Origin of the sequence: Eubacterium sp. MSJ-33, from assembly GCF_022174665.1 — a bacterium.
GTDB lineage: Bacteria > Bacillota > Clostridia > Lachnospirales > Lachnospiraceae > Coprococcus_C.
On record NZ_CP076562.1, the window covers coordinates 173,014 to 230,684 of the forward strand.

Consider the following 57,671-nt stretch of genomic DNA (forward strand, 5'->3'; position numbering starts at 1 on the left):
TCGTATATTATTGTTTTTCTATCATGATTGGTAATCTAGGAGGCGCAATGTGAGAACAATCGCGATAATCGGCTCCACCGGTTCGATCGGTACACAGACATTGGATGTTGTACGTGCGAATGCGGATATTCAGGTAGGAGCTTTGTCAGCAGGAAATAATATAGAATTACTGGAGAAACAGGTGCGGGAATTTAAACCGGCACTCGTCAGTGTACAAAGTGAAGACAGGGCAAACGAATTACGGGTTGCCTTGTCTGATTTTAATTGTAAGATCGTTTATGGCATGGAAGGCCTGATTGCAGTTGCTACATACGAACCAGCAGAACTGGTTGTGACGGCGATTGTGGGTATGATTGGAATCCGACCAACGATTGAAGCAATCAAAGCAGGAAAGGACATTGCACTTGCAAACAAGGAAACACTTGTGACAGCGGGACATCTGATCATGAATCTGGCGGAGGAATATCATGTGCGGATTCTCCCGGTAGACAGTGAGCATTCGGCAATCTTCCAGTGTCTGCACGGAGAGACAGGAAACAAGATTGCAAAGCTTCTGATTACCGCATCTGGCGGTCCGTTCCTTGGAAAGACGAGAGAAGAGTTAAAAGATGTCACGGTAGAGGATGCGCTGAAGCATCCAAACTGGTCGATGGGAAGAAAGATTACGATCGACTCTGCTACACTGGTGAACAAGGGACTCGAAGTGATTGAAGCACGCTGGCTGTTTGACGTGGCACCGGAGGATATTGAGGTTGTAGTGCAGCCACAGAGTATTATTCATTCGATGGTAGAGTTCGAGGATGGTGCAATCAAGGCACAGCTCGGCACGGCGGATATGAGGCTTCCAATCCAGTATGCCTTGTATTATCCGGAACGAAGATATTTATCCGGTGATCGGCTTGATTTTTCAAAAATATGTGGAATACTTACAAGTAAACCGGATCGTGAAACGTTTAAAGGTCTGGATTTCGCATATTCCGCAATTAAGACGGGTGGATCTATGCCTACAGTATTAAATGCAGCAAATGAATGTGCTGTTGCAAAGTTCTTGAACAAGGACATAAAATTTTTACAAATTTATGATATAATCGAAGCTTGTATGGGAGCACATACGGTAATCGCAGAACCAAATCTCGATGAAATTTTGGAGACCGAACGTTGGGTATATGATTACATAAAAAAGAAATTTGATTAAGTATTTGTAAAAGGAGATTGTATGAATATCATTTTGATCATATTAGTGTTTGGCGTGATTGTGTTTTTCCACGAGTTCGGACACTTTATTGTTGCAAAGATGAATAAGATTGCAGTGATGGAATTTTCCATTGGCATGGGACCGGCCATTTTTTCTGTACAGAAAAAGGAAACGAAGTATTCTCTGCGTTTGCTGCCGATTGGCGGATACTGCATGATGATGGGGGAAGATGGTGAGAGCGAGGATGAGAATGCATTCAACAACAAACCGTTGCTGGCACGTATTCTGGTGATCGCGGCTGGACCGATATTTAACTTTATTCTTGCATTTATTTTTTCAATTGTGCTGATTCATTTTACGGGCTGTGATCCTGCAACACTTACTACAGTTGTGGAACATTCTGCAGCAGAAGATGCAGGGATTGTAGTCGGAGACACAGTGACTGCTATCAATGGAAAACATATCTATAATTACCGTGAGATTTTGCTTTACATGATGTCGGAAGATGCATCGAAACCGGTGACACTTTCCATCGAACATGCGGATGGCACGAAAGACTCGGTCGTTGTAACACCAAAGGTTGACAAGGAAGGCAATTATAAGCTCGGCGTAGCCGGAGGCTATATTGCGTCATCTGGTTTTGGCAATGATTTGAAATACGCAGGGCTGGAACTTCGGTACTGGATGAAAGCAACAGTGACAGGACTTCGGATGATCGTGACTGGTGGTGTGAAAAATGGGGATATCATGGGACCGGTTGGCGTCGGAAATGCTATGAACGATGTGATTGAGGAAGCAAAGGATGTCAGCACAACACGGAAAGAGGCAGTGATCAATGTATTGCTGAATCTGATGAACTGGAGCATCCTGTTGAGTGTGAATCTGGGAATTATGAATCTGCTCCCGATTCCGGCACTGGATGGAGGACGATTGCTGTTCTTGTTTATCGAGGGAATCAGACGTAAGAAGATTCCGGCAGACAAGGAAGCGATTGTCAATGCGATCGGGTTTGTACTTTTGATGGTGTTGATGGTAGTTGTGTTCTTCAATGATATTAAGAACGCATTTTTCTAGCCTATACAAGAAACAGTGAAATGATAGTTGACAGGTGATGAAGATATTTTGGACGAAAAGGTGGGGAATGACAGATGAGATATGGAAATAAGAAAACACTTCCACATAGAGATACGACACGTATGGTGAATATCGGAGGCGTTGTGATCGGCGGAGGAAATCCGATTGCAATTCAGTCTATGACGAATACAGAGACATCCGATGTAGCGGCAACAGTGGCCCAGATTCTGGAGTTGGAGAAGGCTGGATGTCAGATCATCCGTTCCACAGCGAACACTGAGGCAGCGGCAAAAGCATTTGACAAGATCAAGGAACAGATTCATATTCCAATCGTGGCAGACATTCATTTTGATTATCGTCTTGCGATTCTTGCAATGGAATATGGTGCAGATAAGATTCGGATCAATCCAGGCAATATCGGTGGAGAAGAGAATTTGAAGAAGGTTGTAAAGGTAGCTAAGGAACGAAATATTCCAATCCGTGTCGGAGTGAATTCTGGATCTCTGGAGAAAAAACTGATTGAAAAATATGGTGGTGTGACAGCCGAAGGAATTGTGGAGTCGGCACTTGATAAGGTGCGTATGATCGAAGAATGTGACTATGATAATATGGTCATTAGTATCAAAAGTTCGGATGTTATGATGTGTGTCCATGCGCATGAACTGATTGCAGAGCAAACCTGTTATCCGTTACATGTAGGCATTACAGAGGCAGGAACGGTGTATCGTGGCAATATTAAGTCAGCAGTTGGATTGGGTATGATTTTAGGTCAGGGTATCGGAGATACAATGCGTGTATCCCTGACAGGTGATCCGGTTGAGGAAATTACATCTGCAAAGATGATTCTTCGTACATTGGGTCTGCGCAAAGATGGAATTGAATTAGTATCCTGTCCGACCTGTGGCAGAACGAAGATTGATCTGATCGGACTTGCGAACGATGTGGAAAAACTGATTTCGGGATACGATCAGCTTTCTATCAAGGTCGCTGTGATGGGATGTGCGGTAAATGGTCCGGGTGAAGCACGGGAAGCAGATCTTGGAATCGCCGGTGGAGATGGTGAAGGATTACTGATGAAGCACGGCGAGATCATCAGGAAAGTACCACAGGATGAATTGCTTTCGGCACTGAAGTACGAGCTGGATCACTGGGAAGAGGAGTAAATCGTGGATAGTAAAACGTTTTGTAATGTATTTCCGGCTTTTAAGGGCGGAACGGATCTTGACACCCTTTTTTCGGAAACAGAAGTAGAAAGCATAAAAACATACGAGGCAAGAAAAGAAATGGTGATCCTGCTTCGAAGCGACCATCTGATTCCCTATCATTTGATCACGCGTATGGAGGCACTGCTGACACAGTATGCATATCATATGGGAAATGCAGGGAAGAAGATTCAGCTTTTTGTACGGTATCAGCTTTCGGAACAGTACGATGTACAGCAAATCGCTGAGAATTACAAGGAAAGTCTGTTGGAAGAACTGCGGGCGAAAAGTCGGATTGCGTTTCGATTGATGAGCCGTGCAGAATGGTTCTACAATGATAATGTAATCAGTCTTGCAGTAGAGCATTCCACAGTCGCAAAAGAGCATGAGATATTGATACGGGAGTTTCTCGTATCTTATTTTCGTGATCATTTTGGGATGGATATTGAAGTAGGTTTCAGCTATTCCTTAGAGCAAAAGACAAAACTGCGTCAGGCAAATGAGTTACGTCTGCAACAGGAACTTCGTACAATCGAAGAAAAAAATGCGGAACTGCGGGCTGCAAAAGAAAAAGCAGATGCTTTGGAAAATGAGAAAAACCAAGAAAATACAGGGAAAACAAAGACAAAAAATACTGAAAAGACAACGAAAACAACCGAGAATAAGGAAGCAAAGGCTGAGACAGCGCAAAAGAAACAGACAACGAACAGTAAATCAGAGATGCCACAGGCAAAAGCCTATGGGGCAGGTGCGCGTAAATTCAGTGGCAAGGGAGACTATGGAAATTATCGTAAGATGCAGGCAAGTGATCCGGATGTATTTTATGGCAGAAACTGTGATGCAGATATCGTAAAGATTGAGGTACTCGAGGAAGGCACCGGAGAATGCTGTATTCATGGTCAGGTGATCAAAATCGAAGAAAAGGAACTTCGAAGCGGAAAGTTTATTATCACAGGTGCGATTACGGATTTCACTGATACAATTATGTTTAAGCTGTTTGTATCGCCGGATGACAAGGATCCTCTGCTCGATGAACTGAAAACTGGAAAATTCTATCTGATCAAGGGTGTGCCAATCTATGACAGCTACAGCAAAGAAGTCACATTCTCTTCGATTGCAGGTATCAAACCGGCAAATGATTTCCGGGAAAAACGAATGGATAACGCGCTTGAGAAGCGTGTGGAGCTGCATTTGCACACTGTCATGAGTGAGATGGATAGTGTAGTAGGAATCGAGAAGGTAATTGCACGTGCAAAAGAATGGGGAATGAAGGCACTTGCAATCACGGATCACGGAGTTGTACAGGCATTCCCAATTGCAAACCACCAGATCAAGAAGGGAGAAGACTTCAAGATCATTTATGGTGTAGAAGGCTACTTCGTGGATGATGTCAAGGGTCTGATCCAGAATGAAAAAGGACAGGATATTGATTCGGAATATGTGGTGTTTGATATAGAAACAACCGGTTTAAACCCTACAAATAACCGAATTATAGAGATAGGTGCTGTGAGAATCAAAGATGGAAAGATTCAGGATACCTTTTCTGAATTTGTGAATCCGGAAGTGCCGATTCCATATTCGATTACGAAGCTTACATCCATTACGGATGCAATGGTACAATCCGCGCCTACAATCGAGGAGATTCTTCCGCGATTCCTGGAGTATATCGGAGATGCGAGCGTTGTTGCACACAATGCAGCTTTTGATACCGGTTTTATACGGGAGAATGCCAAAAGACTGGGACTTACCTTTGACAGTACGATCGTTGACACGATGACACTGGCGCATATTCTGCTTCCAGAACTTGGAAAATATACGCTGGATCGTCTGTGTAAGCAGTTTGGCGTTGTGAATGAACATCACCATAGAGCCTGTGATGATGCTGCTGCAACAGCCGAGATCTTCGTGAAGATGATCAAGATGATCAAGGCGAAGGGAATTACGACGATCAAACAGTTGAATGAAGCGGGAGCTGCTTCGCCGGATGCTATAAGAAAGGCAAAGACATATCACGGAATTATTCTGGCGGCGAATGAGGTTGGACGTGTGAATCTGTACCGGCTGATATCCGAGTCGCATCTGAACTATTTTAACCGTCGTCCGCGTATGCCGAAAAGTCTGATTAACAAATACCGTGAAGGCCTGATTATTGGTTCTGCCTGTGAAGCGGGAGAATTATATCGGGCCGTCCTGTATGGCGAAGGTGAAGATGAGATTACAAGGCTTTGTAATTTCTATGATTATTATGAAATACAGCCGATTGGGAATAACCTGTTTTTATTGGATGATGAGAAAGCACCGGTTAAGACAATAGAAGATCTGCAGGACGTAAATCGTAAAATCTGTAATCTTGGAAAACAGTTTGGAAAGCCGGTTGTGGCAACTTGTGATGTACATTTTTTAGATCCGGAAGATGAACTTTATCGTCGAATCATGATGGCAGGAAAGGGATTTTCGGATGCGGACCGACAGCCACCGCTTTATTTTCGGACGACAGATGAGATGCTGGCAGAATTTCAGTATCTTGGCAGTGACCTCGCAAAAGAAGTTGTTATTACGAATACGAACAAGATCAATGATATGATTGATCGTATCTCGCCGGTTCGCCCGGATAAATGCCCGCCGATTATTGCTAATTCCGATGAGACATTGACGACCATTTGTTATGATAAAGCTCATGAGATCTATGGACCGGATCTGCCGGAGATCGTAGAAGCTAGACTGAAACGGGAATTGCATTCTATCATATCCAATGGATTTGCGGTTATGTATATCATTGCGCAGAAGCTTGTGTGGCGGTCAAACGATGATGGTTATCTGGTAGGTAGCCGTGGCTCGGTAGGATCATCCTTTGTTGCAACGATGGCAGGTATCACAGAAGTAAACCCACTTCCTGCACATTACATATGTCCGAAGTGTTATTTTACGGATTTTGATTCGGATTTTGTGAAACAGTTCGAAGGACAGTCGGGTTGCGATATGCCGGATCGTAAGTGTCCAAAATGTGGAACGCAGATGAAAAAGGAAGGACATGATATTCCGTTTGAGACATTTCTTGGCTTTTATGGTGATAAAGAACCGGATATTGACCTGAATTTCTCGGGTGAATATCAGCCGAAGGCGCATGCATTTACGGAAGAGCTATTTGGCAAGGGAAAAGCGTTCCGCGCCGGAACGATTGGTTCACTTGCGGATAAAACAGCACTTGGGTATGTGTACAAATACTACGAAGAACATGGAGAGACAAAACGCCGTTGTGAGATGGACCGCGTGGCAGTCGGATTGACGGGAGTTAAACGAACAACCGGACAGCATCCGGGTGGTATGATTGTGCTGCCAAAACATGAAGAGATTTATTCATTCACGCCGATTCAGCACCCGGCAAACGATATGACAACAGATATTGTTACAACACATTTTGAGTATCATTCCATCGACCACAACCTGTTAAAGCTTGATATTCTCGGACATGATGATCCGACGATGATAAGACGGCTGGAAGATCTGACCGGTGTGGATGCAAAGACGATTCCGCTGGATGACAAGGATGTTATGTCTTTGTTCCACAATACGGAGGCACTTGGAATCAAACCGGAGGATATCGGTGGTACGAAGCTTGGTACACTTGGTATTCCGGAGTTTGGTACGGATTTTGCCATGCAGATGTTGATTGATGCCGGACCGAAGGCGTTTTCCGATCTGGTGCGTATCGCGGGACTTTCCCATGGTACGGATGTATGGCTCGGAAATGCACAGACGCTGATTGCAGATGGCGTATGCGAGCTTTCCTCCGCGATCTGTACCCGTGATGATATCATGACCTACCTGATTTATCGGGGACTTGAGCCGGGGCTTGCTTTCAATATCATGGAGAAGGTTCGTAAAGGTATTGTAGCAAAGGGTAAATGTGATAAATGGGATGAATGGAAGGAAGAGATGCGTAGACATGATGTGCCGGAATGGTATATGGAATCCTGCGAGAAGATCAAGTACATGTTCCCGAAAGCACATGCGGTTGCTTATGTTATGATGGGCTGGCGCGTGGCATATTATAAGATCAACTATCCGCTTGCCTACTATACAGCATTTTTCAGTATCCGTGCATCTGCGTTTGACTATCAGCAGATGTGTCTTGGCAAAGAAGCACTGGAAGCAAATCTGGCTGAGCTTCGGAAGAAGGATAAGAACACCATGAGCCAGACGGAAAAAGATATGATCCGGGATATGAGACTTGTACAGGAAATGTATGCGCGCGGGATTGAATTTATGCCGATTGATATATACCGTGCGAAGGCAGATCGTTTCCAGATTATAGACGGAAAGATTATGCCAAGCTTTGCATCAATTGCGGGCATGGGACTCAAAGCGGCGCAGCAGTTAGAGGAGGCAGCGAAGGGGGAACCGTTTACATCCAAAGAAGATATCCGTATCCGCGGAAAGGTATCGAAAACGATTCTGGATGTGATGGGAGAACTCGGAATACTGGGGGATCTACCGGAGACAAACCAGTATGATTTCTTTAGCATGCTGAAATAAAAGAGTTGCTATTTTAGGCTATATATATTAAAATAAAGCCAAATGTTTTTAAATGCGATAAAGAAGGACGTGAGAAAGTGAACAATCAAAATACTCAGGACATAGGAATTATCCATGAATCAAATATCGAGGTATCTGACATTTTGGAGCAGGTGTATGAGGCGTTATCCGAGAAAGGATACAATCCTGTCAGCCAGATCGTCGGTTATGTGATGAGTGGGGATCCTACGTACATTACCAGTTATAAAAATGCGAGAAGTCTTATTATGAAAGCAGAGCGGGATGAAATCATAGAGGTACTTCTTGAGAACTATATTGAGACACGACTCAAGTAGGAGATAAGATATGAGAATTCTTGGATTGGATTATGGCTCTAAGACGGTTGGTGTTGCGTTGTCAGATGCGACTTGTCTGATTGCTCAGCCACTTGAGACGATCGAGAGAAAACAGGAGAATAAGCTGAGACAGACCTATGCAAGGATTGAAGCACTTGTGGAAGAACATGAAGTGGACAAGATTGTAGTAGGACTCCCGAAGATGATGAACAATACAGAAGGGCCGAGAGTTCAGGCAACGAAAGAATTTGCGGAGAATCTGGAGCGTAGAACCGGATTGCCGATTCTGTTTATGGATGAGAGACTCACGACGGTGGAAGCGAATCGTATCCTGGAGGAAACCGGAGTCTGTGTCAGTGGAAGAAAAGAACACATTGATAAAATGGCAGCCGCCATTATACTGCAGAGTTATCTGGATCTGGAGGGAAATAAAAAACATGAGTAAAAATGAAGAAGAAATGACAGAAAAACAGCAGATGATTACATTTCAGACAGATGAAGGAGAGCTGGAATTGTATGTGTTGGAGCAGACCAAATTATTTGGTATGAACTATATCCTTTTAACAGATGATGTGGATGGTGAAGATGGCAGCTTCTATGTGTTCAAAGAGGAACCGGACGAAGAAGATGAGGATATGGTGACTTATTCAGAGATTGAAGACGAGAACGAATTGAAAGCAGTAATCAAGGTGTTTGATGAACTGCTTGAGGACATTGATTTGGAGGTTTAGTTTAGAATGAAACAAAAAAATAAGTCGGTAAAGATTATTCCGCTGGGGGGACTGGAACAGATTGGAATGAACATTACCGCGTTCGAGTATGAGGACAGTATTATTGTCGTGGATTGTGGACTTGCGTTTCCGGAGGACGAGATGCTCGGTATCGATCTTGTTATCCCGGATGTCACATACTTAAAGGAAAATGCAGACAAGGTAAAAGGTCTTGTGATTACGCACGGACATGAGGATCATATCGGTGCGATTCCGTATATAGAAAATGAAGTGAATATGCCGATTTATGCAACCAAGCTGACGATGGGGCTGATTGAGCATAAGCTTCGCGAACATGGGAATATTAACAATGTCAGAAGAAAGATTGTGACACATGGACAGATGATTACACTCGGTGCATTTCGGATTGAGTTTATCCGTACAACACATTCGATTGCAGATGCAGCCGCACTTGCAATCTATACACCGGCCGGAATCATTGTACATACCGGCGATTTTAAGGTAGATTATACACCGGTCTTTGGAGAGGCAATTGATCTTCCGCGATTTGGAGAACTTGGAAAGAAAGGTGTACTTGCTTTGATGGCGGATTCTACGAATGTGGAGCGTACCGGATACACACCATCAGAGAAGACGATTGGAAAAGTATTCGATCATTTGTTTGATGATAACAAGAATCATCGAATCATCATTGCGACATTTGCATCCAATGTTGACCGTGTACAGCAGATTATCAATTCTGCATACAAGTATGGCAGAAAAGTCGTAGTCGAGGGACGAAGCATGGTAAATGTTATTCAAACTGCTTCGGAACTGGGATATATTGATATACCGGATAACACGTTGATTGAGATTGATCAGATTAAGAATTATCCGGATGAACAGGTGGTACTGATTACAACCGGAAGTCAGGGTGAGAATATGGCAGCACTTTCCAGAATTGCAGCCAGTATTCATAAACAGATTACGATCAAACCGGGTGATGTGGTTATTTTCTCATCCAGCCCGATTCCCGGAAATGAAAAGGCAATCTTCAAGGTGATCAATGAACTTGAGATGAAAGGCGCACATGTAATCTTTCAGGATACGCATGTTTCCGGACATGCCTGTCAGGAAGAGATAAAACTGATGTATGCACTTACAAAACCGAAATATGCGATTCCGGTGCACGGTGAGTACCGTCATTTGAAGCGTCATGCAGAACTTGCAGTGGAAATGGGAATCCCGAAAGAAAATGTTAAGATTTTGTCTGCCGGTGATGTATTATCCATCGGAGAAGATACATTTGATGTGACAGGAAAGGTACAGGCACAGGGCATTCTGGTTGACGGACTTGGTGTTGGTGATGTCGGGAATATCGTATTGCGTGACCGTCAGCAGTTATCTGAGAACGGACTTCTGATTGTAGTAGTTACTTTGGAAGCCGGAAGCAGCCAGCAGATTGCGGGACCGGATATTGTATCCCGTGGATTTGTATATGTGCGTGAGGCGGAGAATCTGATGGATGAATGCCGGGATGTGGTGCAGGAAGCTCTGGATAATTGCCTGGATCGTGGAATTACGGACTGGGGCAAACTGAAAAATGCAATTCGCGATGCTTTGAGTGACTTCCTGTGGAAGAAGATGAAACGAAGTCCTATGATTCTGCCAATTATCACAGAGGTTTAATATGAGACAGGTTATTAACGAGAGCAAACAATTGAATGAACATATCCGGGCGTCCAAAGAATACCACACATATATCCGAACCAAACAGACGCTGCTGGAGAATGAAGAATTGAGCAGGCATTTACAGGAGTTTCGCACAAAAAATTACGAGCTTCAGAATCGTCAGGGTGTAAATCCTTACGATGACATGATAGAACTGACAAAGGAATATGACGAACTGCTGCACAACTCGGTTGTGAGTGATTTTTTACAGGCAGAACAACAGATTTGTAAGCTGTTGCAGCAGGTGTTTGATTCCATAGCAGAAGGATTGGAGTTTGATTACATCAATGAGTGAGAATGTGAAAAGAACAAATGGAACAGCAAAGAAAAAAGGCGGTAGGCGAAATGCGTCGAAAAAAGAAGACAATCTCCGCAAGGGATTGAAGAATTCTTCCGGGTTTATGTTCGGCCTGTTTGTCAATATACTGATTGTATTTTTGATTGTGAAGCTTTTTACATATGCCTTTAATTTTGCATATGGTGTGTTCGGAAGTGTTGCGTTCCATCCGGGCAGTCAGCAGTACATCGTGGTAGATATTCCGGCGGATGCATCTATTATGGAGATTGGAGAAGCATTGCAGGATGCAGAGATTATAGAAGACAAATATGTTTTCTATGCAAAAGTGAAAGTCAAGGGCTATGGTACCAAGATTACAAGTGGTCAATATCATTTGTCTGCAAGCATGACCTACGATGAGATATTGCAGATTATCTGTAATATCAATACGGTTGAAGATGATGAGGATAGTGAATAACGATGAATGAGTTTGCGAGAATTACTTCTTTTGTGCGTTCGATGGCGAAAGAAGACGCAGGAAAACTGGGTGAATTATATCGGGATGCCATACACCGTGGTGTGCCGGTGATCCGCCCGGAAGCAAGGGAATTATTAAAAACACAGATTCTGATACAAAAGCCGAAGCATGTTCTGGAGATCGGAACAGCCGTCGGCTATTCTTCTATTTATATGACAGGTTATCTGCCCAAAGACGCGCAGATTACAACTTTGGAATTAAGTGAAGCACGTGCGAATGAAGCAAAAGAGAACATACGCCTTTTTGGAAAAGAGAAGCATATACAAGTAATCTGCGGAGATGCGGCAGAGACACTCAAAGAACTGCCGGATGATACATTCGAGTTCGCGTTTGTAGATGCGGCGAAGGCACAGTATATTTATTATCTGCCGGATGTTCTGCGGGTATTGAAAAAAGGCGGCGTGATTGTGTCGGATAATATTCTGCAGGAAGGGGAAGTGTTAGAATCCCATTTTCTGGTAGAAAAACGAAACCGTACGATTCATGATCGTATGCGGGAGTATCTGCATGTAATCACACACGATGAGAGATTGGAGACCGCAATTCTGCCTGTTGGAGACGGCATGGCAATCTCGGTTGTGCGGGAAGCATGAAAGCATATAAAATATCAGAACAGACGGTATATGTATAGTTACACAGAGAAGTGAATGAACATACATATACAATGAAAGAGGATTAAGATGGATAAGTTACAAAAACCGGAATTATTGATACCTGCCGGGAGCCTGGAGGTTCTTAAGACAGCTGTTGATTATGGCGCAGATGCGGTCTATATCGGTGGCAAGAATTATGGACTCCGTGCGAAAGCAGGGAATTTTACAATAGAAGAAATGCATGAGGCTGCAGATTATGTGCACGCGCATGGTGCAAAACTGTATGTGACAGTGAATATATTTGCACATAATGATGATATTGAAGGAATCAGGGCTTATTTCCGGGAACTGAAAGAGGAAGGGCTCGAGGAGAAGATTGATGCATTTATCATATCGGATCCGGGTATCTTCACACTGTCGAAGGAGATTTTGCCCGGAATCGAGATTCATGTCAGCACACAGGCCAATAATACGAATTACCTGATTTATGATTTCTGGAGAAAACAAGGGGCGACACGTGTGGTTGCAGCGCGTGAGCTTTCATTAAAAGAAATCAAAACGATCCGGGAACACATTCCTGCGGATATGGAGATAGAGGCTTTTATGCATGGGGCTATGTGTATCTCTTATTCCGGAAGATGCCTGCTCAGCAGTTATTTTACAGGCAGAGATGCAAATCAGGGCGCATGTACACACCCGTGCCGTTGGAAATATGCTGTCGTGGAAGAAAAGCGTCCGGGTGAATATCTGCCGGTTGAAGAAGATGACAGAGGCACTTATATCTTTAACTCCAAGGATCTGTGTATGATCGAACATATTCCGGATATGATTGATGCCGGTATCAATTCCTTCAAGGTAGAAGGACGGATGAAGACGGCACTGTACGTGGCTGTTGTAACCCGGACTTACCGGGAAGCAATCGATGACTATTTCACATCGAAGGAATTATATGAGAGCAAGATGGAACATTACCGGCAGGAAATTGCAGCATGTACATTCCGTCAGTTTACAACCGGTTTTTATTATGGCAAGCCAAACGAGGAGACGCAGATTTACGACTGCAATACGTATGTCAAAAACCGCGTCTATCTTGGAACTGTCGAAGCGGTTATGGAAGATGGAAGCTTTGTCATCCATCAGAAGAACAAATTCTGTGTGGGAGATGCGATTGAAGTGATGGCGTTTGACGGAGAAAACATCGATGTGGAGGTTCTTGCGATTCGTGATGAACACGGCACAGAGATGGAGTCTGCACCGCATCCAAAACAATTACTTTATGTGAAAGTTTCACATCCGGAAAAAATACAAAAAGGTATGATTATACGCACAAGGCACTGCTAGATTTAAGCAGTGCCTTTTTTACATTATTAAAATGCTACAATTTGTAGCATTTTCCCAAATATCTTTACAAGCTGTTTCTGTTTATGATACAGTTTCTTTGTTGTCAAGAAGCGCTCGTTCATAGCGTAGTTTGGTAACAGTCTATTGATTTTATAATTTTCTATTCGGTTCTATGAATACAAATCATTACCCATTAACGATTTTAATTCACATGACAAATTTTTATTCTATGTTAGAAGAATTCATGTACACATCTATTTTAAGGAGGCAAATCTTATGACCAAAGAAACACAGAGCACATTCTATCTGACTGTAAGTGAACTTGAAGAAGCTATGAAACAACATAATTTATATGCAGACTACACCTTGCTTGACGAATCATGGAAGAAACGTTTTGATGATTACATGACCGGCAGGAAAACGATGCCGCTTACTTACGATCCATTCTTCAAATGCATGTTCCACCCAGACAAACATCCAGACTGGCTGTCACATCTACTCAGCGCAATTCTTGGAGAATCAGTTGTGGTGGAACAAATTCTTCCATCAGAGAATACAGCCGTATCTATTGATTCCTTGTTAATCATGGATATCGTTGTACGGTTAAGTGATGGTTCACTTGCGAATGTGGAAATCCAGAAGATTCCATACATGTTCACAGCCGAGAGGATTTCCTGCTACTCATCCGACCTTCTGATACGTGAATATTCACGTTTGAAGAAGAACAAAAATTTTAAATATTCTGACATGAAGAAAGTTTACACCATTGTTCTGTATGAGAAAACTGAGGGTGATTTTAAGAATCCAATGCTGCATGGTGCGTATATCCATCACGGCAAAATCCGCTTTGACACGAACCTAAAACTGAATCTTCTGCAGGAATATTTTCTGATTGCACTTGATGTATTCAGCCAAAACGGATATACTGATGATAATAATCCAGATGCTTCGGAAACAGAACTTATTGCAACGCATAACAATATTCCGGAGACTGGCTTGGTAACAAATGATTTAAGCATGTATTGTCTGGAAGGCTGGCTTTCCATCCTGACTGCCGAGACAATGGCAGATGTGACACGCGTGATCAGACGATATCCATGGAGTGAAGCAATATTCCGTGAAATGAGTGCATATGTAAACAACCCTGAGGAGGTGATTCTCATGTTTTCAGAAGCGTTAAAAATTGCAGATAAAAATACAGTGAAATATATGATCGAGGAACTGCAGGATAAATTACAGCAGACCGAAGATGAATTGCAGCAAGCAGAAGAAAAACAGAAGCAGGAAGCAGAAAAACGAAAACAGGCAGAAGCTGAATTGCAACATTCAAGGGAAGAAATTGCACAGTTGAAAGCTTTGCTGGCAAAGCAACGATAATTGACAGGGGTACCGATGTAGATGGTACCCCCATTTGCTTTTTTGCCACTGGATTTTGAATATGAGATTATACGCACAAGGCACTGCGAAGCTTAAGCAGTGCCTTTTTTTCAATTCGTGACACATAAGAACGGGAGATGTGGAGACGGTTCGAAATCTCTTTCTGTGTAAGTTCCCGGTTATCACACAGTCCATAGCGCAGAGTGATTACTTCCTGCTCGCGTGCGTCTAAAACTTCGGTGAAAATCTCGTTTATATTCCGCAGACTTTCAGACGTGATTACGTTAGATAATACATTTTCTTCATCCATTCGGATTACATCCATCAGGCTGATCTCGTTTCCTTCCCGGTCGGTTCCGATCGGCTCGTAGAGGGATATCTCCCTGGCTTCCTTGCGTTCCTGCCTTAGCCGCATCAAAAGCTCGTTCTCGATACAACGGCTGGCATACGTCACAAGCTTGGAACCTTTGTCGGTATCATATGTATTGATGGCTTTGATCAGCCCGATCGTACCTATGGATATCAGGTCTTCCGTAGAACGGTTCCCTGTCTGATATTTCTTGACGATATGTGCGACGAGACGCAGATTGTATTCTACAAGGATATTGCGTGCGGAAAGATCGCCCGCTTTTGCTTTTTGCAGATAATACGATTCCTCTTCGGGAGAGAGCGGGTGATGAAACGTCTGCATAGCTGCCCTCGCTATCCCTCTTTGTATATAGTATGACGAATGGTGCAAAATAGTGCTTTTCCAACATGGGAAAAGATGGTAATATGGAACTAAATTGGGAGAGGGTGAGGGAATACATATGTTAAATCTAAAACATGATATAAAGATTAATCTGAAAAATGAGAAAGAAGTGTTCCGGCTGATAAGATTGTTGATATTCACTTTTATATTGTCGGCAGCTTTGCTAGGTATATCCGACTATATATGGAATATGACACTGTATCGGATATCGGTCTGGATGGTGCCGTGGCTGGTCGCAATCCCGGCGATTATCAACTGTGTGGAACGAAAAGTAAATCTGAAAGAATTGCTTGGAAATCATATCCTGTTTCAGGTGCTTGTGGGAACTGCGATTGGAACTGCGATGGCGGTTATATGGGATATCGTGTATTTAATGATCGGAGGTATGAAGCCATTATATTATGATTTTTCAATAGGAATAAATGTGCAAAGGCTTGCCCGTTATATATTTGTGACAGGAATAACAGAAGAATTGATTTACCGGATAGCGATTATGGAACAGTTAGAAAAGGTGTTTGAAAAGAGGAAGGTTTTTGCACCTGTGACAGCAAATTTGTTGTTTGCGTTTTCACATCTGTTTCAACATGGCTGGGATAATGTGATTCTTACGCTGTTCGTTGGCGGAGTATTCACTCTATCGGCGTATAAGTGGAAACGTTGTGGATTTGTAATGCTTGCGGTGATGCATGGCATGTTTGACTTCATGACTCACTTTGTGACGGGATTGATAGTGACATTTACTTAAAAATAATTATATAATTGCAAGTGGTAATAATACCAAAAAATTGCTTTTTTTTTCATCTTTATTATGCTATAATTTATTTACTATATTATATTTATGAGAGGGTATTGCTATGCGGATAACTGGAGGAAGAAAGAAGATTCGTATAGGTGATTTGCTTGTTGAAGCGGGGGCTATTACGGAAGAAGAGCTTCAAGAGGCACTTGCCTATCAGAAGGAAAACGGTGGCCGAATCGGTAATGTCATCATGGAACTTGGTTTTATCAGCCAGGAACTGTTGATTACGGTACTTACGACCCAGATGGGAATTGACTACATCGAACTGAAGGCCTGCAAATTGGATGAAGATCTGTTGAAACAGATTCCGGAAAATCTGGTCAACAAATACAAGGCGATTCCGATTGGATATGACGAGGCAAATCCGAACATCCTGCGTGTGGCGATGGTTGATCCGATGGACTTAAACGCCATCGATGATATCGGTATCGCGATGAATACACAGGTAGAACCGTTGCTTGCGATGGAAGAAGACGTGATGGAAGCCATCGGTAAGTATTATGGAAACGCACAGGCGATGGAAGCAGCGGAACAGTATCGGAAGGAAATGCAGGAGAATGGCATGACCGATGCGGATCAGGATGCAATCAATGAAGATATTGAGAATTCGCCGATTGTACTCTTGGTAAAACAGATTATCGAAGGCGGTGTCAGACAGAGAGCGTCCGATATACATATCGAACCGTTGGAGAGCAGCGTTCGAGTCCGCTATCGTATCGATGGTGCGTTAAAACATGTTATGACATATGATATCGGACTTCTGGCAGGTATCAGTGCCCGTATCAAGATCATCGGCGGTATGGATATCGCAGAGAAACGTAAACCACAGGATGGACGTATCACAATCATGGTAGACCGTAGAGAATATGATGTCCGTGTATCTATCCTGCCGACTGTATACGGTGAGAAGACCGTTATGAGACTTACATCCAAGGATGGCCTGACGAAACCGAAGAGCGCCCTTGGATTTGGACCGAAAGAATTAAAAGTATTTGATGGTATCCTGAGCAACCCGCATGGTATTATCCTTGTAACAGGGCCGACAGGTTCCGGTAAATCAACAACCTTGTATACATCCCTAAGCGAGCTGAACACGGAAGATGTAAATATCATCACAGTTGAAGACCCGGTCGAGGCAAATATTGATGGTATCAATCAGGTACAGGTAAATGTAAAAGCGGAGATGACTTTCGCAGCAGCCCTTCGTTCTATCCTCCGTCAGGATCCGGATATTATTATGATCGGAGAGATTCGAGACGGTGAGACGGCACAGATTGCCGTGCAGGCCGCTATTACCGGTCACCTGGTAGTATCGACACTGCATACGAACTCGGCAGCATCAACGGTTACCCGTATTATCGATATGGGTATTGAACCGTATGTAGCAGGTGATGCTTTAGTAGGTGTGATTGCACAGCGTCTTGTTCGAAGACTTTGCAGCTCCTGTAAGCAGGCAAGACTGGCAGAACCGGATGAGAAGAAGATTCTGGGAGTAAAACCGGAAGATATGGATGATGATGTAATCATCTACGAACCGGTTGGATGCCCGCTTTGCGGTGATACCGGATATGCAGGGCGAATCGGTGTATACGAGATGATGCCGGTATCGAAAGAACTGCAGGCGGTTATCTCGAAGGGGGCGACTGCGGATGTTATCGAGAAGCAGGCACTGGCAGAAGGCATGCTTACCTTGAAGATGGGTGCGGCACAGCATGTATTGAATGGTATTACGTCAATCAGCGAGATGAAGAAGATTACATATGAGACGGGTGACGAGTATTAATAAAAAACTATAATGTAAGAAGAGGGAGACAAAAACATGATAGACATGAAAGAACTTTTGGCATTCGCGGTAGAACAGAATGCATCGGATATCCATATTGCGACAGGGATTCCGCCGAAACTCCGTATCAATGGCCGGCTGACAGAAGTAGAGTTACCGCCGATGACGCCGGCAGATGCGGCAGAGGCGATTGGGTCGACGATGCATGACCGTCACAAACAGATCTTGAAAGAGAGAGGTGAGGTCGACTTCTCCTTCTCATCTCCGGAGACAGGCCGATTCCGTGTGAATGTTTTCATGGACCGTGGCAATATGGCGGCTGCATACAGAAAGGTTGATACGATTATTCCAAGACCGGATCAGCTAGGTATTCCGGAGGCGGTCGTACAGTTATATAAGAAGAAAAGAGGTCTGGTACTCGTAACAGGTCCGACAGGTTCCGGTAAATCAACGACACTTGCTTCTATTATTAATAAAGCAAATGAAAACCTGACAGACCATATCATTACACTGGAGGATCCGATCGAGTATATCCACAAACATAAGAAGTCGGTTGTAAACCAGCGAGAGGTTGGTATGGATACGCTCTCTTATGCGAATGCTCTTCGTGCAGCACTTCGTGAGGATCCGGATATTATTCTGGTAGGAGAGATGCGTGACTTGGAGACAATCTCTACAGCAATCACAGCTGCTGAGACCGGACATCTGGTGTTTTCAACACTGCATACAATCGGTGCTGCATCCACGATCGACCGTATCATCGATGTGTTCCCGACACATCAGCAGCAACAGACACGTATCCAGTTAGCGATGATTCTGGAAGGCGTTATCTCGCAGGCACTGATTCCGACAGCAGACGGAAAAGGACGAGTAGCGGCATTTGAGGTCATGCTTGCCAGCCCGGCGATTCGAAGCCTGATTCGTGAGCAGAAGAACCATCAGATTCAGTCTACGATTCAGACAAGCCGTGCACAGGGCATGATTACATTGGATGATTTTATCTTAGATCTCTACAAGAGTGGTAAGATCACAAGAGATATGGCGCTTGTATACGCACAGGATCAGGTCGCAATGAAGAAACAGATGTAACGTTTGTGCATATTTCACAAAATTAAAATATTTTATTGAACTTTATTGCAAAAAACTATCAAATAGAGTAGTATCAGTATATAAATTGTTCATAAAATGTTCATTTTTTAGAAAAATAAGAGGGTCGGAGGAGTTAAGATGGCACAATACAATTATAAAGCCATGGACAAAAACGGCAAAGCGAAGAAAGGCTCAATCGAGGCAATCAATCCGGAGAAGGCAAAAGAAAAGCTGAAGTCTGAAGGTTTGATTGTACAGGAGATTAAGGAGCAGGGTGTCGCGAAAGCAGGCCGTGGCAAGAAAGTAAAGGACAAGGATCTCGCGGTGTTCTGTAAGCAGTTTGCATCTGTGCTGAATGCCGGTGTTACTATCATCAGTGCATTGGAGATGATGTCGGAGCAGTTGGAGAACAAGACATTGCAGCGTGCGTTACAGGAAGCACAGGCGTATGTACAGAAGGGTGGTACTCTGGCGGATGCGTTCAAGCTGAATCCGAAGGTATTCCCGCCAATCATGATCAACATGACAGCGGCCGGTGAGATGTCCGGTAATCTGGAGATCTGTTTTGAACGTCTGACAACACACTTTGAGACAGCAAATGCCTTACATTCGAAGGTAAAAGGTGCAGTTACATATCCTATTGTAATTTTGATCGTTGTTGTTGCGGTTGTAACAGTATTGCTGGTTGGTGTTATCCCGCAGTTTTCACAGATGTTTGATGACTTGGGTTCAGAACTCCCGGCAGCAACACAGATGCTTGTGAATTTAAGTAATTTCCTGCAGCATAAGGGGTATATTGTAGTTATTGTTGTTGTAGCATTGATCTTTGGATTGAAAGCGTTCGGCAAGACAGAAGCAGGTTCGCTGATGTATGCGAAGATTGGCATGAAGGCACCGCTTTTCGGTAACCTGACAGTGAAGTCTGCTGCAGCTACATTTTCACGTACGATGGCGACACTGATGGCATCCGGTATCAGTTTGATCGATGCAGTAGAACAGGTAGCAAAGATGATCAATAACCGAATCATCCGGGAAGCACTCTTGGATGCAAAGGTTCAGATCTCAAAAGGTGTGCCGCTTTCCAAGCCGCTTCGAGATTGTGGTATCTTCCCTGCGATGCTGCCACAGATGACACGTATCGGTGAGGAAACCGGTAATATCGAAGATATGATGGATAAGGTTGCAGATTATTATGAGATGGAAGTAAACGATGCAACAGATGCATTAACCGCAGCGATGGAACCACTTATCATTGTAATCATGGGTGTTGTAGTTGGTGGTATCGTTATGGCTATCTACAGCCCAATGCTTAGTATGTACGACGCGGTCGACAGCTACTAAGATTCTGGTCGGATACAAACCGTCGGGCGAGGACGTCGGTTTTATCATATAAAAAACTATATAAAGAAAAGGAGAGAAAATTTATGAAGAAAACAAACAACAAAGGTTTCTCACTCGTAGAGTTGATTATCGTTATTGCTATCATGGCTATCCTTGCTGGTGCTATTGCGCCTGCACTGATCAAGTACATTGATAAGTCTAGAAAGTCTAACGACGTTAGCTCTGCAAAGACAATTAAGACAGCAATCGAGACAGCACTTGGTACAGAAAGCGTATATGAGACGTTGACAAACATTGATGACACTAAGGATGTAACGAAGATTACTATTTTGCCGGGAGAATCTACAGCGTCTGACACATCAACAGGTACGTCAGCTGTCAGCATTACAGATTGTACAGCACAGACAGGATCTGCGTCATTAACAGAATGTGCTAAGTCAATTGGTTCTAATATTGGTGAGAAAACACCAAAGACAAAGTACAAAAAGGAAATTAATAATGAAGGAGATCCAAAGGGAGCTGGAACAAAGTTTGCTCCTCAGAGCTTTGTTGCATTTATTACACCAGGTGGAACAGTATATGTATGTGTAGCTCCAGCAAGTGGTACAGGTGCATCTTGTGATCCAGATGGAGGATCTTCAGGTTCTGCATCTTTCACATCATGTGCTCCACTTGCACCAGAAGTATGTAAGGGATATCAGTAAGATATAACTTCAAAATTAAATCTGTATAGTTGGATTCCACTCGATTCGCCGGGTGGAATCTAGCTGTATATTACTATCTATGTGACTGAAAGGAACGAATGACATGAGTATGACAACTTTACATATTATTATTGCAATCCTGTTTGGATTGTATGGTATCGTGATTGGGAGTTTTGTGAACGTTCTGATCTTACGGTTGCCGATTCATGAGAGTGTCACCTTGAAGAGGTCACATTGTATGACATGCGGGCATACCTTATCGTGGTATGAACTCATTCCTTTATTTAGTTATTTATTTTTAGGTGGAAAGTGCAGGCATTGTAAGGCACATATCTCGGTGCAGTATCCGATTGTGGAAGCTGCAAATGGAATTATGTACGTGGCAATCTTCCTCGCAAAAGGTGTCACAGCAGAGACGTTCCTTTATTGCCTGTGTGCTTCTGCCTTGTTAGCACTAAGCGTCATTGATGGACGTACACAGGAGATCCCTTTGGGATTCAATATTTTTATACTAATTTTGGGACTGGTTAGGCTCTTTACCGATCTGGGTAATTGGAGTCAGTATGTAATCGGTTTGTTTGCTGTCAGCGTTTTTTTACTTCTCATTAATCTTGTTACGAAGGGGAGAGGCATAGGACACGGTGACATAAAACTTATGGCAGCAACCGGCTTACTGATGGGCTGGAAACTTATTGTAGTAGCATTTATCGTAGCATGTATCATCGGAACGGTGGTGCATCTGATACGGATGGCTGTTAAGAAAGTTGGCAGGAAGCTGGCTTTTGGCCCATATTTATCTATGGGTATATTTATAGCAATGATATGGGGTGAACAGCTCGTGAGCTGGTACCTATAAGTATATGGACGAAAGTCCTACATAAAATCACTGATTAGCGAGGGAGGCTATAACGAATGGCAAAAAGCAATAAAGTGTTATCCATTGATATCACAAACGAAAGTATTACAATTATTGAGCTGACTGCTTCAGCAAAAAAGCAGACGATGATTCACAATATCATCATTTTTGAAACACCGGAGGATTCCTATGAGGACGGTGTATTGAAGGAGCCGGAGAAGATTGCAGAGGCAATCACACAGCAGCTTGCGGCTCGCGGTATCAACAATAAGAATGCAATCTTTGTTCTTTCATCTACGAAGATCGTGAACAGAGAGGTTATGATACCATTTGTTCCGGAGAAAAAGATCAGAGGAATTATCAATTCAAACTCATCCGAGTATTTCCCTGTAAATATAGAAGATTATATCGTGTCTCATTCTGTACTTGAGACAGTGACAGATGAAGAAAATAACAAACAGCTTCGTGTACTTGCAGTTGCAGCACCGGAGCATATGGTGAAGTCTTATTATGACTTAGGCCAGATGGCTGGATTAAATGTCGTTGCACTTGATTATATCGGAAATGCAATGCTTCAGCTCATCAAGACACAGACAAACCAGAATACAACGACAATGGTTATCCAGCTCGGCAGCGAGAGCACGGTATTGAATATCGTACAGGGTGACAATCTGTTGTTACAGAGAACAGTTCCATATGGTACAAACTCTGTAGTGAATGTCGTGATGGACGATAAGGGCGTCGATGCAACAACCGCTATGACATTGCTTCAGAACGATCGTTTGATCACCGTTGATTTCGATGACAATGAAGTGACCGGTGCATTCCGTTACCTGATTAACAATATCGGACGTGTTATGGACTTTTATGCATCGAAGAATCCGGATAAGCCGATTGAGGATGTGTTCCTGACCGGTGATGGTGCGTTAATCCGCGGTATTGACGGATTATTCAAGGTACAGTTAAATGTCAGCACACGTATCATGGATACACTTTATAATATCAAGTTTGATCCAAGTATTGATTTGAAGGTATACAATCCGGTATATCTTGTAACTCCGATTGGAGCTGCGTTTGATCCAATGGGATTTGCACTTGCAGATGCCGGTACACAGACAACCAAGTCAGAGGGAAGTATCGCTCCTTTTGTAGCACTTGTTGCGATTGCGGCAATTGGTGCAGCCGGTATGGCATTTTACTCTATCAACAAGAAGAATACCGTGACAGAGAAGAAGAATCAGTTAGAGGCAGATATCGCAAGAGTCAGTGATATCGAGCAGATTATCAATGATTATAATGATGCAGAAGCAAAGTACAATGATATTGAGTCTATGTACTATACAACTTATGTATTAAATGAGAATGCAAGACAGTTTATCAGTGAATTAGAGGAGAAGATGCCTTCTGAGATTACAATCAGCAGTTTCTCCACATCTGATTCCGGTGTGACACTTCCATGTACATCTACCAGCTATGATGCAATCGCAGATTTCATTATGCAGTTGAAGACGATTGATTGTGTGGATAATGCATATGTGGCATCTATTTCGAAGTCAGAGGATGAGAGTGGACAGTTAACATATACATTCTCAGTATCTGTAAACTATGTACCGATGATGCAGGATCCGGCAGCAGAAGATACATCTGCTGATGGACAGACAGAAAATGTAGAAGAAGATTCTACAGAAGCAGAGTAAGAGCAAGGGAGGAACGGAGATTATGAAATTAAGCAAGAGTAATATTAAGATATTATTGTTTATCGCAGCTGCTGCCATTCTTGGCCTTACATATCTGTATGTATTTAAGGATAATATGAGCACAGCGGATTCGATTCAGTCAGAGGTAGATACGTTACAGGCAAGATATGATGATCTGATGGCAAAACAGCAGGATCGTGAGATGTATGAGGAAAAGACAAAGGAATTCAATGAGAAGTTCGAAGAGAGACTGGCATACTTCCCTGCAAACTTAGATCAGGAAGTATCAGTTATGTTCGTAAAAGGCCTGACAAAAGATCAGGGCAATCTTCAGTTTGATGTGAATTCTGTAGGACTTGGACAGCCACAGACATTTTACAGCTTAAGCGCGGCTGCGGCTGCGGATGTAGCGTCTGGTGAGACGACAGACACATCGAATGATACAGCGATTGCCGGTGGTTATGAGTGTATGACAGCAGCATTTCCTCTTTCTTATGAAGGATCATATGAAGGCTTGAAGGATTTCATCGATTATATCGCGTCATACAAATATCGTATGAATATCTCATCTTTCAGTATCGCATACAATGCATCTGATGATACATATTCCGGATCTATCGCTCTGAATGCATACTGTATTACAGGCGCTGACAGAGAAGGCGGACTTGTAGATGTCGATGTGAATGTTCCTGAGGGAGTATCTAATATCTTCCTTGGTGGAGAAGGTGCAGCTACTGTAACAACATCCAGCCATGATGGAGATCAGGGTGAGGGTATTGCAAGCAAGCATGATATCCAGATTTCTTTGAACAATGCAAATGCAGACAGCACAGATGGTATCATCGTAAGTGCAGGAAGCAATAAAGTAAGCTCTACAGCAAACAGCGTAGAGAAGGTTGATCTTTCTATCAAGGAAGAAGATGGAAAGAATATGGTAGAAGTAAAGCTTGGTGATGATTCTTATTCATTCGAGCTTACAGATAAGGAACTTGCGATCTATGTAGAGTCTAACGACCGCGTAGACAGTGATGATAAGAATGGTGTGAAGTTAAATGTGACAAACGATACAGATGTTCCTGTATATGTGAAGGTCGCAGGTGATGATTCAGACGCTCCTAGATTTGCCTTAGGCAGCAAGACAGGTACTGTTAAGGTATACTAAGAGAGGGTGAGGTTTATGGCAAAAACAAATAATAAGGGTTTCAGTTTGATTGAAATCGTCATAGCAGTTGCCATATTGTCAATCCTTTTGACTCCGATTATCAGACAGTTTGCCAACACAATGGAGACCAGCCGGAAGGCGAAGGCTCTCCAGGAGGCAAACGAGACAGCATCCTATGAGATAGAGGAGTTCCAGAGTCTGTCGAAGAAAGAACTTGATAAGACATACGATGCGGGCGGGACGGCAGGTGCTACAAGCGTAGTTGAGTATAAGAAGACAGCAAAGCTTGTAGACAAGAATGGACAGCCAATCATGAATGGAACTTCCGAGGCGGAAGTAGATTATACGATTTATCAGTATAATCTGGAAGACAGTAAGATTGGAGCAAAAAATGATGTGTATTCCAATACTGTAATGTTAGATGATCTTTCTCTTCAGATTCGAAGCTTTGGAGGAGAAACGGCACCGAAGCATTACAAGATTGCATATGGATTGACGAAGACAGATCTGTCGGGCAATGAGGCGTTTAATGATTTTGTAATTACAAACGAAGGTGCTGCTGTAGAGTATGATGCAGATAACCATGTAACGAAGATTGTCTGCACAGACAAGAATAATGATAGTGCAAAAACAGATGTTGCATATATCCAGAACCCGAACACGGTAAATTTGGGAAATATGCATGATCTGGATAAGACTAAGATGGCTTTGATTCTTGGCAGTACATCCAGCTATGATTCAGAAGCATATGCGACTTTGTTCTCGAAGGCGATGGATCATCTGAAGACACTTGACCGTGATTCCTGGGAACAGGCGTTGTTGAATGTCGATAGTGAGTCTATCTTATCGCAGGATGCCTTGACATCGAAGCGTATGATTAAGATTTATGCGGATCAGCCGGATGCATCGAAGAACGATTATGTTGTGAAAGTAGATGTATATTACATCTACAAGTACAGCCTGACTGTAACTCCGAAGGATGAAAATGGAAATCCACTCCCATCAATTACGAAGGCGTATACGGATATGATTACATATACGATATATAGCCAGAAGTTCACGAATATGGAGAAGGCACCGGAGATTTACTTTGAGTATCAGCCATATTGTCTGAGTGGAGATACGAATGAAAGTAATATCGACGAAGTGACTTATCAGGCAGATGATTATATCATGTTTGATAATTATGTCGATGAGTGTAAGCTGTATCTGTACAAGCCGTATAAAGATCAGATGAATTCAGATGCACCGGATGCAGATGGTAGTGTAATAAATGATGACAATAAAAACCAGTATAAGGATTATGATCAGGCGAAAGCAAATGGGTTCAATTATTATACAAATCGGTCTGACAGCAAGAAAAAAGTAACGATTCATCTGGCAAGTAAGACAGCAAACAGTAAAGTAACGTTTGATGAAGATGGCAATTACGAAAGTGATAATACAACAAAACGTGTATACATCTACACGAACTTTGCAACGGAAAACGACATAAAAGGATACAGAGAAGGCGTGGCAAGTTATAAGGGTGAATCTTGTCAGTTTGTATCCGATGATTTTGGCGATGAGTTCAAGTTCGTCAGAGGTGAAAAAGATCCTGTAGATAAAAATGTGGATGAATTATCTGCAGTATATAAAAAGGAAGCGTTGGGAAATGTATATACTACCTCTGTTAAGCAGAGTGATGGCAATTATAAAGATTGTGATCCGGAAGATGCAGAAAGCATCCTGCGTACGATCAGTGATGATAAGCGTGAGGAAGAACGTCTGTATACAGTCACGGTAGTCTTACGACCTAACAGTAACGCATTAAACACAATACGATTATCTGGAGCAAAGGGGGCTAATTAGTTGAAAAAATTGAAGAAATTATTCAGAAAACTAAAAAGTAATGCTGGTTCCAGTATCATCATGGTCATTGTGTCAGTTGCATTTATTGGAATTATTGTTGGCGCATTGCTTTCAGCAGCGGTTTTGTCTTACAGACTGAAGCTGCAGGATTTGAATTCAAAGGAGAATTTCTACTATGTAGAGCAGGCGATGAATGAGATCTATGCCGGTGTGGGAACACAGACGGTAAAAGATTTGCAGGATGCTTACCTGTATACGGTTGAGAACATGGTAGAATATGACCTTGGTAAGAGCCGTTATGTGACAAAATCTCAGGATGAGGCACAGGAGATGTTCGCTGAGAGATTCTACAACAATCTGAAGGTAAATCCGTTCTTCCAGAACAAAAGTGATACTGCAAAACTTGGCAAGCTGCTTGCTTCTTATATATCAAATGAGACAGTTGTCCTCGATCCGGCAAGACTGCAGGTTGTTGATTATAAGAATGATAAAGGCAAGGTAGTCGGTATGATTATACAGAATGTCAAGGTGAGCCGGACGCAGGAGTATAATCGAAACAGTGCGGGTGGCACGTATACACAGAGTATTACAACAGATATCGTAATCGGTGATCCGGATTTCAAGGTGTTATTCGATGCAATTAAGGATGATGATCCGAATATCTTGAAATATTCTCTGGTTGCAGATATGGGAGTCTATGTAGATCAGAAGGCGACACCACTTACGGTTGCCGGAAATATCTATGCGGCATCAGATTACTACAATAAACAGTACAATGTTTCCACATGGGATAGTGAAGCTGCAGAGACTTATAAAGATAAGTACAAGAATGATAAAGACCAGTATATTGTAAAAGATGCAGATGGAAAATCAAAATATTATAAGCTTGGTGCAGATGGAAAACCTATTGTTGATAAAGATAATAAAATGACTCCGGTAGGATTATCAGAGGTGTATACACATGGCGCTGTTACATCCAAGAGTGCATTGGTGGATAAACCGGGCGCAGGAAATACTTATTACAATGTGGAGATGAAAAAGCAAGAGGATACAACGGACATAACACAGAAAGAGTATTACGATGGAGAGAATATGAAGAGTAAATACTCCGGTTTCTATGTGAATGGTTCTCAGGTATCCATCGTTGCAGATACAGTAATCGTACCAGGTATGGTGGCTGTTGTGGATAAAGGTTCGTTGTCTGTCTATGGTAGAAGCGGAAGTAAGACAACACAGACAGAAGTGTGGACAGATGGTATCGTATTAGATGGCTACAGCACAATCATCCATGCATCTAAAGAGGGTGAAAAAGATACGTATAAAGGTGCGGAAGCAATCTTCAAGGCTGATCTGTATGTGAAGGATGATACAGAAGTAAACGCCGCAGGCGCAACATTCCAGTTAGCCGGTAATTACTATGGCTATGGAGACAGCACAGAGAAAGATGCCAGAAAGTTCACAAGCCTTGTAAATACTGATAATTTCCAGGTGGATGTTACAACAAAAACAGAAGATGGAAAAACCACAACGACGAAAGAAAATCGTGGACATTATAACAGTAGTGCAATCATCGTGAACGGTGAACAGTCTACGTTGAACTTGCGTCAGACACAGAACTTGTTCCTTGCAGGACGTACATACATTGAACTGTCAAAGGATGTAAACAGAGAGGCAGGTAAGGCAGTTGCATATGATGAGAACGGAAATGTAAAGACAACACCTGCACTTAATGAGGATGGAACCGAAAAGAAGGATGCAGAAGGAAAAACAGTACTTGAGACAGCGTATGAAGATGCGTTGATATCAACGTATCAGTATCATCCAACGGATTTCAATCCGGAAGCAACCGCAGAAGAACGTAAAAACAACGAGAATAAGACAACGATTCGGGACTATAAGACAGGTGAGAGTATCTCTATCAAGAGTAACCAGCAGGCATATATTCCGGTTACATATAAGGGAACTCCGGCTTTAGCGAAGGATACATCCGGCAAATCACTTGGTTACTATGAAGCTGAATTATCTCCATCTGTAAATAAGAGTACATTGTTTGAGAAGTATTTCCCGGATAGTGTATTCCATGGAAAGGTTCCATGTATCTTACAGGAAGTATCAGGTAAACGATATTATTATTATGATTTCGAAAGAGCCTATAATTCTGTGAAAGATTCTGTGGATACCGATTTATATCCTTCTGCACAGTATTTTGCGGCAGGATTTATTCAGGATTACACAGCAGAACTGAATAATAAGAAGAGTGCGATTGCACAGTATCTGGTAAATATCGGAGATTATGAAGATTTCGATGCGGGTGATATTATTCTCCCGGATGTAAAAAATAATGATAAGGTAAACATCTTCTCAAGTGGTGCAATCACCGCAAAGGAAAATACAACCTTTAGCATTGTCAGAGCAGATGAAAATAAGAAGAACGAGAATGGGCAGGTTGTTGGAAATGTTATGAATGCACTTTTGACATCGGATGGATTGAAAAATCAGGATTATGTAAAGGATATTACGAAGGCTGACGATCAGTATGTGACAGCAGCGCAGTTATCCGATAAGCTTGATATGGAATATATCTATATGAAGTGGAATCTTGGCCATTACAGAACAGATGTCGATGCTACGACACTTACCAATAATGATACTGAAAAAAAGTACATTCAGGATATGGTAAACAGTCAGGATTTCGGTGAAGAAAATCTTACGCCGATTAACAAGTTCCTTGATATGTCATTGATTACGGACAGTACAAATATCATGCCGGAATTTGCTAATAATTCTACAGGTGATGCCGATAAGGATAAGGTACATGTATTGAATCTGGCATCCGGTTATTCGGTTTGGGTCAGCAATGATGATGTAGTTATCTCTTCTAAGACAGATGACAAGGGTAAGGTTCGTGGTATAGTAGTGACAAAGGGAAATGTCTACTTCGATGATACAGTGACAGATTTTGAAGGTATGATTGTAGCGGGCGGTAAGATCTACATCAACTCGAACGTGAAGACGATTTCATCAAATGCAGAGTTATGTCGTACCATTCTTCGTGAGTGTATGTTGAGCGAAGGTGAGACAAACAACGGTAAGAATGCGAAATTCCTGCTTTCCCTCTTCCGTGGATATTCACCGGATAGTACAGGATCATCAAGCGGAACAGATAACGGAGATTTGAAGACAATCGATATGATTGATTATACGGATGTATGTAGTTTCGCTAACTGGATGAAGAATGTAGAATAAGAGGTGGCCTATGGAGAAGAGAAGATTTATGAGAGAAAATAAAGGCTACACGCTGATAGAGATGATTATTGTGATTGCAATCGTGGCAGTTCTGACAGGAGCTGCCATGGTGACAATCTCGATTATTCATAGTGCGAAGGCAAAAGAAGCATCCAGTACCTTGGAGGATGCACTTGGTGAAGCACAGATGAACGCAAAAGGCAAGATGTGCGTGGCAGTTGATCCCGCAGATCCAAGCGCAGGGAAGAAACAGCAGCCGGATTACAGATTTGCGTTATGCGTCTACAAAAGTGGATCCAAGTATTATGTAAAGAAGGGTTATTATTTCGGTAACGGTGCGGATATAACGGCGGAAGGAAGCTATGATTTCCCGGCAGATGAGAATGTCGGCAGTGGAAAGGGCACATCCTTTTCTGCGTATGTCAAGGTTACATATGTAGATGATGCCGGAACCGAACGTGAGATTGCAGACAGTACACCGGTCTATATTATCTATGACAGACAGGGAATGTGTACGGCAGGTTATGGAAAGTTCAAATTCTATAAATCAAATAAAAATGTGTTGATATCAACTGTTTCGCTCAATAAGAACGGCAGTTATTCATCCAATTAATATGGGGAGGCGTGAAGATGAGAAAAAAGATAAAACAAAATAGCGGCTTCTCCCTGATAGAGTTGATCATAGCCATAGCGGTACTTGCATTTTTGATGCTGGCGGTTTCATCTTTTATGGGGTCAAGCGTGATGTCTTCGAAGAAAGCAAAAGTGGATGTCCGAATGCAGACACAAGCGCAGGAGACATATAGCTTGATTACAGATTCCATTATGCAGGCATCAAATATTTTGCTTGTAGGATATCGGGCTGACGATGACAGTCTGATAACGTTCTCTGGATATGAAGACGATGGAAAAGAGACAAGCGCATCTCTGAGGAAGATATATTATGTCAGAGATGAAGAGACAAAAAATGATCTGACAGACGCTATGAAGAGCATGAAAACAAAACAGTATTATGGGTTGACGAATGCAGATGTATTAACCGAGGATAATGTGAAGCTGTTCAGTGAGTTAAGTGAGAGTGATAAAGTATATGTATCGTATCTGAGAATCGAAAGTTCGGTTCCAATCGATATGAATCAGGTAACCGGAGCAAGTTTGGATTCGAATGATCAGACATTGACAAATGCGATTACCGGCACAGATACACAAGTCACATATACATTGAATGGCTCTAAGAAAGTCTATAGTACAAATGATACATTAGTATCTACCTTCTATTTTGAAGGAAATAATCTGTATTACAGCAGAAAATATGCATTTATGGATAAGCTGAATGATACAGTGGATATGACAAGCACATCTTCAAAACAGTCGCATCTGTACAATAAGTATTTCTCTTATCGGACAGGAAAAGAAGGTGCGAACGATGTGGAAGTATCAGGATGTGTTGCAACCGTAAACGCAAAAGATAAGACAATTGGAATTGATCTGTTTTACAACCAGTCCAGCATGACATATACAACGATTGGACGAATCAATCCAAGAAATTCTTTTGTGTTAGTACCAAGAAAGTAAGGAGGAGGAAAGAACATGAAACGTAAAATGAAAATTACGATATCAGCATTAGCAGTTATGTTCGTTGCAGCAATTGCAGTTGCAATCGCTTCTTTCTCTTTTGCTGGAAATGGGAATGGCGATGATGCACTGTCCGATGATCTGCTTTTAGCAGATGCCAGTGGGTCAGTCAGTGAAAAGACAATCATTGATTATATTATTGATAATTCACATTCGACGGATCCGGATATTGACAAGATGTATCATATTGTTGAGATTACTTCAAACAATGCTTCGACGTTAGAGGATTATGCCTTAAAAAATGAGGGATTCCGCAAATATGTAATCGATGGAAATCGTACAATCGAGGAGTTAATGGCAGAAGGTTGTGTGGATTATAAGTCTTATCTGGCAAGTGTGAAAGACGAGGAATCTTTGAAGGCAATTTCCAATGCAGATCTGATCTATGTCAGCAATGACGGGGCAAAGAAGTTTTCTAAGGAAAATGATATAAGTGAAGAATTGTATGATGTATTACATGAGTATGCAGTTGGTTCGTTTAAACCGTTGATTATTGACAGTCCGACTGCTACAGTCATTGATAATGATGATTCTAAGAGCATGGCGGATCTGGCAAAGAATGTGTTTGGACCGAATGAAAAGTATTACTATACATTCAAGTGGAATTCCGGTATGTCAGCCAGTGATTATTTGTCGCATGCTTCCGGATCTTTGTATCTGGGAATCAATGGTAAGACACAGTTAAATAATGGTGTCTGGAAAAATGTATATGATTCTGCAATTCAGTTGGATGAGACAGGAAACATAATTACAACACCTGTTCCTGCGGAACAGAAACTTGCAAAAGTGTTGTCCGTTGGTGTGAATGAAACTGCATATCAAAAGACAACAGATATATTAGCGGGTAATACAGAGTTACCGCCTGGAACCAATCTGTATCAGATTGTTACTGCAGAAGATGGCACAAAGTCCGTACAGACAGATACTTCGACAGGCAAAAAAGTGTTCTATAAAAGAGAAGATAATTCGATTTTCAGTACACATGGATATAATGCGCGTACAGAAAAACGTCCGAATTATATTGAAAATGATCGTGTCACTTTAGCTGAGCTTGCACAGATTGACTTAGATGAATATGATATGATCATCTTAGAGGACTCTTGTAATAACGCATCTGTAACAAGTGATATTTATAAGAAACTTGCTTCTGCAATGTATGGAAAGTTACATATCGTGTATGATTCAGCAATGGGTACAGCAACTGCTGACAATAAGACGAATATAACTGACGGAGAAAAGCGTGATACAAAATATAATGTATTATTCTTCTCTGTGTCAACATCTGATTATGTTGCCAAGTATGACAATATTATGGTAACAAACCGTAATGACTTCAGCTTGATTACAACATCGGCGAGTGCAAGTACAGCAAAGGTAATCGCAGATCTGATCAATGCTTCAAAGTATAGAGGTATTGGCGGTAGCAGTTCGGCTGCTTCTATGTTTACGGTATTGGAATTACAGCCTTGTTATCCAATTGATAAGGAATTAGCAGAGTCTAAAAATAAAACAATGGAAAATGGCTATAGCGGTGATTATTACGAATCACCTGCAGATGTCGTAAATGGAAAGACAAAGAATGAACTTCCAGAGGGAACAGAGTATTATGCATGGGAATTATCTAAGGCAAAGCTTGCGGATGCACTGGATATTCCATACAACAAGATCAAATTGGTGCAGATGTCCACAGAGGAATTTGCCGGTGATAAGACAGAGATTCTCGGAACCTATGATATGATTTATATTGGTGGAAATATATCATCATTACGAGATGACCCACAGAAATTTATGGCGTTGTCGAATAGTTCGCCATATATTCGAAGTACAGAGGCTTTGGCAAAGCTTCCAATCTACTGTATGTATTCACACAATGGAGATTTCGTTGAAACAGGTGGTGCAGCAAACCATAGTGTTGCAGAGGGTAATGTACTTACATCCGAGGTTCAGAAAGATGGTAAGATTCAGAGTACATTTACTTATTTGAATGGTAATGATATTACATATAATCGATATCTTGCATTGAAAGATTATATTGAAAAGGGAATGCCGGTCGTTGTGAGTGGTACAGCATTCCGGGCATATACCATGGCAAAGACGAAAGGGTATTTGCAGAATTCGATTGACCCGGATTGTAACATGTACAAGGTGCTTGCTGCATGTGAGGCACAAAAGACAAAGACCAGCGAGAATCCAACGGTGGTTACTGATTTCAAAGAGGATGCTGTAGTGGAAATCTATAGTGATGGTACGCTGGGAGAGTCTCAGACCGGATATGTGTCAGTATTTGCATCTGCGGCTGGATCAACGAGCGACAGTGATTCGTCAGCAACTCAGGTAACCGGAAGTAAGGAATTGCTGCTGCAGGTATACAATGCAGCAAAGAAGAAACCGAAGCTGACCGTCAAGAAGATGCCGGCAACCTACAACCGATTCGACAGTGAGACAATCTTGACAGATCGTACGTTGAAATTTGAATATGATGTTGCAAACTGCTCGAATTATACAGTGTCACTGTATATCGATGATGATGGAAATAGTAAATTCAACAAAGATAAGTCTGGTAAAGAATTCATGACGAGCAGTAACACAGGAAAGCTCGAGTATACATGTCCGACCTCATTCTTTGGACCGGTTTATTGGATGCTGGAAGTTGTTGATAATGACACAGACATATCTGTTACTCAGACGGGATTTTCTTACATCAAAAATAGTTCGGATGAGAAGCAGCAGGTAAGTGTACTTCAGATTATGCCGGAAAAAGGCGGTGGTCAGACAGGAAATGATTCCTTGTATTTCTGCCCAATCTGCCAGAGATCCAGCGAGATATTGGAATACAACCCACTCTTTAAGGAAAACAATTATCGATATGGACAGAGCCAGGAATATGAGCAGTATTATCTGGATACAAAGAACACGTCTGGTATATGGAATAAGGATATATCATATACATATTGGGATCCAAATAAAGGTCAATGGGGCGAAAATGTGACAGTTACCAAGAACACTCAAATTTATTTTGGTAAACATGAGCATGATTTTGGTATTGCAACTTACGACGGTGGCCGAGCACTTGCAGGTTCCGATAAAAAAGGTACAGATGAAGTATATGATAATCTTGCTTCTGATATAGAGAATCTGTATGATTTTGATATTGACATTATTCGAAGAAGTGAATTCGAAGAGTGGTCTCGACAGGTAAGAGATGCGTATACGAAAAAGGTAGATACGACAAAGAATACAATTACTGATCAAGCAGTTTCAGTAGCGGATATGCGTGCAGAAGTAAAGCTTGGTCCTGCTACAGATGCACCGGGCAGTGAAGACTTTACACAATTGCTGAATGAAAAGATTGCAAAACTTGATGGTGCTACGGAAATAGAGAAGATTGACAAGTTGTCTGATGATGATATTCAGGTTCTCTATGTACAGAAGAAAAAGTGTGATTATGCAGCACTTGCAAATCAGTATTTGCTGGAATCACAGGAAAAAGAAGAGACTGCAGAGAAGGAAAAAGAAAAGTTAAATGCAGCACTTGACGCAATGATCGCGGATGGTCGTACACCAAATACAAATCCAGGTGTAGATTCAAGAATCAACTGGGTAAATGAGTTAAAACAGATTCGTGAGTCTGAGTATTACTTCGATTTGTATTCTATGGCGAGCAGAGTCATGTTAACCAATGATATATCATCCTTCTACTTTAGTGATGGTACCGACTTGGATGTACTGGTATCAAACTATTATAAGGCAAACGACGCGAAGCTTGAAAAGAAGGATCTGTATAAGTTCTATACGCGGTTAGCAGGAGGTACAGATTGGATTAATAATTGCTACAGCACAGTATTGCTTGGACCTTCTGAGAGCTTTAATGGAGATGATATTACAGAACCATGTGCATTGGATGATTTGGAGAAGTATGTTCGGGACGGACATCAGATAGTTCTTTTCCATGACACATTGTCAGCATATGCGGATAAGGGAGCTGTTAAGCTGACAGCAAGACTTCGTTCATATTTTGGTATGGATCGGTATCATATGCTGTCGGATGCAGAGACAGAAGATTCGGCAAAATATAGTTCGAATCCGGTTATATCCGGTTCTGATTCGAATTATGTAAAGTATACTTCAACGGATACGAACAAATATTTTATGACAAATCTATCTACGCGACCGAGAAATGATGACAAGCGTTATGCGGCATGGAATTCAGAATCAGGTATTAATACTGACCGGTATCTGACAAGGGTAGCATATACAGATGTGCAGATGATAGGTGATAATGGTGTAAGAATGAAGTATGCAATGCCATACAGATATGCAACTGTTAATTATGCAGAGCAGTCAACACAGATTCAGGATACGCAGTTTGATTTTGGTAGTAGTGGTAAAGGATTTGGTACAAACAGAGCAAGTCAGAATAATGCGGGCATTGTTACGACATTCCCATTCACGATTTCAAAAGAACTGAATATCGGTCCAACACATGGACAGGCATACGCCGTGGATCTGGAAGACGATGATATGACAGTATGGTATTCACTTGCTGCAGCTTATAATACAAAGACTGGATCATCCATGTTTGCAGCGTCTCCAAGAGATGCGATGGATAGTTATTTCCTGTATTCTTATAAGAATGTATTCTACTGTGGAGCAGGTCATTCGGATATCACAGGTATCCGTAAGGATAATAACGATGAGCGGTATTTGTTTATTAACATTATCTGTAACTCTGTACGATTGAGTGTAAATCAGCCGAGAATCAACATTTATGACTACAAGACAGAGGAAAATAACATTATCAAACGTAAAGAAGATGGTTCTTATGAGACAAAGGTTGATGAGGATACAGCATATCCGGAGTTTAGTATGAAGGTAACTTTGGATACAAGTGCTAAGATCTCAAGGGTAAGAATCTATTATGATTTGGATTATCTGACAAACAGCTCGAATGAATATACAGAAGATTCAAACCATATCATGGTTGCTAACTGGAATGTAAGTAATGTACAATCCGGTAAGCGTCGTGATATCTGGAGATATGATTCCGATCTGATACCATTACGGGCGAAGATGGAAAATGGTCAACCAGTCATGAATGGTAAGGATTATGTTTGGGAGACAGAGAAGTATACGGGTGCCGACGGAAAAGAATCGGATCAGGTTATGACACGATTGAAACTCCAGCCATCTTATTTCGCTCCATATAACAATGAGTATACATATCTTGTGATTCAGGTAACGGATGATGCAGGAAATACTGTATACCAGCGAATTAAGATCAAGTTAAAACCACACTTGTTTGACTTGACGTAATTTATAAGAATTTAGAGTTATGGATATCTTCGTAAGGAGGTATTCATAGCTCTTTTCTTTTTGTTGTGTTTTTTGACAGTTGAGTGATTTCCTGTTTGTCTATATAGGTAGATTGTGGTATCATATAAGATATATTTGGAAGGGAAGAGACGAAGGATGTTAACAGCAAAAGAGATTGTAGCAACGATACAGGATACAATAGAAGACTGGCATGCAAATAACAGTGTAAGACCGGACGATTATGTCATTGTTACAGATGAAATCAGAAAAATCAAACCATTGAATGTACATCGGGACGATATGAAGACTGTTGTGCGGGAGCTTGTCATCACGAATACGGAAATGTGGCATGAAGAAGATAAAGTGCGCAGTGATAAGGATGATGTTGTTTTAAAAGCAATTCGCAATATTAACCCGTTGAACCAGCATCGGAATGATCTGATTGAAGAAGTGGATGAGATTATCACAGAACAGGCAGGGGAGAGATAACAGATGGAAACAGTAGGAAGTCTGATAGATAAATTAAGCATCAATGAATTAAAGATATATCACATGACAGAACAGAAAAACCGCGATGATGTAGATGATGCATTTCGCGAGGATTGTGAGAATCGATTACAGATATTAACAACACAAAGAGAAGATCTGACAGAAGAACTGCAGCAGTTAATGAATGATGTTGTCAGTGGACAGAAGAGCTTCAAAGTGTATCGACAGATGAAGATGTATAACGAAAAGAAATTTAAGGATTGATAAGATGAAGAAAACAATTATAGTTATGCCGGTTGCGAATGAAGGTGCAACTATGCAGCATGTAATTGACGAAATAATGGCGTTACCATACGATAATTTATATCTGTATCCGGTGATTGATTCATTTTCAACGGACAATACAGAACAGATCATCCGTGAGGCAGAGATTTTATATAATCACAGAGTGAAATGTCTGTATTATAAGAAGTCAACCGGTATGATCAGTTGTTATCTGTATGGATTTCATATTGCATTAAAAGATGGTGCGCAGCAGATTATAGAGATGGATGGTGGCGGGAGTCATGATCCAAAAGAACTGCCTTTGTTTATAGATGCATTGGAAGAGGGATATGACTGCGTATGGAGTTCCAGATTTATGCAGGGCGGAGAAGAAAAGCAGGTTTTATGGTATCGCAGGCTTCTAAGTAAAGGTGGAACATGGATTGCAAATCTGTTTTTGGGTACAAGATTATCTGATATGACAAGCGGGTATGAAGCATTTCAGGCAGATGTACTTTCGGATTTTTATCTGTCCAGGTTTTTGTCGAAGGGGCATATGTATCAGACAGAGATGCGGTATTATTGTCGGAGATATTTGTACAAAGAAGTGCCGATTCATTATACCGGAGGTAAATCCAGCCTGAAGTTTAAATCTGTCATAGATGCGGTGTCAGTATTGTTCCGGTTGAGAAAGAATGAGAAGAGAGTCAGAAGATAAGAGGGTGTAGATAGCGGTGGAGTATATAATTGTTCAGGCGGGTGGAAAAGGAACCAGACTTGGGCATCTGACAGAGAATAAACCGAAAGCATTGGTACCGGTTGAAAATCTGCCTATGCTTTTTCATTTATTCAGAAAATATCCGGATAAGAGGTTTATTATAATAGCAGATTATAAGAAGGATGTATTGAGAGAATATCTTTCTGTTTTCGCTGATGTGAAATATCAGGTTGTAGAAGCCGAAGGGAATGGAACATGTTCGGGGCTCTCTGCAGCACTTCGGTTGATTCCGGACGGACAGCCGTTTATGTTTATATGGTCGGATCTGATATTGCCGAAGACATTTGAGCTGCCTGCGGATTATCGGGAAGGACAGATTGCGAAGTACGACTATGTTGGATTGTCTGAGACATTTCCTTGCCGTTGGAAGTATGAAGACCGGGAGTTTCAGGAAGAACGCTCGGAAAAATATGGTGTTGCCGGATTGTTTTTGTTTACAGCAAAGGAAAAACTGGGTGAAGTTCCTGCAAGTGGAGAATTTGTACGTTTTTTGAAGGAACAGAAGAAGACGTATCATACAGTTGGAATCGGTGGAACCAGAGAGTTTGGCATTCTGGCAGAGTACGAGAAACTGGAACAGCAAAAATGCAGACCGTTCAATAAGATTACGGTTCGGGAAGATTCAGAGAATAATCGTAAGATTCTGGTTAAGGAAGCAGTTGATGCACAGGGAGAGTCGCTTGCGAAAAGAGAATGTGCATGGTATGACAAGGCAAAAAAACTGGCGATACCGGTGCTGCCGGAGATTTATAAGACAAACCCATTGGAGATGGAGTATATCGATGGTAACAATATATATGAACTGAATTTTTCGTATGAGCAAAAACACCGTATATTGGAGCAGTTGATTTTATCGCTGAAGAAGCTGCATCAGGCAGAACATGTTCCGGCAGATTCGTTCAGTATACATGAGACATACTATAATAAAACTATGGATCGCCTGTCAAAAATACAGGATTTGATTCCATTTGCTAGAGAACGGGAAATCAGGATAAACGGAAAGTTATGCAGAAATGTATATTATCATAAGCGGGAATTAGAGCAAAAACTACAGAAGTTTGTGGATAATTGCAGTGAGTTCTCGTTTATACATGGAGATTGTACATTCTCTAATATGATGATCCGTAAAAATGGTGCCCCTGTATTGATTGATCCGAGAGGGTATTTTGGCTTTACGCAGTTGTATGGTGATGTACGCTACGATTGGGCAAAGCTGTATTATTCGGTTGTGGGAAATTATGATCAATTTAATTTGAAGAGATTCCATTTATCTGTAGGACAAAGTGCAGATGATGGAGTGAAGTTAGAGATACAATCCAATCAGTGGGAAGATATGGAATCTGATTTTTTCGCCCTTACAGGGTGTGATCCGAATGAGATTAAACTGCTGCATGCGGTTATCTGGCTATCACTGACAACGTATGCGTGGCAGGATTATGATTCTGTGTGTGGAGCTTTTTATAATGGATTGTTATATCTGGAAGATGTATTGTAGACAGGGGCGGTAAAGATGACAACGTATTTTGAGAGACAACTAAAGGAATTTGAACATTCGATTCATTCGATGGATATGAAGCTATTTGAACGATGGGTAGCGGAAGGTGTGGAAGTTTTAAAAAAAGGGCATAAAATTATAGTTTCCGGACTTGGAAAAAATGTTCCTGTATGCGAAAAGTTTGTTGGTTCCATGCAGTCATTAGGGTTAGAGGCATATTTTCTGAATACGAATTCTGCAGTTCATGGCGATATGGGAGTTGTAAAAGATGGCGATATGGTTATTATCCTGACAAAGAGTGGAGAAACCGCAGAGTCTATCTATTTGGAACGTCTGTTGCAGGAGCGGAAGATTAATATGTGGCTGCTCACTTTTTCAAAGGAGAGTACATTGACAAAGGAAATTCCGAACAGTGTTGTCTTGGATTTGATACATGAGGGGGATATGTGGAACATTATGCCGAATAATTCCACAACGATTAATTTAATTGTACTGCAGGGCTTGGCGATGAAGATTGCATCTATACTTGGTCTTACTTTGGAAGATTTTAAGCGGAATCATCCCGGTGGTGCGATTGGAATGCAGTTAAATTACAGAAAAGAACAGGAATGAGAAGGTTATGAAGAAGGCATTAACGCTGTCGACACTTGCGAAAACATGGATTTTTGATCTGGATGGAACGATATGCATACACAATGGATATAAGACGGATGGAAAGGATACGCTGTTAGAAGGAGTAAGAGAGTATTTTGATACAATCCCGGATGAAGATAAAGTTATTATTTTCACCTCCAGAACTGAGGAGTACAGGAAAGAAACAGTGCGATTCCTGCAGGAAAATCATATTAGATATGATGAAATCATGTTTGATATGCCAATGGGGGAACGTATTGTTGTGAATGATAGAAAACCATCCGGGATTGATATGGCGGTCAGTATCAATTTGAAACGGAATCAGTTTGAAATGCCGGAAATAATCAGAAGTCTTTAAACTGTTATAAGGTTAGAAAAATGCAAAGAGTACAAGAAAGTATAAGTTATTTAATAAGAAAAGTTAAGACAATTTTATCAAACGACAAAATAGGAAAATATATAGATAAGCTACGAGCTTTTTTTGGTTCACCATGGGTGGGCGTGCTTTTCTGGATAGAATTTCTGGCGTGTTTTGGATTGACGGCTGTTGTAGAAACTCCATCTGTTGCAGAGATTGTAATCAGTATCTGTTGTTTGACTTTGATCGCATTTTTAACAACTTTTACGTTACAGAAAATAAAAAAACAAAATATTCGGATTCTGACATGTATTGCTTTTCTGAGTGCAGTAATCTTATTTTTTTCAATGATATACAGACCATATACTTATAGTGTTCAATTGTTGATTATGTTCACTTTTTTTTCTGTTTCTGTTTTTGTGTTGATAAATACAGCACGAATGAAATGGATTGTGTTTATTTTGAGCATCGTTGGTCAGGCAGTGGATTCTCGTTATGTATGTATGATGTTTCTTCCATTGTTTCTTCTGTATTCATTTCTTGAGAAAAGAGAAAAAGTAAATTATCTTTTTTGGAGAGGTTGTCTTTACGTACAGATTATAATAGGTGTTGCAAAGATATTTGTTATGAAAGAGGATGTCAGGGATTTATTTTTTGCAGAGAGTCCGTTGCTGCATTATATGATTCCTTATTTTTGTTTGTTTATTCTGGCGTATCTGTGCACTTATCTTATCTTCCGGAAACAGGACAAATCACAATATACAAACATGATACAATTTGCTGGGATATTTATAGTATTGGTGCTTGTACGTTTTACAGAGAGCGGATACATGTATGGAGTCATGTTGTTTTTGGCATTGGGCATTGCATATATAGACAGAATCAAATGGAATAAGACGATTCACGATTACAAGTGTGATAAACAATGGTTTATTCTGATTGCATTGTGCCTGGTATGGGTCAGACATTTTGCTGATTTGCATCTGTTAAATCCGATATGGTATAACCAATATGCAATTACACATTATTATGTGGATTATAATCATTATGGGTTTGTACAGAGGGGACTTATAGGAACTATAATTTATAATATTTTTGGATATTACATTTCTGTGTCAACGATGAATGTTATTGCAGATATTGCGTATGCTGGTGCACTTCTGCTTGTTGTGGTTGTTTTATACAATATAGGCAGAAACGTTTCAGAAAATAATAAGAAAATTGTTCAGGCTATATTATTGCTGATTGCTATAACACCGGCAATTGGTGGTTATATGGATCGATTGATTTTTCAATCGGTGGATGTATATAATTTGCTTCTGGGTGTTGTATGTATTTTGTTACTCATAAGAAAAAAATTTGTATTTTTGGTACCGGTGTTTGCGTGTATAGGAATGTTGAATCATCAGATATTCGTCTTTTTATTCTTTCCTATGATATTTTCGGTGATGCTTTATCAGGGATTCTTGGGAGATCAGAATAAAAAACGTTATATACAGGTGATTTTTTGGATAACAACAATAATTGTATTTGGATTATTCCTATATATACAGTTTTATTCGTCACAAAAACTGAAAATTAATTTAGATACAGCAATACAGATTTTGCGTGAGCGGTCAGGTGGAAAGACAATTGATAATATGACACTTTGGCAGGATGTCATCTTTAAAGATCTGTCAACACATTTAAATAAGTTTCGGAATGATATATCCGGCAGTATGGTTGCAGATATGATAATTAGTCTGCTTTATAGCAGTCCGCTAATCGTGTTATATGTATACGCATATGTAGTTTCAATAAAAAAAGAGACACAAAAAAGCAGAAAAATGGCCTATGCAATTATGATGTTGTCAGTGTTGGCTGTGCTGCCATGTTATATTTTGGAAACGGATTATTTCAGATGGACGACGAATCTGTTGTTTATGTTATTTATGGGGATATTGGTGCTTACGATTGTTCAGAAAAATGAAAAATCATGGTATTCCAATATCGATGAAAATAAGCTGGAAACATGGATGTTATGTATTGCAATCATGCTTGGATGTTATCAGGATATGGGATTTAGTGTGTATTGATAGCGGAGAGGACAAAGGATGAAAAAAAAGAAAACATTTTCACAATTTATAAAATTTGGTTTGGTTGGGGTAGGAAATACCATTGTTTCTTATACAGTATATTCCGTATGCTACTATCTGATTCATGCAAATGTGCATGTATGTAATGTAATGGGTTTTGTGATTAGTGTATTGTTTGCATATGTGATGCAAAGTCGATTTGTGTTTAAAGAACGGGAAGATGCAGAACATCGGGTATGGTGGCAGGTTTTGTTGAAAACGTATGCATCTTATGCTTTTACCGGTCTTTTTTTAACGGAAATATTGTTGCTTTTGTGGATTAATGTGATAGATATTTCCAGATTTTTGGAATTCGCGTCTGTTTGGATTTCAAATAAGGGTATTCATATGACAGCCAAGGATCTGGCAGTATCAATAGCTCCGTTTTTAAATATGATATTTACGATTCCAATTAATTTCTGTATCAATAAATTTTGGGCGTATAGGCAGGAGGATAAATAAAGTGCAGTTAAATTTGGGGAAAATTGCTTCAAAATTAAAAAGAAATTCAGTTCGGATTTTTATGATTGTATTTGGCGTGTGGTCAATTCTAACAACAACAATGAAAAATCCATATTATTTTGAAATTGATAGTTATGTATTGCCGATTGTGTCACTTCAGCATAGAGGAAGTATAATTATAGAGCAACAGGATATAGATCAGGCAAAAATAGATTTTCCGGATTTGTATTTTGGTATAAATAACTATGATGATTTACGATTAAGCAAATTAAATAAAATAGACAATGATCATTGGATTTCTTTTTATTTCCCTGTATATGCCATGGTTTGCCTACCTGTAAAGCTGTTATTGAATCTGTTTTATCTCAATCAGCAGCAGGCATTTACTATGACAAATGCAATTGTGTTGTTGATTGCATTGTATTATTTGATAAAAAATTACAGAGAAAATGAACATGAGGGATTGCTTTGTGCAATTATGATGCTCTGCAGCCCAATCTGGTATTATATACAGTATATAGGAGCAGAACCGGTTATGTTTTCGTCAGCTATTTTTGCCTATTTACTATGGCGAAAGAAAAAATATAAGACGGCTGCACTGATTATTAGTATTACCAGTATGACAAATCCTGCCTTTATGGGAATCGGTATTGTGATGTTTTTGGAATACCTGTTTTCGTCTTACAGACGGGAACGCCATTTTTGTAAGAACAAAAGCTGGTGGAAGGAGACACTTAAGGTATGCGCCTGTTATATACCATCGTTGATGCCATTTGCGTTTAACCTTGTAACAATCGGTATGTTGAATCCAACAGTACAGGAGATGTTTGATGGCTGTTTTGATCCGGTATGGAGACGATTTTTAGCGTATATATTTGATTTGAATTTAGGGATTGCATCCATTTCGGTACTGATATTAATATTGTTTTTTGCCGCTATTGTGTATTCGATAGTCAAGAAAAAAACAATTATGATTTTTAGCTGGATATCGGTTCTTTTCACAATGTTTGCATTCTCGTTTATGCCGCATATTAATTGTGGAATGTATATGTGTGCAAGATATGTGCTTTGGATATATCCGGGAGTTGTGTTTACAATATGTGATTTTTTATTTGATGTTTGTAAGAAAGACCGAAGAATATCAAAATTATCAATTGTATTTTGTTGTGCCAGCTATATTTTCTTTTATGGGATAAACGGAAATTATGATTTTGCCGATTTTAATAATATATCTAAGTTTATATTAAATCATAATCCGTCGGCATATGTGAATTGCTGTGATTCTACATTTAATACGAGAGCGAATCATCGTTACGATGGGGGATATAAGCTAGATACAATATCTATTTATACAGATAGTGAAACAGAAGAAGTTAGAAAAATTCTGGTGTATAATTCTGCTGAAACCAGAAAAAAACTTTTCAATATATTGGTTTCAAAGCAGGATAATAATTTTGATTATTTAAAGCAGGAATTGGACAAGAAAAAATCAAATGAGTTATGTTATGTTAATATTGGAAGAAATTCAGAAATACAATACACTCTAAAGTTTACAACAAAATTGTACGATTGGATGGAAAACTTTTTTTACGAATGTGATATTAAAACAGATACAGATACTTTTGTTGATATAGTTAACGGATACATAGCAAGAGATGAGAGTATGTATAAACAAATTTACGAAATGATTTCTTTCAAGGATGATAGCAGGGAAGATTTTGTTCATAAATTATTTATAGCGGCGTATAGTAATGATCAATTAGATATTTTAGAAGATAGATGGTTGAAAAGTGATATGAATAATTATGAAATGATGAAAGCATTGTTGGATAGTGATTCTTTTAGAGCGCAATTTGGGTTTTATACAGGAGAAGAGTAGTGATTAAAACTGTACCGACTTTTATAAAAAGGAATGCTGTTCGTGTCTTTATGATTTGTATTGGAATTTGGGCGTTGCTGACTACAGCTATGCGTAATCCGAATTATATGGAAATAGATAGCTATGTATTACCCATTGTTTCAATACAACATAGAGGAAGCATCATTATGCAACAGCAGGATATAGATCAGGCGAAAATTGATTTCCCGGATTTGTATTTTGGTGTAAATAATTATGATACTCTTCGTCTTAGCAGATTAAGAAAAATAGATGATAATCATTGGGTGTCCTTTTATTTCCCTGTTTATGCGATAGTATGTCTTCCGGTGAAACTGATTCTGACTTTTTTTAGATTGAATCAACAGCAGGCATTTACTTTAACAAATGCGGTATTTTTAATTTTTTCATTATATTTTGTAATAAGAAATTACAGAAAAAACAAAAATGAAGGATTGATTTGTGCAATCTTATTATGTTGCTGCCCTATTTTATACTATATTCAATATATTGGGGCCGAACCAATTATGTTTTCGATGGCAATTGTCGCATATATATTGTGGGAAAAGAAACAATATAAAACGGCTGCACTTATTATAAGCATAACAAGTATGACAAATCCTACTTTTTTGGGAATTGGATTTATAATGTTTTTTGAATATATTTATAGTAGGATGAAAGATAATAAATTATTCATAAAACAGAAACAGGAATTAAAAAATATGTTCTTGTTATGTTTATGTTATGTGCCATTTATAATTCCGTTTATTTTTAACATGGTTACATTACATACATTGAATCCTACAATGCCCAATATGCCCAAAATGGGAATGTTATTGCCGGCGTCAGGAGATACTGTTTGGAAACGTTTTCTTGCATATATATTTGACTGGAACTTAGGAGTACCGTCAATTTCTGTAGTTATGCTTATTTTGTTTTTTGCTGGAATCGTTTATTCCATAGTAAAAAAAGAAAAATTTATGGTTTTTCGATGGGCGTCAGTATTCCTTACTATTTTTTTGTTTTCCTTTATGGACCATATTAATTGTGGTATGTATGTCTGTGCAAGATATGTGTTATGGATATATCCGGGAATTGTATTTACTGTATGTGATTTTATTTTTAAAATATTCGGAGATGATAGAAAAAAATCATTTTTGATGATTGTATTTTGTTGTGCCAGCTATATATTTATGGATGGGATAAATGGGGGAGTGTATGATCAACTTGCTTTTAATAATACCTCAAGATTTATCTTAGATCATACACCGGCTTTATATTATAGTTGGTGTGATTCTACATTCAATACAAGAGCAAGTCATCTATGGCATGGAGGATACGATTTAGATACGATAGCAATTTATGCAGACAGTGAAACGGGTGATGTTCGAAAAATAATGATATTTAATACAGAGGAGAATAGAGAAAAGTTATATAATATATTAGAATCAGAACAGGATCCAGAATTATTAGATGTAAAACAGAAACTGTCTAAAAAGACAGAAAACAAAATTTGCTATATTAACTATAGTAGAAATTCGAAGATTCAATATAAGACTCAATATTCTGTGGCGTTGTATGTGTGGATGGACAGATTTCTTGATGCATGTGGAACTAATTTAGATATAGATTCATACATAGAGTTGGTACAAGGTGTCATAGATGGGGATGAGAATACATATAAAGATTTGTATAATATGCTTTCTTTTAAAACCGAAGATAAGGATAAATTCTTTCATGATGCTTTTATTGTTGTGTATGAAAATGATGTAACGGATGAGTGGAAACCAAGGAATTTGAATCAATATGATAATAACTATGAGATATTTAAGTGGATGATACAAGGAGATTCATTTAAATCTATGGTAGGGTTATATAAGTAACAGAATGAAGAAAAATATACGAAAGGAAAGATGATAGGTAGATTATCTTATCATGTATAAAATATGAAGGATTCGTTATATATTGTAATGCCAGCGTATAATGAGGAAGAAAATATTGAGGAAACAGTGAGAACATGGTATAAGGTTCTTGATAACAAAACAGAAGATTCTCGTTTGGTAATTGCTGATTATGGAAGTACGGATAAAACGCATGAAATACTTCAATTTATGAAGTCAAATGGCTATTCAAAACTAGAAGTATTACAGAATGATAAAAAATTTCATGGACCTAAAATCTTGGACTTATATAAATATGCAATAAATAATGATATAGACTATATTTTTCAGACAGATTCTGATGGGCAGACAAATCCAGATGAGTTTGACGCATTTTGGAAACTTAGAAATAATTATGATGGAATATTTGGTAATAGGACTATTCGTGGAGATGGACGCTATAGGGCATTTGTGGAGAAGGTTGTTTGCCTGCTTTTAAAAATATATTTTAATGTTAATGTTCCAGATGCAAACGCACCATTCCGATTAATGAAAACCAATATAGTAAAAAAATATATAGATAAAATGCCGTCAGATTATAATCTTCCCAATATCATGTTAGTTGTATTTTTTAGCTATTATCATGAAAAATTGATCTTTAAAACAATATCATTCAGACCAAGAAATGCAGGGAAAAATTCAATTAACATAAATAAAATAATTAAGATAGGTTGGAAATCATTAGGTGATTTTTCAAAATTTAAAAAAGAAATGAGAAAAAAAGATGACAAAAAAAACTAAATTAGATAAACCTAGTCAAAATCAGTTGTTATTGCTCTTTGGAATTATTATCATTTGTTCTTTTTTGGTATGGATATGTGCAATCATTATTTCTCCCGAAGGAATGCAAAGATCATTGTTTTTTTTAGAAATGAAAGACTTTTGGGCTGATGGAACGAATACAACGGGTTTAGCAAGTATAAGGAACCCTTATTTAGACGATTCAATTGGATTAGAAAATGCAGCATATCCTCCATTGGCATATGACTTATTTTATTTATTGGCGCATGCATCTAAGGCACCGAGTAATGGATATTTGGACTACTATTATCAACCTTTATGGACAATGATTTTTACCATCGCGATATATATGTCAGTATTATTGATATATATTGTAAATTCCAGACAATTTAATGATGGAAATAAGGGAGCAATACTAGCATGTGTAGCAATTTTATTATCAAGACCAATGTTATATACAATAGAAAGAGGTAATATTTTAATAATTGCAGTCGTAGCTATATGTGTGTTTATATATTATTATGATAGTGCTGATAAATTAAAAAAGGAAATTGCGATACTATGTTTGGCTATAGCAGCAGCTATTAAATTAACGCCGGCGTTGCTTGGAATATTGTTAATATATAAAAAAGATTGGAAAGCTGCAATGCGAACATTGATTTATGGCATTTTATTTTTTGTGGTTCCATTTTTCTTTTTGCAGGGCGGAATTCACAATTTGTCACAAATGTTAAAAAATGTGCAAGCGCATGTGGCTCATTATTCATATGTATCATCAGGCACAGGTTTAATAGAAAGTATAAATAAATATGGGAAAATGATATTTGGTGGTGGATGGTATATTAAGGGCGAAATAAGAATTTCAATTGAACTTATTAAAAATATTATTTGTATAGTCTTGTTATTAGGTGGATCTGTAATAAAGGAAAAGTGGAAAAAAGTTTTGAATGTTGTTGTGGTGTTGCTGATATATCCTTCTGTTTCAGGACAATATTGTTTATTGTATTTAATCCCTTTTACAGTTTTGTTTTTCAGACATACAGAAAGTGTAGATAATGTAAAAAGTACAGATTATATTATTACTGGATGTCTCATAATGGTTTATTTCATGTACCGGTGTTGGATATCAGAAATACTTGATTACAATTTTGCAATTCCTGTATTAAGTATAGTTGCTTTGTATTTTTCTATAAAAGAATTGAAGGGATTCTTAGGAGAGTATAACAAAGGTAGAATAGAACAAAACCAGGAGGATGTTGTAAAATGAACAATCAACTCACACAACTTATGAATAACAAAAATCTACAGGCATTGATTCTCACAGATGGTTACAACATTCATCATCTGTCTGGTTATCGTGGACATACAGGCGTGCTGACTGCATTTGGCAGGGAACAGTATATCCTGACCGACAGCCGTTATACAGAGCAGGTGGAGCTTGAAGCACCGGAATTTACATGTGTGGATATCGGACGGGAAGGATATTCTAAAACAGTGGCAGGGATGTTGAAGAAAGTCACTGCTGCAGATGGAACTTTGCGTGTCGGATTTGAGAACAAAGAGATTTCGTATATGCAGTATCAGGCGTTTGTTGATACCTTTGCGAAAGAATTGCCGGAAGTGCGTGTGGAGTTTGTGCCACTTGAGGATACGGTCAATGCGTACCGTGAAGTGAAGACAGAAGATGAGATTGCGAAGCTTGCGCGGGCGGAGCGAATCGGGGATGAGGCATTTACAGAGATTGTGAAGTTTATCCGTGAGAACTGGAAGGATGGGCTTACGGAGCAGCGCGTGGCATTGCAGCTTGAATATGAGATGCGGATGCGCGGGGCGGAAGGTACAAGTTTTGACACGATTGCGGCAAGTGGAAAAAACAGCAGTCTGCCACATGCTATGCCACAGCCAAAGATCCTGGAGGAAGGCGATTTCCTGACGATGGATTTTGGGTGTATGTATCAGGGATATTGTTCGGATATGACAAGAACGATACATATTGGTGAGAAAGTAGATTCTGAGCAGCAAAAAGTATATGATACGGTACTTCGGGCACAACTGGCAGCGTTAGCTGTAGTAAAACCGGGAATGGTTTGTTCGGATGTTGATAAATGTGCCCGTGATATCATTACAGAGGCAGGATATGGTGATTATTTCGGACATGGGCTTGGACATAGTGTTGGTTTGTTCATTCATGAGGAGCCACGTTTTTCTATGAAATGTGATGCTGTGTTAAAGCCGGGTGTTGTGATTACAGTGGAGCCGGGAATCTATCTGCCGGGAAGGTTTGGCGTACGTATCGAGGATATGATTGCAGTCACGGAGGATGGATATCGGAATCTGGCGTCGTCACCGAAGGAATTGATTTGTGTATAATTATTTTGAAAAAAGTATTGACAACTCCATACCTGCATGCTATAGTATGCAGGTATGTTGATGAAAGCAGAGTATCCACTCTCACCTTAGCGCAAGGGCGACTCGGGTAACTATAGTAAGAGTATGCATCACAGGATGCGGGTCATATAGATTTCTTATTATAATCATGTGTGGATAGTTTGTCTATCCACTTTTTTATTACCCGATTGTAGGAGGTGTATATTATTAGCGATTTAATGATTAACGAGCAGATTCGTGACAAAGAGGTGCGTGTTGTAAGCGAGACAGGGGAGCAGCTTGGTATTATGTCTTCCAAGGAAGCTCAGAAGCTTGCAGATGAGCAGGGTGTTGATTTGATTAAGATTGCACCAACTGCAAAACCACCGGTTTGCAAGATTATGGACTATGGTAAGTTCCGTTATGAGCAGACACGTCGTGAGAAGGAAGCAAAGAAGAAACAGAGAATCATTGATATAAAGGAAGTTCGTTTGTCACCTAATATTGATGATAACGACTTGAATACAAAGGCAAACATGGCAAGAAAATTCCTGACCAAGGGAGATAAGGTAAAAGTTACGCTTCGTTTCCGTGGTAGAGAGCTTGCACATACAGATAATGGTAAAGCAATCCTGGATTCCTTTGCCGAGATGCTTTCAGATGTTGCCGTTGTAGATAAGCCTGCAAAGTTTGAAGGCAGAAGTATGATCATGTTTTTAGCTGAAAAACGTTAAATTCATATAAATAAGAAATTACCATGCATATGCATGATTTTTAAGGAGGAAAAGAAATGCCAAAGTTAAAGACAAAAAGAGCAGCTGCAAAGCGTTTTAAGAAGACAGGAACAGGTGAGCTTAAGAGAAATAAGGCTTACAAGAGCCACATTCTTACTAAGAAGACTACAAAGAGAAAGAGAAATCTTAGAAAAGCAACTATGACTGATTCTACAAACAGCAAAGTTATGAAGAAGATTTTACCATATTTATAGGATATTAGGAGGAATGAACAATGGCAAGAATTAAAGGCGGCGTTGGCGCTAAGAAGAGACATAATAGAACATTAAAGCTCGCTAAAGGATACAAGGGAGCAAGATCAAAGCAGTACAGAGTAGCAAAGCAGTCAGTTATGAGAGCTTTGACATCTTCTTATGCTGGTAGAAAGCAGAGAAAGAGACAGTTCAGACAGCTTTGGATCGCTCGTATCAATGCAGCAGCCAGAATGAATGGACTTTCATACAGCAAGCTTATGCATGGACTTAAACTCGCAGGTGTAGATCTGAACAGAAAGATGCTTTCAGAGATGGCTATCAGCGATCCGGAAGGTTTCACAAAGGTTGTTGAGGTTGCTAAGAGCAAGCTTGCTTAGGATGTATTTCGCAATATTTTGCAGAAATTTACAAAAAGTCAAAAAAGTTGTTGACAAGTAACAACGAAGATGATAATATACTACTTGCGTTGAGCGTGAGCGAAACGCAAGAACATGCGGGAGTGCTGGAATTGGCAGACAGGCTAGACTAAGGATCTAGTGATGGCAACGTCGTGTGGGTTCAAGTCCCATCTCCCGCATTTTTTTATTTGTAGAAAATAAGCGGTTTCGAAGCATCTGAATTTCAATCAAATCCAAAAAGTAATCAAAAAGGGAATCAAGTGGTTTATGACAAGGAGATAAAAGTCATGGCAAAATCAAAGTCAAAGAAGTCAGATAATATAGATTATTGCAGAGGCGTTCGTGTGATGGATGTTGCAGCATATGTATTTTCATTGTTGGTGTTAGGTATTTACCCGCTGATCTATGATGATCAGTATTTTAATATAACTGTTACAAAGTATCATTTCTTTATGTATTCGGTCGGCATTTACTTAGCGCTTGCATTAATTGGCTATGTGGTGGAAGCCAACTTGAAAAATTACTACCGGTATGAGTCTTTGCTGGTGACAGATATAGGGAAGAAGCGGTTTGTGAGACCGGAATTTTATGCGATTATCTTCCTGATGGCGAACTTTTTTGCGTGGATCTGCGCGGATAATAAGAAGGATGCTTTTTATGGATTGCAGGGTAGAAGAATGGGGCTTTGTACCTATCTTGTGATTGTTGTGATGTTTGTTGTATTAGCACAGCGGTTCCGCCCGCAGATGATCGTCTTTTTGTTCTTTGCGGCGGCAAATGCATTTGCGTATGCGGTGGCAATCGGCCAGCATATGGAACATGACTTTTTGAACCTGCGAGATCGGATAGCGGAAAAGCAGTATACAAAGTTTATTTCTACGTTTGGAAATATCAATATGTATGCAAGCTTTCTGTCCATAGCGATTCCGGTGTTGCTGGCCGTGTTTATATTTTGTAAACATTGGGTTTACCGTGTGCTGTCTGGAATATTGCTGGTTGCGGCGGGGTGTAATATCTTAATCTCAAACAGCGATAGTGTATTTTTAGGAATATTTGCAGGAATTGTTGTATTGGTGATTCTTTCATTTTTACAGGGAAAACTGCGGTATTGCACATTTGCAGTCTTTTTATTATTCCTTGGAAATCTGGTGCTTGGGTTTATCAATAAATATGCACATACACGATATGATAAAAAGCGGGGCGGGCTTGCGATAGCCCTGAATCGGCTGGATATTGCATTTGTGTTTTGTGGTATTGCATTATTCGTGTGCGTGGCTGTGTGTATCTGTAATTGGAAGTTTGGCAGTAAGGTTGCGGCATGGAATAAAAAGAAGATTGTATTGATTGCCTGTGGTGTGTGTGTTGCACTCGGTATGGCTGCAATTATAGTCCTTGTGGTATCCGGTTCTTCTCTGTTGACATTTAATGACAAATGGGGTAGTTATCGTGGCTATATCTGGCGTAAAATAGTGGAAGTATATGGTGATGCACCGTTTGTGAATAAATTGTTCGGATATGGAAATGAATCGGTCCGTGTCACATTGCGGGAGGCATGTTACAATGAAATGGTACAGGTAACCGGTAAAGTCTATGATAATGCGCATAATGAATTATTGCAGTATCTGTTTACAACGGGCATTGTAGGATTATTGTCTTATCTCGCGTTTGTGGGTTCCGGTATTGTCTACATGTTTAAGCATGCAGAAGAGGATGCATGGATCTGTGTATGTCTGGCAGCAACGGTTGGTTACTTTGCCCAGAGTATCATTAATCTGAATCAGCCGATCACAACTCCGTTTTTCTTTGTATTTATGGCGATGGGAGTTGGAACAGTGAATTATTGCAGAAGGATAAAGGAGTTAGAAAAACGTGCTTGAATTTCTGGTTCATAAGTTCATAAAAGATGCAGATGCAATCGATCAGCCGGAGGTGAGGAAACGGTATGGATTTTTCTCATCTATCGTTGGGATTATCTGTAATATCATTCTGTTTGCGGGCAAACTTGCAATCGGATTGATTGTGGGTTCAATATCGATCGTATCGGATGGTGTGAACAATTTATCGGATTGCGCAACCTGTATCGTGACAATGTTTGGGTATAAGATGGCAGCAAAACCGGCAGATCGGGATCATCCGTTTGGACATGGACGCATGGAGTACCTGACATCTCTGATTATTGCAGCGGCAATCCTTGCGGTTGGTTTTGAATTATTGCGAAGTTCTTTTCAGAAGGTGCTGCATCCGGAGCGTGTGACGTTTTCCTTTGTTGCCCTTTTTGTTCTGGTGTTTTCCATATTGATGAAAGTTGGAATGGGATTCATGAATCGGAAACTTGGAATGAAACTTTCTTCTTCGATTATGCTTGCTACATCGAAAGACAGCTTCAGTGACGTGTTTGCGACACTGGCAACTGTGATTGCGCTTGTGATGTCTGCATTTTCGGATCTCCCGGTGGATGGTATTATGGGAATTGTTGTCTCTGTGATGATTATGATTTCAGGTTTTGGTATTGTAAAGGATACGGTGGATCAGCTGCTTGGACAGCCGGCAGATGAGAAATTGGTTGAGAAGATAAGGGAACTTGTGATGGAAAATATGTTCTGCCATGGGATGCATGACCTGATTATTCACAGCTATGGACCCGGAAACCTGATCGGCAGTGTGCATGTGGAAGTAGACTGTCATGAGAATATCATGGAGATTCATGATGCGATTGATGAGTTAGAGCGGAATATCTATAATGAATTGCAGGTGCATATGACGATTCATATGGATCCGATTGATTATAATGATGAAAAAACGAATGTTTGCCGTGATATGATGTCGGAGATTCTGCGGGAGATTGATAAAGGGCTTACGATGCATGATTTCCGGATTGTATCGGGACCAACACATACGAATCTGATCTTTGATGTGCTCGTGCCATATGAATGTGAGAAAACAGAAGCGCAGATTAAATCGGAGATTCAGAAGAAGCTTGCACAGATGCCGGATACATATTACACGGTAATCACGTTTGACAAAGGATATTGTTGACAAACAGAAAGTATTCATATATAATTTTTTTATCATTGTGAATGATAGCAAAGGCGTGGAAGAGAACAAGTAGTGTTTGCGAGCAGCTGCCACAGAAAGCAGCCGGTTGATGAGAGGCGCGGTAAGTCGGAAACATGAATACATCTCGGAGCTTCTCCCTGAACATTTATCAAGTAGGGGTAGACGGATTGGCACACGTTACAGTGGCTGAAGTATTGACATCGATACTTGCAAAGGCGTTTATCGTGAGGTAAGCGTGAAATAAGGTGGTAACACGGAGTATACTTCGTCCTTATATTTTTATAAGGGCGTTTTTTAATGCCCAAAAAAGAAAATATATTTTGGAGGAAAGAAAAATGACATTGTACGAAGAACTTGTAGCAAGAGGTTTGATTGCACAGGTAACAAACGAAGAGGAGATCAGCCGACTGATCAATGAAGGAAAGGCAACGTTCTATATTGGGTTTGATCCGACCGCAGACAGCCTGCATGTAGGACATTTCATGGCACTTTGCCTGATGAAGCGTCTGCAGATGGGTGGCAATAAGCCAATCGCCCTGATCGGTGGTGGTACTGCGATGATCGGTGATCCATCCGGCAGAACGGATATGCGTCAGATGATGACAAAGGAGACGATTCAGCATAACTGTGACTGCTTTAAGAAGCAGATGAGTCGTTTTATTGATTTCTCAGAAGGCAAGGCTATGATGGTAAATAATGCCGACTGGCTGCTTGATCTGAATTATGTAGAGGTACTGCGTGAGGTTGGTGCACATTTCTCTGTCAATCGTATGTTGACCGCTGAGTGCTACAAACAGCGTATGGAGAAGGGACTGAGCTTCCTGGAGTTTAACTACATGATCATGCAGAGTTACGATTTCTATGCATTGTTCCAGAAGTACGGCTGTAACCTGCAGTTTGGTGGCGATGATCAGTGGTCCAACATGCTTGGTGGTACAGAATTGATCCGTAGAAAGCTTGGCAAAGATGCACATGCGATGACGATCACATTGCTCTTGAATTCTGAGGGTAAGAAGATGGGTAAGACACAGAAGGGTGCTGTATGGCTTGATCCGAACAAGACAACACCTTATGAGTTCTTCCAGTACTGGAGAAATGTTGATGATGCAGATGTTATTAAATGTCTCAAGATGCTCACATTCCTTCCATTGGAGCAGATTCAGGAGATGGAACATTGGGAAGGCAGTGAGCTGAACAAGGCAAAGGAGATTCTCGCATATGAGCTGACTGCGCTCGTACACGGTGAGGAAGAGGCAAAGAAGGCACTTGATGCAGCCAAGAATATTTTCGGCGGTGGAAATACAGAGAATATGCCAGTGGCTGAGATTACAGCAGATATCTTCAACGACGGACAGGCCGATCTGATGTCAATTATCGTTCAGGCTGGTCTTGCAGCTTCTAAGAGTGAAGCAAGACGTGCGATTGAGCAGGGCGGTGTCTCTGTGAATGGTGAGAAGATCACAGATGTGAAGAAGATGTTCACACCGGATGATTTCGCAGAAGAGTTTGTATTGAAGAAGGGAAAGAAGAATTTCCGTAAGGTTGTATATAAGGCGTAATGATTCGAAAATGTATCAATACAATTAAATATGGAACGGCAAAGGCAAGGGCAATTGTGCTCTTGTCGTTGCTGTTTGGAATCGGAGCTGTCGGAGCGGTTGTGTGTGCAATTGTGTTCCGGCAGATTCTGTTTATTTTTGCGGCGGTTGTATGTGCGTTCATTGTAATTACGCTGGCCCAGACGCTTGTGATTCAGGGTGGTGTTGTGGAAGATGCCGGGAATGCGGAGACACGTGAAAAAAGACAATCCAAACGTGCGAAGGCACAGGATGCGGATGAGGAATCTCAAGCAGTGGAAGATGGTTCCAAACTGAAAGAAGCTTCGGAAGTTGAAGATAAACACGACAAGCACAAGCGGAAGAAACAGCAAACGAAGGAAGTGGATGATGCCGGGCAGATGGCACAGGATAAGCAGGAACAGGTAGAATCAGAATCAATCGTTCCACTTACACAGGAAACTGTCACAACATACGACCGGAAGAAGGTCAAGAAGACGCTGCATAAGTTCAAGGTGCGGCGGGAACATCGTATGATCTTTGTAGATCGTTCCGAAAAGCTTAAAGCAAATCAGACACCTGCTTATATCTGGGTAGAGAAGAAAGATTTTCATCTGTTGCTGATTGAACAGGAGCCGCGACATATTACGATTCCGCTGTATCAGATCAAGAATATCACATATCTGAAGAAGCAGCCGGCAAATGAAGATATCGATTATGCAGCGTATAAGGGCAGCAGTGTGCTTGCGGATATGTTTCGCCCATATCTGCCGGATTATTCGCACAGCACGGTTGTGGATGATCTGTCAGCCTATAAGAATCTGTATGGAATCGGAAATGATATTTACGTGACAAACCGGTCAGCATCGGCGTTATTTGATCTGTTAGGGGTAGAGTTTCAGGTGGATGACCGGGTAACGATGTCCAACAAGGTGAATATTTATTTTAAAGAAGCATACAAGTCGAACATCTTACTGCGGGATAATGTCATTGATGCCAACGGCTATGCAGACCGGATC

General features: G+C 40.4%; 46 protein-coding genes, 1 tRNA gene, 1 pseudogene and 1 other annotated feature (2 of these 49 only partly in view). Of the genes and pseudogenes, 47 read left to right on the forward strand and 1 reads right to left on the reverse strand.

Annotation, left to right across the window (positions count from 1 at the left end; all coding sequences use genetic code 11):
- The 14 genes from KP625_RS00775 to KP625_RS00840 form a co-directional block, all read left to right on the forward strand.
- A protein-coding gene (locus KP625_RS00775) for a phosphatidate cytidylyltransferase (RefSeq protein WP_238298701.1) crosses the window boundary here: on the forward strand, window positions 1–53 show its 3' portion. It extends 769 nt beyond the left edge of the window; only the last 53 of its 822 coding nucleotides appear in the window; the start codon falls outside the window, past its left edge; its stop codon occupies window positions 51–53.
- Complete coding sequence (locus tag KP625_RS00780) at window positions 50–1,195, forward strand: 1-deoxy-D-xylulose-5-phosphate reductoisomerase (RefSeq protein WP_238298703.1); 1,146 nt, start codon at window positions 50–52, stop codon at window positions 1,193–1,195. Before KP625_RS00775 ends, KP625_RS00780 begins: the two co-directional genes overlap by 4 nt.
- A gap of 21 nt (window positions 1,196–1,216) precedes the next feature.
- Entirely contained in the window at window positions 1,217–2,269 is a 1,053-nt protein-coding gene (locus tag KP625_RS00785; protein ID WP_238298705.1) for a M50 family metallopeptidase, read from the forward strand.
- A gap of 74 nt (window positions 2,270–2,343) precedes the next feature.
- Window positions 2,344–3,432: a flavodoxin-dependent (E)-4-hydroxy-3-methylbut-2-enyl-diphosphate synthase gene (gene ispG, locus KP625_RS00790; protein WP_238298707.1), complete on the forward strand. Its 1,089-nt coding sequence runs from the start codon at window positions 2,344–2,346 to the stop codon at window positions 3,430–3,432.
- Window positions 3,433–3,435: 3 nt separating this feature from the next.
- A complete protein-coding gene (locus tag KP625_RS00795) occupies window positions 3,436–8,007 on the forward strand; it encodes a PolC-type DNA polymerase III (RefSeq protein ID WP_238298708.1) in 4,572 nt (1,523 codons plus the stop codon).
- Window positions 8,008–8,084: 77 nt separating this feature from the next.
- Window positions 8,085–8,342, forward strand: coding sequence for an IreB family regulatory phosphoprotein (locus tag KP625_RS00800; RefSeq protein WP_021985219.1), 258 nt, complete (start codon window positions 8,085–8,087; stop codon window positions 8,340–8,342).
- Between the two features lie 10 nt (window positions 8,343–8,352).
- Entirely contained in the window at window positions 8,353–8,787 is a 435-nt protein-coding gene (gene ruvX / locus KP625_RS00805; RefSeq protein WP_177970718.1) for a Holliday junction resolvase RuvX, read from the forward strand.
- On the forward strand, window positions 8,780–9,073 hold the full coding sequence (locus KP625_RS00810) for a DUF1292 domain-containing protein (RefSeq protein ID WP_238298710.1): 294 nt from the start codon (window positions 8,780–8,782) through the stop codon (window positions 9,071–9,073). Before ruvX ends, KP625_RS00810 begins: the two co-directional genes overlap by 8 nt.
- 6 nt (window positions 9,074–9,079) lie before the next feature.
- A complete protein-coding gene (locus KP625_RS00815) occupies window positions 9,080–10,741 on the forward strand; it encodes a ribonuclease J (protein WP_177970717.1) in 1,662 nt (553 codons plus the stop codon).
- Between the two features lies 1 nt (window position 10,742).
- Entirely contained in the window at window positions 10,743–11,078 is a 336-nt protein-coding gene (locus tag KP625_RS00820) for a YlbF family regulator (protein ID WP_177970716.1), read from the forward strand.
- Window positions 11,071–11,538: an endolytic transglycosylase MltG gene (locus KP625_RS00825; protein WP_238298712.1), complete on the forward strand. Its 468-nt coding sequence runs from the start codon at window positions 11,071–11,073 to the stop codon at window positions 11,536–11,538. The genes KP625_RS00820 and KP625_RS00825 overlap by 8 nt, the downstream gene beginning before the upstream one ends.
- Before the next feature lie 2 nt (window positions 11,539–11,540).
- Entirely contained in the window at window positions 11,541–12,191 is a 651-nt protein-coding gene (locus KP625_RS00830; RefSeq protein WP_238298714.1) for an O-methyltransferase, read from the forward strand.
- A gap of 87 nt (window positions 12,192–12,278) precedes the next feature.
- A complete protein-coding gene (locus KP625_RS00835) occupies window positions 12,279–13,532 on the forward strand; it encodes a peptidase U32 family protein (protein WP_238298715.1) in 1,254 nt (417 codons plus the stop codon).
- Between the two features lie 276 nt (window positions 13,533–13,808).
- Window positions 13,809–14,909, forward strand: coding sequence for a PD-(D/E)XK nuclease family transposase (locus KP625_RS00840; protein ID WP_238298717.1), 1,101 nt, complete (start codon window positions 13,809–13,811; stop codon window positions 14,907–14,909).
- Window positions 14,910–14,976: 67 nt separating this feature from the next.
- On the opposite strand, the gene sigK is transcribed toward KP625_RS00840, so the two are convergent.
- Window positions 14,977–15,600: an RNA polymerase sporulation sigma factor SigK gene (sigK, locus tag KP625_RS00845; RefSeq protein ID WP_238298719.1), complete on the reverse strand. Its 624-nt coding sequence runs from the start codon at window positions 15,598–15,600 to the stop codon at window positions 14,977–14,979.
- Between the two features lie 118 nt (window positions 15,601–15,718).
- On the opposite strand from sigK, the gene KP625_RS00850 reads away from it, so the two are divergent.
- From KP625_RS00850 to KP625_RS01010, 33 genes and pseudogenes are all read left to right on the forward strand, one after another.
- Entirely contained in the window at window positions 15,719–16,405 is a 687-nt protein-coding gene (locus KP625_RS00850) for a CPBP family intramembrane glutamic endopeptidase (RefSeq protein WP_238298721.1), read from the forward strand.
- Between the two features lie 109 nt (window positions 16,406–16,514).
- Window positions 16,515–18,242 (forward strand): GspE/PulE family protein, encoded by a 1,728-nt coding sequence (locus KP625_RS00855; protein WP_238298723.1) that lies wholly within the window; start codon window positions 16,515–16,517, stop codon window positions 18,240–18,242.
- A gap of 36 nt (window positions 18,243–18,278) precedes the next feature.
- A complete protein-coding gene (locus tag KP625_RS00860; protein ID WP_177970988.1) occupies window positions 18,279–19,331 on the forward strand; it encodes a type IV pilus twitching motility protein PilT in 1,053 nt (350 codons plus the stop codon).
- Between the two features lie 138 nt (window positions 19,332–19,469).
- Entirely contained in the window at window positions 19,470–20,672 is a 1,203-nt protein-coding gene (locus tag KP625_RS00865; protein WP_238298725.1) for a type II secretion system F family protein, read from the forward strand.
- An 83-nt stretch (window positions 20,673–20,755) separates the two neighbouring features.
- On the forward strand, window positions 20,756–21,376 hold the full coding sequence (locus KP625_RS00870) for a type II secretion system protein (RefSeq protein WP_238298727.1): 621 nt from the start codon (window positions 20,756–20,758) through the stop codon (window positions 21,374–21,376).
- A 103-nt stretch (window positions 21,377–21,479) separates the two neighbouring features.
- A complete protein-coding gene (locus KP625_RS00875) occupies window positions 21,480–22,232 on the forward strand; it encodes a prepilin peptidase (RefSeq protein WP_370641380.1) in 753 nt (250 codons plus the stop codon).
- Window positions 22,233–22,288: 56 nt separating this feature from the next.
- Window positions 22,289–23,929: a type IV pilus assembly protein PilM gene (gene pilM, locus KP625_RS00880; protein ID WP_238298729.1), complete on the forward strand. Its 1,641-nt coding sequence runs from the start codon at window positions 22,289–22,291 to the stop codon at window positions 23,927–23,929.
- 22 nt (window positions 23,930–23,951) lie between these two features.
- A complete protein-coding gene (locus KP625_RS00885) occupies window positions 23,952–25,091 on the forward strand; it encodes a hypothetical protein (protein WP_238298731.1) in 1,140 nt (379 codons plus the stop codon).
- Between the two features lie 15 nt (window positions 25,092–25,106).
- Complete coding sequence (locus tag KP625_RS00890; protein WP_238298733.1) at window positions 25,107–26,942, forward strand: type IV pilus modification PilV family protein; 1,836 nt, start codon at window positions 25,107–25,109, stop codon at window positions 26,940–26,942.
- The gene (locus KP625_RS00895) at window positions 26,943–30,188 is read left to right on the forward strand and encodes a hypothetical protein (RefSeq protein WP_238298735.1); all 3,246 of its coding nucleotides are present in this window, start codon (window positions 26,943–26,945) and stop codon (window positions 30,186–30,188) included.
- Between the two features lie 10 nt (window positions 30,189–30,198).
- Window positions 30,199–30,801, forward strand: coding sequence for a pilus assembly FimT family protein (locus KP625_RS00900; RefSeq protein ID WP_238298737.1), 603 nt, complete (start codon window positions 30,199–30,201; stop codon window positions 30,799–30,801).
- 17 nt (window positions 30,802–30,818) lie between these two features.
- Window positions 30,819–31,763 carry a PulJ/GspJ family protein gene (locus KP625_RS00905; protein WP_238298739.1) on the forward strand — a complete coding sequence of 315 codons (945 nt, stop codon included), beginning with the start codon at window positions 30,819–30,821 and terminating at the stop codon, window positions 31,761–31,763.
- Window positions 31,764–31,778: 15 nt separating this feature from the next.
- A complete protein-coding gene (locus tag KP625_RS00910) occupies window positions 31,779–37,136 on the forward strand; it encodes a DUF5057 domain-containing protein (protein WP_238298741.1) in 5,358 nt (1,785 codons plus the stop codon).
- A 300-nt stretch (window positions 37,137–37,436) separates the two neighbouring features.
- Window positions 37,437–37,889, forward strand: a pseudogene (locus KP625_RS00915) (DUF4254 domain-containing protein).
- Between the two features lie 4 nt (window positions 37,890–37,893).
- The gene (locus KP625_RS00920) at window positions 37,894–38,607 is read left to right on the forward strand and encodes a glycosyltransferase (protein WP_238298744.1); all 714 of its coding nucleotides are present in this window, start codon (window positions 37,894–37,896) and stop codon (window positions 38,605–38,607) included.
- Window positions 38,608–38,623: 16 nt separating this feature from the next.
- Entirely contained in the window at window positions 38,624–40,162 is a 1,539-nt protein-coding gene (locus KP625_RS00925) for a phosphotransferase (protein ID WP_238298745.1), read from the forward strand.
- 15 nt (window positions 40,163–40,177) lie between these two features.
- A complete protein-coding gene (locus KP625_RS00930) occupies window positions 40,178–40,774 on the forward strand; it encodes an SIS domain-containing protein (RefSeq protein ID WP_238298747.1) in 597 nt (198 codons plus the stop codon).
- 7 nt (window positions 40,775–40,781) lie between these two features.
- On the forward strand, window positions 40,782–41,153 hold the full coding sequence (locus KP625_RS00935; protein ID WP_238298749.1) for a hypothetical protein: 372 nt from the start codon (window positions 40,782–40,784) through the stop codon (window positions 41,151–41,153).
- A 767-nt stretch (window positions 41,154–41,920) separates the two neighbouring features.
- Window positions 41,921–43,228 (forward strand): hypothetical protein, encoded by a 1,308-nt coding sequence (locus KP625_RS00940; protein ID WP_238298751.1) that lies wholly within the window; start codon window positions 41,921–41,923, stop codon window positions 43,226–43,228.
- Window positions 43,229–43,246: 18 nt separating this feature from the next.
- A complete protein-coding gene (locus tag KP625_RS00945) occupies window positions 43,247–43,729 on the forward strand; it encodes a GtrA family protein (RefSeq protein WP_238298753.1) in 483 nt (160 codons plus the stop codon).
- A 1-nt stretch (window position 43,730) separates the two neighbouring features.
- On the forward strand, window positions 43,731–45,608 hold the full coding sequence (locus KP625_RS00950) for a hypothetical protein (RefSeq protein ID WP_238298755.1): 1,878 nt from the start codon (window positions 43,731–43,733) through the stop codon (window positions 45,606–45,608).
- Entirely contained in the window at window positions 45,608–47,488 is a 1,881-nt protein-coding gene (locus KP625_RS00955) for a hypothetical protein (RefSeq protein WP_238298757.1), read from the forward strand. The genes KP625_RS00950 and KP625_RS00955 overlap by 1 nt, the downstream gene beginning before the upstream one ends.
- Window positions 47,489–47,551: 63 nt before the next feature.
- Window positions 47,552–48,286: a glycosyltransferase family 2 protein gene (locus tag KP625_RS00960; protein WP_238298759.1), complete on the forward strand. Its 735-nt coding sequence runs from the start codon at window positions 47,552–47,554 to the stop codon at window positions 48,284–48,286.
- The gene (locus tag KP625_RS00965; protein WP_238298761.1) at window positions 48,270–49,553 is read left to right on the forward strand and encodes a glycosyltransferase 87 family protein; all 1,284 of its coding nucleotides are present in this window, start codon (window positions 48,270–48,272) and stop codon (window positions 49,551–49,553) included. The genes KP625_RS00960 and KP625_RS00965 overlap by 17 nt, the downstream gene beginning before the upstream one ends.
- Before the next feature lie 20 nt (window positions 49,554–49,573).
- Window positions 49,574–50,656 carry an aminopeptidase P family protein gene (locus tag KP625_RS00970; RefSeq protein WP_238298762.1) on the forward strand — a complete coding sequence of 361 codons (1,083 nt, stop codon included), beginning with the start codon at window positions 49,574–49,576 and terminating at the stop codon, window positions 50,654–50,656.
- 236 nt (window positions 50,657–50,892) lie between these two features.
- Window positions 50,893–51,387: a translation initiation factor IF-3 gene (gene infC / locus KP625_RS00975; protein ID WP_238298764.1), complete on the forward strand. Its 495-nt coding sequence runs from the start codon at window positions 50,893–50,895 to the stop codon at window positions 51,385–51,387.
- A 56-nt stretch (window positions 51,388–51,443) separates the two neighbouring features.
- Entirely contained in the window at window positions 51,444–51,641 is a 198-nt protein-coding gene (gene rpmI / locus KP625_RS00980) for a 50S ribosomal protein L35 (protein WP_021985194.1), read from the forward strand.
- A gap of 20 nt (window positions 51,642–51,661) precedes the next feature.
- Window positions 51,662–52,018, forward strand: a complete 357-nt coding sequence (rplT, locus tag KP625_RS00985; protein ID WP_238298766.1) for a 50S ribosomal protein L20 — start codon at window positions 51,662–51,664, stop codon at window positions 52,016–52,018.
- A gap of 116 nt (window positions 52,019–52,134) precedes the next feature.
- A tRNA-Leu gene (locus KP625_RS00990) sits at window positions 52,135–52,218 on the forward strand.
- Window positions 52,219–52,326: 108 nt separating this feature from the next.
- On the forward strand, window positions 52,327–53,916 hold the full coding sequence (locus KP625_RS00995; protein ID WP_238298768.1) for an O-antigen ligase family protein: 1,590 nt from the start codon (window positions 52,327–52,329) through the stop codon (window positions 53,914–53,916).
- The gene (locus KP625_RS01000) at window positions 53,909–55,075 is read left to right on the forward strand and encodes a cation diffusion facilitator family transporter (RefSeq protein ID WP_238298769.1); all 1,167 of its coding nucleotides are present in this window, start codon (window positions 53,909–53,911) and stop codon (window positions 55,073–55,075) included. The genes KP625_RS00995 and KP625_RS01000 overlap by 8 nt, the downstream gene beginning before the upstream one ends.
- Window positions 55,076–55,122: 47 nt before the next feature.
- Window positions 55,123–55,372 (forward strand) — a binding site (T-box leader).
- Window positions 55,373–55,431: 59 nt separating this feature from the next.
- Window positions 55,432–56,655 (forward strand): tyrosine--tRNA ligase, encoded by a 1,224-nt coding sequence (tyrS, locus tag KP625_RS01005; RefSeq protein ID WP_238298771.1) that lies wholly within the window; start codon window positions 55,432–55,434, stop codon window positions 56,653–56,655.
- Window positions 56,655–57,671 carry the 5' portion of a hypothetical protein gene (locus tag KP625_RS01010; protein ID WP_238298773.1) on the forward strand. 144 nt of this gene lie beyond the right edge of the window, so only the first 1,017 of its 1,161 coding nucleotides appear in the window; the start codon lies at window positions 56,655–56,657; its stop codon lies off the right edge, out of view. The genes tyrS and KP625_RS01010 overlap by 1 nt, the downstream gene beginning before the upstream one ends.

Bases quoted from the DNA above. Each gene is read 5' to 3' on its own strand.
- KP625_RS00785 (WP_238298705.1), top strand. From the start codon at position 1,217: ATGAATATCATTTTGATCATATTAGTGTTTGGCGTGATTGTGTTTTTC.
- ispG (WP_238298707.1), top strand. From the start codon at position 2,344: ATGAGATATGGAAATAAGAAAACACTTCCACATAGAGATACGACACGT.
- ruvX (WP_177970718.1), top strand. From the start codon at position 8,353: ATGAGAATTCTTGGATTGGATTATGGCTCTAAGACGGTTGGTGTTGCG.
- KP625_RS00810 (WP_238298710.1), top strand. From the start codon at position 8,780: ATGAGTAAAAATGAAGAAGAAATGACAGAAAAACAGCAGATGATTACA.
- KP625_RS00815 (WP_177970717.1), top strand. From the start codon at position 9,080: ATGAAACAAAAAAATAAGTCGGTAAAGATTATTCCGCTGGGGGGACTG.
- KP625_RS00820 (WP_177970716.1), top strand. From the start codon at position 10,743: ATGAGACAGGTTATTAACGAGAGCAAACAATTGAATGAACATATCCGG.
- KP625_RS00825 (WP_238298712.1), top strand. From the start codon at position 11,071: ATGAGTGAGAATGTGAAAAGAACAAATGGAACAGCAAAGAAAAAAGGC.
- KP625_RS00830 (WP_238298714.1), top strand. From the start codon at position 11,541: ATGAATGAGTTTGCGAGAATTACTTCTTTTGTGCGTTCGATGGCGAAA.
- KP625_RS00835 (WP_238298715.1), top strand. From the start codon at position 12,279: ATGGATAAGTTACAAAAACCGGAATTATTGATACCTGCCGGGAGCCTG.
- KP625_RS00840 (WP_238298717.1), top strand. From the start codon at position 13,809: ATGACCAAAGAAACACAGAGCACATTCTATCTGACTGTAAGTGAACTT.
- sigK (WP_238298719.1), bottom strand. From the start codon at position 15,600: ATGCAGACGTTTCATCACCCGCTCTCTCCCGAAGAGGAATCGTATTAT.
- KP625_RS00850 (WP_238298721.1), top strand. From the start codon at position 15,719: ATGTTAAATCTAAAACATGATATAAAGATTAATCTGAAAAATGAGAAA.
- KP625_RS00855 (WP_238298723.1), top strand. From the start codon at position 16,515: ATGCGGATAACTGGAGGAAGAAAGAAGATTCGTATAGGTGATTTGCTT.
- KP625_RS00860 (WP_177970988.1), top strand. From the start codon at position 18,279: ATGATAGACATGAAAGAACTTTTGGCATTCGCGGTAGAACAGAATGCA.
- KP625_RS00865 (WP_238298725.1), top strand. From the start codon at position 19,470: ATGGCACAATACAATTATAAAGCCATGGACAAAAACGGCAAAGCGAAG.
- KP625_RS00870 (WP_238298727.1), top strand. From the start codon at position 20,756: ATGAAGAAAACAAACAACAAAGGTTTCTCACTCGTAGAGTTGATTATC.
- KP625_RS00875 (WP_370641380.1), top strand. From the start codon at position 21,480: ATGAGTATGACAACTTTACATATTATTATTGCAATCCTGTTTGGATTG.
- pilM (WP_238298729.1), top strand. From the start codon at position 22,289: ATGGCAAAAAGCAATAAAGTGTTATCCATTGATATCACAAACGAAAGT.
- KP625_RS00885 (WP_238298731.1), top strand. From the start codon at position 23,952: ATGAAATTAAGCAAGAGTAATATTAAGATATTATTGTTTATCGCAGCT.
- KP625_RS00890 (WP_238298733.1), top strand. From the start codon at position 25,107: ATGGCAAAAACAAATAATAAGGGTTTCAGTTTGATTGAAATCGTCATA.
- KP625_RS00900 (WP_238298737.1), top strand. From the start codon at position 30,199: ATGGAGAAGAGAAGATTTATGAGAGAAAATAAAGGCTACACGCTGATA.
- KP625_RS00905 (WP_238298739.1), top strand. From the start codon at position 30,819: ATGAGAAAAAAGATAAAACAAAATAGCGGCTTCTCCCTGATAGAGTTG.
- KP625_RS00910 (WP_238298741.1), top strand. From the start codon at position 31,779: ATGAAACGTAAAATGAAAATTACGATATCAGCATTAGCAGTTATGTTC.
- KP625_RS00920 (WP_238298744.1), top strand. From the start codon at position 37,894: ATGAAGAAAACAATTATAGTTATGCCGGTTGCGAATGAAGGTGCAACT.
- KP625_RS00930 (WP_238298747.1), top strand. From the start codon at position 40,178: ATGACAACGTATTTTGAGAGACAACTAAAGGAATTTGAACATTCGATT.
- KP625_RS00935 (WP_238298749.1), top strand. From the start codon at position 40,782: ATGAAGAAGGCATTAACGCTGTCGACACTTGCGAAAACATGGATTTTT.
- KP625_RS00940 (WP_238298751.1), top strand. From the start codon at position 41,921: ATGATACAATTTGCTGGGATATTTATAGTATTGGTGCTTGTACGTTTT.
- KP625_RS00945 (WP_238298753.1), top strand. From the start codon at position 43,247: ATGAAAAAAAAGAAAACATTTTCACAATTTATAAAATTTGGTTTGGTT.
- KP625_RS00960 (WP_238298759.1), top strand. From the start codon at position 47,552: ATGAAGGATTCGTTATATATTGTAATGCCAGCGTATAATGAGGAAGAA.
- KP625_RS00965 (WP_238298761.1), top strand. From the start codon at position 48,270: ATGACAAAAAAAACTAAATTAGATAAACCTAGTCAAAATCAGTTGTTA.
- KP625_RS00970 (WP_238298762.1), top strand. From the start codon at position 49,574: ATGAATAACAAAAATCTACAGGCATTGATTCTCACAGATGGTTACAAC.
- infC (WP_238298764.1), top strand. From the start codon at position 50,893: ATGATTAACGAGCAGATTCGTGACAAAGAGGTGCGTGTTGTAAGCGAG.
- rpmI (WP_021985194.1), top strand. From the start codon at position 51,444: ATGCCAAAGTTAAAGACAAAAAGAGCAGCTGCAAAGCGTTTTAAGAAG.
- rplT (WP_238298766.1), top strand. From the start codon at position 51,662: ATGGCAAGAATTAAAGGCGGCGTTGGCGCTAAGAAGAGACATAATAGA.
- KP625_RS00995 (WP_238298768.1), top strand. From the start codon at position 52,327: ATGGCAAAATCAAAGTCAAAGAAGTCAGATAATATAGATTATTGCAGA.
- tyrS (WP_238298771.1), top strand. From the start codon at position 55,432: ATGACATTGTACGAAGAACTTGTAGCAAGAGGTTTGATTGCACAGGTA.